The following is a 55,501-nucleotide window of genomic DNA, read 5'->3' on the forward strand; positions in this document are numbered from 1 at the left end:
TCGGAAAGCTGGTCGGCATGAAGCTGCCGCTGCTGCCGCTGGCCCACCAGTACGTTAAGACGACGGCGCTGCCCGGGCATGGCGCGCAGAACGAGCCCGGCGGTGCACGGCTGCCGATCCTGCGCCACCAGGACAAGGACCTCTACTACCGGGAGCACGGCGACCGGATCGGGATCGGCAGCTACGCGCACCGCCCGATGCCCGTGGACCTCGACACCCTCCCCCACGTCGGGGCGGACGAGATGTCCGAGCACCGCATGCCGTCGCGCCTCGACTTCACCGAGGCGGACTTCCTGCCCTCGTGGAAGGACAGCCAGGACCTGCTCCCCGCACTGCAGGGGGCGCAGATCGCCGAGGGCTTCAACGGGATTTTCTCCTTCACCCCGGACGGCGGCCCGCTCCTTGGCGAAGCGGCCGAGGTGGACGGCTTCTATGTGGCCGAGGCGGTCTGGGTGACCCATTCCGCCGGCGTGGCCAAGGCCATGGCCGAACTGCTCGTCGAGGGGCAGTCCCGCACCGACCTCCACGGGTGCGAGGTGACCCGGTTCGAGCAGGTGCAGACCAGCGACGCGTACGTCAGCGAAACCTCCCAGCAGAACTTCGTGGAGATCTACGACGTCCTCCACCCACTGCAGCCCCGGGAATCCCCGCGGGACCTGCGCGTCAGCCCGTTCTTCTACCGCCAGAGGGAACTTGGGGCGTTCTTCCTCGAGTCGGCGGCCTGGGAGCGCCCGCACTGGTTCGAGGCCAACCGGCCGCTGCTCGACGAGCTGCCCGAGGAATGGCAGGTGCCGCCGCGCGGGGAGTGGGCGGGCATGTTCCACTCGGACATCTCGGCGGCCGAGGCGTGGCGGACCCGCACCGCCGTCGGCCTGTATGACATGACGCCGCTGAAGCGCCTCGAGGTCAGCGGGCCGGGGGCGTTGGCGCTGCTGCAGCGGCTCAGCACCGGCAACATCGCGAAGAAGCCGGGCGCCGTCACCTACACCCTGCTGCTGAACGACGACGGCGGCATCCGCAGTGACGTCACCGTGGCCCGGTTGGGCGAGGAGAGGTTCCAGCTCGGCGTCAACAGCAATGTCGACCTCGAATACCTGCGGCGCGAGGCCCGGCAGCAGGCCGCCGACGAGCCCGGTGCGTGGGTTCACATTGCCGACATCACCGGGGCCACCTGCTGCATCGGGCTGTGGGGGCCGCTGGCCCGGGAGGTGATGGCCAAGGTCAGCGACGACGACCTCAGCAACGAGGAGCTGCGCTACTTCCGCGCCAAGGAGATCAGCGTCGGTGGCATCCCCGTCACCGCTATGCGCCTCTCGTACGTCGGTGAACTCGGCTGGGAGCTCTACACGACGGCGGAGCACGGGCTTCGGCTGTGGGACCTCCTGTTCGAAGCAGGCCAGGAGCACGGCATCGTCGCCGCCGGGCGCGGCGCGTTCAACGCGATGCGCCTGGAGAAGGGGTACCGGCTGTGGGGCGCCGATATGACCTCCGAGCACCACCCCTACGAGGCCGGGCTCGGCTTCTCGGTCGGCAAGGACAAGGAAGGCTATCGGGGCTGGGAAGCGCTCGCGGCCCGCCGGGAGGAACCGGCGGGCCGGGCCCTGCGCTGCCTCACCGTGGACGACGGCGTCTCGGTGGTGATGGGCAAGGAACCCGTGTTCGTTGAGGGAGAGGCTGCCGGTTACGTGACGAGCGCCGCCTACGGCTACTCGATCCGCCGGCCCATTGCCTACGCCTGGCTGCCGGCCACGGTCGATGTGGGCGACTCAGTGGAGATCGAATACTTCGGGGAGCGGGTGAGGGCCACCGTCGCTGCGGAGCCCCTGTTCGATCCCGGCATGGAGCGCCTGCGCGGCTGAGCCGCGCTGCGAATACCGCAGAGCGAAGGCCCCGCCTCCGGAAGGGGGCGGGGCCTTTGCCCTGCAGGGTGGGACGGTACCGGTGGGTGCGCCGGCTCAGTCCGACCCGCCGCCGTGCGGCTCGAACCGGACGAACATGGCCTTGAAGCCCGGTGTGTTGGAGACGCGGGCCACGTTCTCCCGGTGCACCAGCGCATTGGCCTCCGGGAAGTACGCCGCCGCGCAGCCCTTCGCCGTGGGGTAGGCCACCAGCCGGAACTTCTCCGCCCGGCGGTCGGCGCCCCGGAAGGTGCTCACAACGTTCACCAGGTCGCGGTCGCTGAACCCGAGGTCGGCGAGGTCCTCGGGGTGGACGAGGATCACCCGGCGGCCGCCGGAGATTCCCCGGTAGCGGTCGTCGAGGCCGTAGAACGTGGTGTTGTACTGGTCGTGGCTGCGGAGTGTCTGCAGCACGAGGTGGCCCGGGGGCGGCGTGAGGTACTCGAGGGGGCTGACGGTGAACCGGCCCCGCCCGATATCCGTCCGGAAGGAACGGGTGTCGCGCGGCGGGTTCGGCAGCACGAATCCGTTCTTCGTGCGGATCCGCCGGTTGAAGTCCTCGAACCCCGGGATGACCCGGGAAATGTGCTCCCGGACGACGTCGTAGTCGGCCGCCATCGCCTGCCAGTCCACGCCGGAGTTCTCCCCGAAGACGGCGTGGGCCATCCGGGCGATGATCACCGGTTCGGCGAGCAGGTGCTCCGAGACGGGCTTGAGCCTGCCCTGGGTGGAGTGGACCACGGACATCGAGTCCTCGACGGAAAGGAACTGGGCGCCGCCCGGATGTTTGTCGTCGCGGTCCGTCCGGCCCAGCGTGGGCAGGATCAGGGAGGTCCGCCCGTGCACAATGTGGGAGCGGTTCGGCTTGGTGGAGATGTGGACGGTCAGCCCGACCCGCTGCATGCCGGCCTCGAGCGCCTCGGTGTCCGAACACGCGAGGGAGAAGTTGCCGCCCATCGAGACGAAGACGTCGACGGCGTCGCGCTCGAACGCCTCGATGGTTTCGACGGCGTCGTGCCCGTGCGCCCGCGGCGAGTCGATGCCGAACTCCGCATCGAGCGCCTTCAGGAGCCACTCCTTCGGTTTCTCCCAGATGCCCATCGTCCGGTCGCCCTGGACGTTCGAGTGTCCGCGCACCGGGCAGGCGCCGGCCCCGGGCTTGCCGAAGTTCCCCTGCAGCAGCAGGAGATTCACGATCTCCTGAATGGTGTCGACCGAATGCGGCTGCTGCGTGATGCCGAGTGCCCAGCAGAAAATCGTGGCCTTGGAGCGGATCAGCAGTGCCGCGGTCTTCTCGATCTCGGCGCGTGGGAGTCCGGTGGCGGTCTCCGTTTCGGCCCAGTCCAGCGTGCGGCGGGCCTCGCGGTACTGGTCGAAGCCGCTGGTCGAGTCCCGGACGAACTCAGCATCGACCACCGAGCCGGGGTTCCGGTCCTCCTCGGCAAGCAGCAAATGGCCCAGCGCCTGGAAGAGCGCGAGGTCCCCGCCGACCTTGATCTGCAGGAACTCATCGGCGAGCGCGGTGCCGTTGCCCACCACTCCGGACACCGTTTGCGGGTCCTTGAAGTTGAAGAGTCCGGCCTCCGGCATCGGGTTCACCGCCACCACCGTGCCGCCCTTGTCCTTGCATTCCTTGAGGGCTGACAGCATCCGCGGGTGGTTGGTGCCCGGGTTCTGGCCGACGACGAAAATCAGCTCGGCGTCGTGGATGTCCTCAAGGGAGACGGTTCCCTTGCCGATGCCGATCGTGGGATTCAGGGCGGAGCCGGAGGATTCGTGGCACATGTTCGAGCAGTCGGGCAGGTTGTTCGTCCCAAGGGACCGCGCGAACAGCTGGTACATGAAGGCCGTCTCGTTCGCGGTGCGGCCCGAGGTGTAGAAGACGCAGCGGTCGGGGGTGGTTGCCCGGATGTGCTCGCCGATGAGGGCGAAGGCGTCGGCCCAGGAGATCGGCGAGTAGTGGGTGTCGCCCTCACGGATCACCACCGGTTCGCTGAGCCGGCCCTGGTTCCCCAGCCAGTACTCCGTCTTACCCGCCAGCTCGTCGATCGAGTGCTCCGCCCAGAACCCCGCCCCCACCGTGCGGACCGTGTTTTCCTCGGCGATGGCCTTCACGCCGTTTTCGCAGAACTCGGCGGTCTTGCGTTTCTTGTCCGACTCCGGCCAGGCACAGCCCGGGCAGTCGAATCCGCCGCGCTGGTTCACGCGCAGCATCGACTTCACGGTGCGCGCCACCCCGGCCGAGGCGATGCCGCGGTCCAGTGCCACTCGAACGGCCTCGACGCCGGCGGCGGAGTCCTTGGGCGGGTGGACCTCGAGCTGCCCCTCGTCGATGTCGTCGACCGGGGCCGGGCGCCTAGTGAAACCCATCAGGCCACCTCACCGGCGGCGCGGATGTCGAGGGAGCAGGCGCCGGAGGTGACGAGGTGTTTGATCCGCACGCTCACGCAACCTCCACCACGGAGCGCAGCACCTTGCCCTCGTGCATTCGCCCGAACGCCTCCTCGACCTGGTCGAGGCCGATCCGCTCCGAGACGAACGCGTCGAGGTCGAGGTTGCCCTGCTTGTAGTGCTGGACGAGCATGGGGAAGTCCCGCGAGGGCAGGCAGTCGCCGTACCACGAGGACTTCAGCGCCCCGCCCCGGCCGAACACGTCGGCCAGGGGCAGCTCGAGCATCATCTCGGGGGTCGGCACGCCCACGAGCACGGCCCGCCCGGCCAGGTCGCGCGCATAGAACGCCTGCCGGAACGTCTCGGGCCTGCCGACGGCGTCGATGACGACGTCGGCGCCATGCCCGCCGGTGAGGGCGCGGATCGCCTCCACCGCGTCCTCGGCGCTCGAATCGACGCCGTGGGTCGCACCGAGGGCCTTCGCCATGTCCACCTTGTTGGAGTCGATGTCGACGGCGATGACCGTGGTCGCCCCCGCCAGCCGGGCACCGGCGATGGCGGCGATGCCCACCCCGCCGCAGCCGATCACCGCAACGGATTCGCCGCGGGCGACGGCGCCGGTGTTGATCGCGGCGCCGATGCCGGCCATGATCCCGCAGCCGAGCAGCCCCACGGCCGCGGGATCGACGTCGTCGTCCACCTTGGTGCACTGCCCTGCGGCGACGAGGGTCTTCTCGGCGAACGCCCCGATGCCAAGCGCGGTGGTCAGCACGGTGCCGTCCGCCAGGGTCATCCGCTGCGTGGCGTTGTGCGTGTTGAAGCAGTACTGCGCCTCGCCGCGCCGGCACGCCCTGCACTCACCGCACACGGCCCGCCAGTTGAGGATGACCCGGTCGCCCGGGGCAATGCCGGTGACATCCGGGCCGACGGCGTTGACCACGCCGCTGGCTTCATGGCCCAGGAGGATCGGGAAGTCGTCGGTGATCGCACCCTGCTTGTAGTGCAGGTCGGTGTGGCACACCCCGCAGGTGAGGATGTCCACCAGGGCCTCCCCCGGCCCGGGGTCCGGCACCAGGATCGTTTCGATCGACGCTGGAGCGTTCTTCTCCCGGACGACGACTGCCTTTACTTCGTGGACCATGGGCTGGGTGTTCCTTTCGGGAGCCGGCGCGGTGCCGGCGGCTGGGTTTCGGCGCGGTGGAAGTGGCCCGGTGGGGGCGGCCTAGCGGACGGCCTCGAGGTCGGTGCCGATGCCGTCGTCTTCCGGCGGAAGAACGGGGGCGGTGCCCTGCGGTGCGAGGTGCTCGGGCAGCACACCGGTCCGGTGGCGGATCCTGAACCGGTACAGGGCCAGGCCGCCCAAGATCGCGGCGCCGACGAACAGCACCCCGCCCCACTGGAGGTACCACTCGAACGGAGGAACGGAGTTGTAGATTTCCTGCCGCGGCCAGACGAGGTTCAGCATCATCGCCACTCCCCAGAGGACGGCAAGGATGTTCACCGGCAGCCCCCATTTGCCGAGGCTGAAGCCGGACCCGGCGCCGTCATCGGCCACCGGCCACTTCTTCTGCAGCCGCCTGCGGAGCATCGGCACGGTGACCAGCAGGTAGGAGAGGTAGATCAGGACGATGCCGATACTCGAGAGGATGGTGAAGATCGCCGGCCGGCCGATGTTGACGAGGAGCGGAACGATCGAGAGCAGGCCGATGACGATTGCAGCGACGGTCGGCGTCTTCCGGACCGGGTGGATCCTGCCGAGCTGCCGGCTGAACGGCAGGTTGTTGTCACGGGCCATGGCGAACATCATCCGGATGGCGGCGGCGTGGACGGCGAGCGTGCACACGGTGATGGCGATGACGATGCAGACCAGGAACGCCTTGCCGAACGGTCCGCCCAGCACCGAAAGCACGATGTGCTGCAGGCCGCCGTCCACGGAGCCGAGCTTGGGGTCGTCAACGTCCGGTGCGGCGAGGATGCCGAACAGGATGATCAGGCCGCCCAGGACGAAGGAGGCGGTGATCGCGCGGAGGATCGCCCGGGGCGCTGTGCGCTTCGGGTCCTTGGTTTCCTCGCCGAGGGAACTCGCGGTGTCGAAGCCGTACATGACGTAGGCCGAGGCCATGGCGGCGATCAGGAAGACGCCGAGGAAGCCCATCGGGTGCTCGGCGCCGAACCCCTTGGTTTCGAAGAGCACGCCGGGGCCGCGGACGACGTGCCAGGCCAGCGCGAGGATCAGCAGAACCGCGGCGAAGAGCTCGATGAAGACCCCGACGCTGTTGATCCGGGTCATCAGCTTCACGCCGAAGGCGTTGATCAGGGTGGAGATGCCGATCAGGATGGTGGCCAGGATGACCCCGTTGACGGCGTAGTCGTAGGGGCCGGTCCCGTCTCCCACCAGCTGGAAGCCGGACCAGATCTGCGGCATCGTGAGCTGCAGGGCGAGGGCGACGGCGCCGAGGGTCACGATCGAGGAGACGAGCAGCAGCCAGCCGGACAGCCAGGACCAGGTCCCGGTGCTGAGCCGCTTCGCCCAGTTGTAGACGGAACCCGCAACGGGGTACCGGCCGGCGAGTTCGGCGAAGCAGAGCGCGATCATCAGCTGGCCGGCGAAGACGATGGGCCAGGACCAGGCATAGGCCGGCCCGGCTGTCCCGAATCCGAAATAGAACAATTGAAAGACGCCGGTGAGGATTGAAATGTAGCTGACCCCGGCCGCGAAACTGGAGAATTTGCCAATGCTCCGGTCAAGCGTCTGGGTATAGCCGAATTCCTCCATGCCACTGGAATCGGCCATTCTGTTCCGATCTAACATCCGAGCTCCTAAGTTAAATAGCGCACGATGATGCCAGCCTGCGCCGTGGATCGGCGCTCGCCTCTTCCGCTTGAGGGTGCGGATGACCCCGCCGACCGGAGCCGGCCCTCCTGCGGGCAGACGTCCTTGTCAGCCCGCTTCCGCTGCACCGAACCAGCCGCTGGGGGCGGGCTCGATGTTCTGCCAGATGTGCTTGGTTTCGCGGTACTCAGCCAGCCCCATGAGTCCCAGTTCGCGGCCGTTTCCGGATTGGCCGAAGCCGCCCCACTCGGCCTGGGGGACGTAGGGGTGGTAGTCGTTGATCCACACCGTTCCGTGGCGCAGCGCCCCGGCCACCCGCTGGGCGCGGGACCCGTCGCCGGTCCAGACGGCGCCGGCGAGCCCGTACACGGTGTCATTGGCGAGGCGGACGGCCTCGTCCTCGGATCGGAATGTCTCGACGGTGAGCACCGGGCCGAATGACTCTTCCTGCACAACCCGCATTGAGGTGTCGCAGCCGTCGAGGATGGTGGGTGGGTAGTAGCTGCCCGCGGCCAACGCCGGATCATCCGGCAGGGTTCCTCCGCACAGGAGCTGCGCCCCTTCGGCGATGCCCGCCTCGACGTAGGCGTGGACCTTGTCGCGGTGAGCAAAGGAAATCAGGGGCCCGGTCTGGGCGTGTTCGTCGAAGGGGCCGCCCAGGCGGATCTTCCGTGCCCGGCGTGCCAGTTCGGTGACGAAGTCGTCGTGGATCGACTCCTCAATGATCAGCCGCGCACCGGCGGAGCAGACCTGGCCGGAATGGAGGAAGATCGCGGTCAGGGCGTTATCGAGTGCGGCTTCGCGGTCGGCGTCGGCGAAGACGATGTTCGGGTTCTTCCCACCGAGCTCCAGGGCCACCCGCTTGACGGTTCCGGCCGCGGATTCCATGACGCGTTTGCCGGTGGTGAGCCCTCCGGTGAACGATACGAGGTCCACCCGGGGGTCGGAGGTGAGGACGTCGCCGACGTCGGCCCCGGTGCCGGTCACAAGGTTCGCGACGCCCGCGGGGACCCCCGCTTCGGTGAGCGTCTCCATCAGGAGCACCGCCGTTGAGGGGGTCAGTTCGCTGGGCTTGAGGACGAAGGTGTTGCCCGCCAGCAGGGCCGGTGCGACCTTCCAGGAGACCTGGAGGAGCGGGTAGTTCCACGGGGTGATCAGGGCGCAGACTCCGACCGGCAGGTGGACGATCCTGCTGAGGGCCGCGGGGTTGCCCGTGTCGATGACGCGTCCGCTGTCCGTTCCGGCGATGCCGGCGTAGTAGCGGAAGCAGGCGATGATGTCGTCCAGGTCGTATTCCGCTTCGACGTACCGCTTGCCGGTGTCCAGGGCTTCGGCACGGGCGTATTCGGCCTTGTCCCTCTCCAGCAGGTCGGCGACGCGCCCGAGGATCCGCCCGCGGTCCCTTTCCGGGGTCCGGGGCCAGCCGCCATCGTCGAACGCCCTGCGCGCGCTGGCGACCGCCGCTTCGGCGTCGGGCGCTGTCGCCGCGGCGACGACGGCCACGGTGCTGCCGTCGGCCGGGTTGCTGATCGAGCGCGTCCGTCGGGTGCTGGGCTGCGCCCATTCACCGCCGACGTAGATTCCGCGCAGGAGCTGGGTCTGGATCTCGGTCATTTTTTCTCCTTCGGCACCGGGCCGGTCAGCTGCGGGCCAGGGGGCTGATGCCGTGGCGGTAGAACTCGGTGTGCTGCGGGGCAAGCGGGGTGTTGCCGAGGATCAGGTCGGCCGCCTTCTCCGCCAGCATCATCACGGGCGCGTAGATGTTGCCGTTGGTGACGTAGGGCATCGCCGACGCATCGACAACCCGGAGCCCCTCGGTGCCATGGACCTTCATGCTGAGCGGATCCACCACCGCCATCGGGTCCGAATCCGGCCCCATCTTCGCCGTGCAGGAGGGGTGAAGGGCGGTCTCCGCGTCACGGGCCACCCACTCGAGGATCTCCGCGTCGGTGCGCACCGCCGGGCCGGGGGACATTTCGCCACCGTTGAACCGGCCCATCGCGGGCCGGCCCAGGATGTCGCGGGCCACCTGCACCGCCTCGACCCACTCCCGGCGGTCCTGGTCGGTGGAGAGGTAGTTGAACAGCAGGGACGGGTGGACGGTCGGGTCCGTCGACCGAATCTTCAGGCTGCCGCGCGCATCGGAGTACATGGGGCCGATGTGCACCTGGTAGCCGTGTTTGGCCTCGGCTTTCTGGCCGTCGTACCGCACCGCGACCGGAAGGAAGTGGAACATGAGGTTCGGGTAGGCGACCTCGTCGTTCGAGCGGACGAAGCCTCCCCCTTCGAAGTGGTTCGTGGCGGCCGGTCCGGTGCGTCCGAGCAGCCACTGGAGCCCGATGAATGGGTAGCGCCACAGGCTGAGGTTGGGCTGCATCGAGACCGGTTCGGTGCACGCGTGCTGGATGTACACCTCAAGGTGGTCCTGGAGGTTCTCCCCAACGCCGGGCAGATCGGCGACGGTCGGAATCCCGAACGATCCAAGGTGCCGGCTGTCGCCCACGCCGGAGAGCTGCAGCAGCTGGGGGGTGTTGATGGCTCCGCCGGCGAGGATGACCTCGCCCGCGTTCACGGTGGAGAGGCGGCCGTTCCTGCGGTAGGTGACGCCCGTTGCCACGTTTCCGCTGAAGTTCACCTTCGTGACGAAGGCCCGCGTCCGCACGGTGAGGTTTCTGCGGCGGAGCTCCGGGCGGAGGTAGGCCCGGGAAGCGGAGAGCCGCTGGCCCTTGTGGACGTTCCGGTCGAAGGCGGCGAAACCTTCCTGCCGGTAACCGTTGACGTCGTCGGTGAGCGGGTAGCCCGCTTCCTGGGCCGCCTCGAAGAACGCCTGGAACAGTGGGTTGGTCGCCGGTCCGCGCTCGAGCTTGAGCGGCCCGGAATGGCCGCGCAGGTCATCGTCGGCGTCGGCGGCCAGCGCGGTTTCCATCCGGTTGAAATAGGGCAGGCAGTGGGCGAAGTCCCAGGTGTCCATCCCCGGGTCGGCTCCCCAGCGTTCGTAGTCCAGCGGGTTGCCGCGCTGGAAGATCATGCCGTTGATCGAACTCGATCCCCCAAGCACCTTGCCGCGGGCATGCGCAATGCGGCGGCCCCCCATGTGCGGCTCGGGGTCGGACTGGTAGCGCCAGTCATAGAACGGATTGCCGCTGGGGAAGGTGAGGGCGGCCGGCATCTGGATGAACAGGTCCCACGGGTAGTCACTGCGTCCTGCCTCAAGCACCAGCACGGTCCGGTCGCCACCGGCGCTCAATCGGTTCGCGAGCGCCGACCCGGCGCTCCCACCGCCGACGATGACATAGTCGTAACCGGTTTCTGTCATGATGCAAAGACTCCTCGTACGTCGTCGGACCCGCGCATGGCATCGAATTGCGTAATACACAACTCGATGCATAATGCGCTCTTCGCAAAATATGACAGGGATCACATTTTGTGTCAACAGGTCCCCGTGCGCGCGGGTCGGAAGTTACTGGGCCTTTCGGGGCAATGGACGCTTTGAGAACCTTCCATTCGCTTTCAAAGTTTGCTTAGAATCTCGGTTGTCCCGTCACAGGGAAAACTCTGGTCACACCAAAAGTTAGGGGGATAAGCGTGAAAAAGAGCACAGCAATCCTTGCGGTCGCCGCCGCGGCGGGCTTCACCGCACTTTCGGCGTCACCCGCCTCGGCCGCCGTGACACTGCCCTTCGCAAACTGTGAGGCCGCGGCCGCCGTCGGCGTCTACAACATTCCTGCCGGCACACCCGGCTACCAGCCGAAACTGGATGCCGACAGCGACGGATTCGGCTGCGACGCTGCCGGCACCCCTGCGTATGACGCGGGCATCGTTGAGCGCATCATTCGGGAGAACAACCAGCCGGCACCGGTTACCCAGCCCCAGGTTCCCACCATGCCTGTTGGTGGGGTCGGAACCGGTGTCGCCCAGGAGCCGGCAGGCGACAACACCGGCGCGCTGGTCCTCGGTGGCGGCCTCGTCCTGGCCGTAGCAGCCGGCGGCACCTACGTCGTCCGCCGCTGCACCGCCACTTCGTCCTGACCACCCTTCGTTCGAACTGATCGGATATCGTCCTACGCATGGTTAGTTCATCCGGCAACCGCCGCAGGAGCCGCATGGCTGCTGCGGCGGTTGCCTTCTTCCTGCTCTCCGGCTGCGCCTCCGAGGCCCCGGCCCAGCTGCTCGAAAACGCCCCGACGACGTCGGCCTCACCCACCCCCGCACCGGCTCCGACAGCACCGCAGGTCCAGACGCCGACGACGGCCGCGGACCTCCCGGTCCTCCCCGAGTCGCAGCCCGCCTCCTTCCGCATCCCCTCAATCGGTGCCACCTCGGAGCTGCTCAGCCTCGGCCTGCGCGGCAACGGCGCCCTCGAGGTTCCACCGGACGGCCCCGGCGCCCCCGCCGGCTGGTACAACGGCTCCCCCACCCCCGGCGAGCGCGGACCTGCCGTCCTCCTCGGCCACGTCAACGCCACCGACGGCGGACCGGGCATCTTCGCCGAGCTGCGCAAGCTCAAGGCCGGGGACACCATCGAGGTGACCCGAGAGGACGGCACGACGGCGGTCTTCACCTTCGACCGCGGCGAGCAGTACGCCAAGGACGCCTTCCCCACCGATAAGGTCTATGGGAACACCGAGGGAGCCGAGCTGCGCCTGATCACCTGCGACGGATTCAACCCCGAGACCGGCGAATTCGACGACAACTATGTCGTCTACGCGAAGCTCGTCGGCTGAGAGCCGGTGACGGTATGCCGTACCCGGACGATCGACCGCCCGCCGGTGGATCGGCCGGGAGCGGACCGCGCGAGGGCGGCACACCTCAACGGAAGTCCCCCAGCGGGCGCACCCCCGCCTGGGCCCTCGAAGAATCCCTGAACCAGCAGCTGCGGGGGTTCAATGCCACCGGGGGCCGGTCCCACGGCTGGCCGCCTCCACCACCGCGGGCAGGCACCCTGCCTCCCCCGCGGCGAAAGCGGCCCTCCACCCGCACCGGCCGCCGGCTGCGCACCGGCCTCGGCCTCGCCCTGGTGGCCGGGCTCTTCTTCGGCCCCGGCGTCTTCGAACGGTACGTCCTCCCGGCGGCCCTGCCCTACTTCCCGGGCGCCAGCGTGCCGCCATGGGGAGTCGAAGCGTCGGACGCACCGCTCGGGAAGCCCCCCGAGGTGGCTGCCTCCGACGCCTACCGCTTTCACGCCTCTCCCACCGACGAGCAGGATTTCGTCGCCTACGACCCCTGCCGCCCGATCCATTACGTCGTACGCCCCGACAACGCCCCACGCGGCTCCGAGGGGCTGATCGAGGAGGCCTTCGCGAGCGTGTCCGCCGCGACCGGCCTGCAGTTCATTAACGACGGCGCCACGACCGAGGCCCCCTCGGAGGAACGCGAGTCCTTCCAGCCCGAGACCTACGGCGAGAGGTGGGCGCCGATCCTCGTCGCCTGGTCGACGCCGGAGGAGAGCCCCGAGCTTGCCGGAGATACCGCCGGGCTCGGTGGCAGCAGCGCAGTGAATACTCCGGGCAACCCGTATGTCTACGTCACGGGCCAAGTGCAGCTCGACGCCCCCGCCCTCTCCCACGTCCTCACCTACCCGGGAGGCCCCGACGTCGTGCGCGGCGTGATTATGCACGAACTCGGCCACGTCGTCGGGCTCGACCACATCGAGGACCCCAACCAGCTGATGAACGCACGCAACAGCAACGTGACGGACTTCGCCGACGGCGACCGCGCCGGGTTGGCCCGGCTCGGAACCGGGGAGTGCGTCCGGCAGCTTTGAACCTCTCCGGGCCAGGATTCCACCGGACATGGAGGAGGCCGCCGCCCCTTTCAGGACGACGGCCTCCGGCGGAGAACCCCTAGCCGAGCACGAGGTTCGCGAGGAACAGCAGCGGGATGGACCCTGCCCAGACGGCGGTCGTGATGCCGGACCAGCCACGCAGGGCGGCCGTGCCGTCGAGCCCGGCGAACCGGGTGACCACCCAGAAGTAGGAGTCGTTGAAGTAGCTGAACACCATTGACCCGGCCGTGCAGGCGAGGGCGGCAACGATGGGGTCGATCCCGAGGGACGTGACAAGCGGTGCCGTCACCGACGCCGCGGTGATCATGGCGACGGTGCCTGAGCCCTGGGCGATCCGTACGAGGGTGGCGATCAGGAACGGCACGAGGAACGCCGGCAGCGGCGTCGCGGCGATCGCCTCGGCGAGGGCGTCGCCCACCCCGGAGCTGCGCAGCACCTGGCCCAGGGCGCCACCGGCGCCGGTGATCAGCAGGATCAGGCCGGCCGAGGCGGCGGCGTCGGCGAACCAGCCCTGCACCTTGGAGCGCGGGGTCCAGCGCGGCAGCAGGACGTAGACGGCCAGCAGGACGCCGATCACCAGTGCCACCACGGGGTTGCCGATGAAGGCCAGCGGCGCGGCCCAGGCCGACGGCTCGTACTCCCCGGTGCCCACGACGCCCTGGTTGCTCTGGTCGATGGCGCCGCTGACCGTATTGAGGATGATCAGCAGCAGCGGCACGAGCAGGGGCAGCGACGCGACGAACGCGCCCACCCGATGCGGCTTCGCCCCTTCGGGCGGCGTGCCGAGGTCCGTGCCGGCGTCCTGCCCCATGGAGCCGCCGCCGAAATCGTCGTCGTCGTCGAAGTTCCCGGCGGCGTGTGCGCCGGTCGGCGAGGCGTCCGCGGCTGGAGTGCGGTCGGCGAGGGATGTCCCGGTGGAAGGCGTCCCGCCCGCACCGGCCCCGGTGGACCGTGAACCACCGGCGGAGACCGCGGCGGCCGTGCCGTAGACGGCCTCGCGGACAGCGGAACTCATCTCCGGCTCGAGCTTCGGTCCCATCCACTTGGCGTAAAAGACAACAATGGGCAACAGGATGATCGTGAAGACGAGCCCGGCCAGGATCAGGGCGCCGAGGTCGGCCCCGAGGATGCCGGCCACGGCCAACGGACCGGGGGTCGGCGGCACGAGGTGGTGGGTGAGCGTCATGCCGCACCCGAGCGCCAGGGCCAGGACGATGTAGCCGCTCCGCTTCACCCGCGCGATGGAGCGTGCCAGTGGGTTCATGATGACGTAGCCGGAGTCGCAGAACACCGGGATGGACACGAGTGCTCCCACGCTGCCCATCGCCCACGGTTCGCGGCCCTTGCCGAAGAGTTTCAGGAAGGCCAGGGCCAGGGCGTTGGCGGCCCCCGAGACCTCCAGGATCTTGCCGATCCCTACGCCGAGCCCGATCACGATGCCGATCGAGGCAAGGGTGTTGCCGAACCCGGTAGTGATGGCAGTGACGATTTCCAGCGGAGCCTGGCCGGCGACGAGGCCGGTCACCAGGGCCGCGATGAGCAGTGCAACGAACGCGTCGAGGCGCGTGCGGAGCACCAGGATAACGATGGTGGCGATCCCCAGCACCAACGCCAAAAGAAGTTGTATATCCACGGTGATGTACCCCTCGTCAGGCTGGGAAGGCCCCGTTGCCCGCCCAGTTGGTGTTTCTTTCGCAAGGGCCGTGAAGTCGTTGACGGGCCCGGTGCTGGCTGAAACACTAACACCACACATATGACATCTGACAAGGTCTCCGTTCGAGGGAGTGCATCCACTTGACACGCGAAGCAGCGTTGCTCGCTGCCTTTCCCGCATCCGTCTCCGTCGACCCGCAGGAGATCGCGGCGGCCGTGGCGGCCTCGGGCCGGGTCCTGGTGGTGCTCGACGACGACCCCACTGGAACCCAGTCGGTCGCCGACCTCCCGGTGCTCACCGCGTGGGAGCCCGGGGACTTCCAATGGGCGTTCTCCCACCGCATCCACGGCGCGCCCGCCCCGGCCGTCTACGTCCTGACGAACACGCGCAGCCTGGACCCCGCGCAGGCCGAGCACCGCAACCGGGAGATCGTCACGAACGCCCTGGCGGCGGCCGCCTCCTCCGGTGTCAGCGTCGGGTTCGTCAGCCGCAGCGACTCCACCCTGCGCGGCCACTTCCCGCTTGAACCCGACACCATCGCAGCCACCCTCCGCACCGTGCAGGGGATCGAGACGGACGGCGTCGTCATCGTCCCCGCCTTTCCCGACGCCGGCCGCGTCACCATCGGCGGCGTCCACTACCTGCGCGACGGCGACGGCGGCCTCACCCCGCTGGCGGAGACCGAATTCGCCCGCGACGCCACCTTCGGATTCACCCGCTCCGACCTCGCCGGGTACGTCGAGGAGAAATCCTCCGGACGGCTTCCCGCCGCCGCGGTGATCCGCCTCGACCTCGCCACGGTCCGCGGCGGCCCGGCCGGCATCGCCGACGCGCTCGACGCCGCCCGCGGCGCCGTACCGATCGTCGCCGACGCGGTCACCGAGGACGACCTCCGCGCCCTCTCCCTCGGACTCCACGAGGCCGAACGCCGCGGCCGCAGGTTGCTGTACCGGGTGGGCCCGCCGTTTGTCCGCGCCCGGATCGGCCAGCGCGGGCACGCCCCGCTGACCGCCGCCGAGATCTTCGGCCGCGCCGGGACCCAGGGCAGCCCGAAGCCCGACGGCGAAAACCCAACTGCAGGCAAACACGGCACCGGAACCTCCCCGGGTGAGGCATCCGGGACGGGCGGGCTCATCGTGGTCGGCTCCCACGTGGGCCTCACCACCCGGCAACTCGAGGCCCTGGTGCGCCGGCACCCCTCGGCGGTCCGGGTGGAGCTCGCCGTCGAGACCCTCCTCGACCCGGCCCGGCGCGACGCCGAGGTCGCCGCCACCACCTCCGCCGTCGCCGCGGGGCTCGCCCGCGGCGAGGTCATCCTCTCCACCAGCCGGCAGCTGGTCCGCTCCGAGGATCCGGAGCGGAGCCTGGAGATCGCACGCCTTGTCTCCCGGGCCGTCGTCGACGTCGTCCGCGCCACCCTCGCCGCTACGCCCGTGCGCTTCGTCATCGCCAAGGGTGGCATCACCTCCTCCGACGTCGCCGCCCACGGGCTGGGCATCCGCCATGCTGTGGTGCGTGGCCCGATGCTCCCGGGGATCGTCTCGCTGTGGGAGCCCGTCGACGGCCCCGCCCGCGGCATCCCCTTCGTCGTCTTTGCGGGCAACGTCGGCAACGACGAGTCGCTGGCCGACGTCGTCTCAACCCTCAGCGCACACCCGGAAGCCCTTCACGCCGCGGCCCCCCGGGCCGGGCGGGAAAGGACGCAGCCATGAGCGACCAGCCGCACCCTCCCGTCGCCGTGCTCGGGCTCGGGGCGATGGGCCTGCCGATGGCCCGCCGGCTCGCGGGCGCCTTTCCCGTGCGCGGCTTCGACCCGGCGGAGGCGCTGCGTGCCGCGGCCGAGGCGGCCGGCGTGCCGTGCGCGGACTCCGCCCGGAAGGCGGTCGGCGGCGCAGGGATCATCCTGCTCGCCGTCCGCAACGCCGTGCAGGTCGAGGAGGTGCTTTTCGGTGCAACCGGCGTCGCCGGAGCCCTCGAGCCGGGTACCGCCGTCGTGATCACCAGCACCGTGGGCGTGGACGCGGTGCCCGCATGGACCGAACGCCTGGCCGCCCTGCAGGTTGACCTCATCGACGCTCCCCTCTCCGGCGGCCCTGTCCGCGCCGAGGAGGGCGATCTGCTCATCGTCGTCGGCGCGGAACCCGGCGCCCTCGAGAAGGCCGGCCCGGTCCTTGAGCGGTTGGCCTCCACCCTCACCGTCGTCGGCCCCCGGCCCGGCGACGGGCAGGCCATGAAGACCGTGAACCAACTGCTGTGCGGGGTGCACATCGCCGCGGCCGCCGAGGCCCTCGCCCTGGCCGATGCCCTCGGGCTCGACCAAGGCCTAGCGCTTGCCGCCCTGGAGGCGGGGGCGGGCGCCTCGTTCATGCTCTCCAACCGCGGGCCGCGCATGATCGAGGGGTACGACGGCGGCGTCGACGTGCTGAGCCGGCTCGACATCTTCGTCAAGGACCTCGGAATCGTCGGCACCGCCGCCCGGTCCGCCGGCCTCGCCGCGCCCGTCGCGGCGGCCGCCGAGCAGCTGTTCCTCCTCGGCCAGGCGCAGGGCCTCGCCGCGGCCGACGACTCGGCGGTGATTCGGGTGCTCGCGCCCACCCGCTGCCAGCCCCCCGTGCCCGACCTCCGTCCGACCGGGAAGGGGGACACCGCCGATGGGCAGGAGACCACTGGCTGAAACCGTCTTCGAGGACCTGCTGCAGCGGGTGATCGAAGGCGTGTATCCCCCGCACACGGCCCTCCCCGCCGAGGCTGAGCTCGCCCGGGCGGCGGACGTCAGCCGGCTCACCGTCCGCGAGGCGCTGAAGACGCTGCAGGCCCAGAACATCGTCAAGGTCCGACGCGGGCTCGGCACCTTCGTCAATCCACCGGCACTATGGACGAACCTCGAGGCCATTGTCCGTGCCGCCTCGCATGAGGCCGGCTCAAGCGACGTGGCACTGCGCCTGCTCGAAGTCCGCCGCATGGTCGAAACCGGTGCCGCCGAACTCGCCGCCCGGCACGCCACCGACGATGACCTCCAGCGCATGGCCGCCGCGGTGGACGCGCTCGTGGCCGCCCACGCCGCGGAGGACCTCGACGCCGTCACCACCGCGGACCTCGACTTCCATGACGCCGTCCTGCGCGCCTCCGCGAACCCGTTCGTGCCGGTCATCGTCGGACCGCTGGGACAGCTGCTCTACGCGATGCGCCGCGAGACCTCCGCCTTCCGGGAGGTCCAGAAACACGCGATCCGGCACCACACCCTCGTACTCGATACCATCCGCTCCGGGGACCCCGAAGCGGCCCGCAGGGCCATGGAAGCGCACATCAACCAGACCTACGACGACTACGAGCACTTCATCCACCACCCGGACAGTTTCAGGAGCTGATGAACATGGCACAAAGCCCGGCCTTCCCCACCGAGAAGACGGCGGTCCTCACGGGCGCCGCCTCGCCGCGCGGCATCGGACGCGCCCTGGCGGACACCCTGGCGGGCCAGGGCTGGTCCATCGCCATCCTCGACATCGACGCCGGGGCCGCCGAGGAGGCGGCCGCCGATCTTGCCGGGCGGCACGGGGTCCAGGCCCTCGGGGTGGGAGTCGACGTCTCGGACAGCGCGTCGGTGGACGCCGCGGTCGGCCGGGTCGAAGTGGAGCTGCCGCCGGTTGTGGCGCTGGGCAACCTGGCCGGCATTAGTTCGCCCACGGAATTCATGAAGGAGACCAAGGAGGCGTGGGACCGGGTCTTCGCGGTGAACATGACCGGGACCTTCCTCGTGACCCAGCGGGTGCTGGGCGGAATGATCGACCGGAAGCTCGGACGCGTGGTGAGTGTCTCCTCGATCTCGGCCCAGCGCGGTGGCGGCACCTACTCCAAGGTCGCCTACAGCGCGTCCAAGGGCGCCATCATCGGGTTCACCCGGGCGCTGGCGCGTGAGATGGGCGAACACAACATCACGGTCAACTGCGTGGCGCCGGGCCCCGTGGACACCGACATCATGGGCGGCACCCTCAGCGAGGAACGCAAGCAGGAGATGTCCCGCGACATCCTCGTGGGCAGGGTCGGCACGGTGAAGGAGGTCGCCGCCCTGATGGCCTTCCTGATGGGCGAGGACGCCGGGTACATCACCGCCGCGACGTACGACATCAACGGTGGCCTCCAGGTCTCCTAGCCCCGCGTTGACCGGCCGGGGGCAGAGTGAAAAACTTGCGGTATCTCAAGGAGGGGATCCATGACCAGCGAGGCAGACAACCCATCGGACACCCCGGCGGGCGAACCGACCAGTTACGAGGACACCAAGGCGCGCCTCACGGTCACCGACACCCCGGAGAAGAGCCGCTACATCGCCTACCTCGACGGCGACCCCGTGGGCCTGGCGGCCTACCGCCTCGCCGACGGCGTCATGGAGTTCACCCACACCATCGTTGACGAGGAGTTCGAGGGCCGCGGCATTGCCACGGAGATGATCCACCGGGCACTGGGCGATGCCCGCGGACGGAACTTGAAGATCGCCGCCGGGTGCGCCTTCGTTGAAGACTTCCTGATGGAAAACCCCGAGTACTCCGACCTCGTCAGCACACCACCCGCAGCACCGTAAGGTCCTCATCGAGCAGGACGACGCCGCCGCGCGCCCCGACCTCGGTCGTTCCGTAGGCCTCCAGCCCCAGCGCGCGTGCCGGAACGGCGGTCGCCGCCGCAACGGCCTCGACGACCCCGACGCCGGCCGCCACCGCCCGGCGCACTGCGGCATCGAGGGTGAGGGTGCTGCCGGCGATCGAACCGCCCCCCTCAAGGCGGGCCTCCCCATTCGTCACTGTGACGTCGAGCGAGCCGATTTGGTACCGACCGTCCCCGGCGCCCGCCGCGGCCATCGCATCGGTGATCAGCGCCACCCGGCTGGGCGCCGACGCGAATGCGAGCCGCACCAGCGGGTCGTGGACGTGGAGCCCGTCGGCGATGAGTTCGAGCGTGACGTGCGGTGAATCCAGCGCGGCCGCGATCGGCCCGGGCCTCCGGTGGTGCAGCGGCTCCATGGCGTTGAAGGTGTGGGTCAGCAGGCTCGCGCCGGCGTCGAAGGCACGCATCGCCGTTTCGTAGTCCGCCGCGGTGTGACCGACGGCCACCCGCACGCCGTGGTCGACGAAGCGCCGCAGGGCGGCGAGGTCCGGGTCGAGTTCGGGGGCCATCGTGACCTGCACCAGCGAACCGCCTCCGGCCTCAACCAGCCGGTCCACGGCCTCCACGGTGGGCGTCGTGAGGTAGTCGGTCCGGTGCGCCCCGCAGTGGCTGGTGGCAAGGAAGGGCCCCTCGAGGTGGAACCCGCGCAGTATCGGATCCCGCACGGCGCCCAGCGACCGCAGGGAGGCCTCGAGGACCGGCAGCGGGTTGGTCACCAGCGACGCCACGAGGCTCGTCGTCCCGCCGGCCCGGTGGATCCGCAGCGCCGGGCTAATGTCTGCATCCTCGAAGGACGCCCCTCCCCCGCCGTGGCAGTGGAGGTCGACGAACCCCGGCCCCAGGTACGCCCCGGCCGCGTCGAGCACCTCCACGTCGGCACCCGCGAGCCCGCGCCACGAGTCCCCTGTCCCGGTGTCGGTGACGACGCCGCCGTCGAGCCGGAGCCAGGCATCGGGCACGACGGCGGTCTCCGTGAGGCGCCGGGCGGAGTGGAGGACGAGGGGCTGCGTTACCGGAAGGGAGGTCACCGGACTCAGGGTAGCTGCCAGCCGGGCCGGTTCGCCTCAGTGTGCCGGTAGTAGGCGGCGGTCCGCAGCTCCGAGGCGGCCTCCTCGTCGAGAATCACCGTCGCGTGGGCGTGGAGTTGGAGGGCGGTCGCCGGGCAGAAGGCACCCAGCGGTCCCTCAATCATCTGGGCCACCGCGGCGGCCTTCGCCGTCCCGGTCGCCACCAGCACCAGGGCCCGGGCCTCGAGGATGGTGCCGATGCCCTGCGTGAGACAGTGCATCGGCACCTGCGCGATGTCCCCGCCGAAGAAACGGGAGTTGTCCTCCCGGGTGCGCGGGGAGAGCGTCTTGACGCGGGTCCGGCTGGCGAAGGACGACGTCGGCTCATTGAAGCCGATGTGCCCGTTGGCGCCGATACCCAGCAGCTGCACGTCGACCCCGCCGGCGGCCCGGATCGCCTCCTCGTACGACCGGCAGGCCTCCCCGAGGTCTCCGGCCGCGCCGTCGGGCACGTGGACGTTGCCCGGGGTGAGCCCGAGCCGCCGCACCACCTCCCGGTCAATCACCGAACGGTAGCTTTCGGGGTGCCCGGCGGGCAGTCCGACGTATTCGTCGAGCGCGAAGCCGCGCACCTTCTCCATGGCCAGCCCGTCCCGGCGGTGCCGGGCGAGCGCCTCATAGGTTGCCCCGGGGCTCGACCCGGTGGCGAAGCCCAGGACGGCGTCGGGCCTGCGCTGAACGGTGTGCGCGAGGATCCGGGCGGCGTGCTCCCCGACCGCGGCGGCGTCGGGATGGATGGCGATCCTCACCGGGCCCCGACCTCCTCGCGGACCGGAGCGGTGCCGGTGCTGCGGTGGCGCAGCGAGAGCAGGAAGCCAAGGCCCACCGTGACGACGACGCCGATGGCCGTGTACCAGGTGAAGCCGATGAGGGTGCGTTCGAACAGGAACAGGTAAACCATCAGTGCGACGGCGACGGCGAAGCCAAGGATCGCGTCGTTCTGGCGGGCCCGCGGCACCCAGAGTCCGAGGAAGAAGGCCCCGAGCAGCCCGCCGTAGGTGAGCCCGGCGACCGAGAGGCCGAGTTCGACGACGGGGTTGTCGGTGCCGGTGAACAGCGCGCCGGCACCGATGAAGACGATGCCCCAGCCCAGGGTGAAGAGCCGGCTCAGGCTCAGGGCGCGGGCCTCGGAGAGCGGGCGCGTGCTGAACTTCCCGTAGAGGTCCGACATGGTGGAGGACGCGAGGGCCGACAGCGACGACGAGAGGGTGCTCATCGCGGCGGCGAGGATGCCCGCGAGCAGCAGCCCGGACACGCCGCTGGGCAGTGCCTCGACAATGAACGTGGGGAAGATCTGGTCGCCGCGCTCCAGCCCGAGTTCCTCGACGGATTTGCGCTCGTAGTAGCTCCACAGGCCCAGCCCAACGGTGAGGAACAGGGCGAACTGGAAGAACACGATAATGGCGCTGCCGATCACTGCCTTCTGCGCATCCCGCAGGGTGCGGGTGGTGAGCAGCCGCTGCACGATGATTTGGTCTGCGCCGTGGGACGCCGTGGACAGCAGGGCGCCACCGACGACGGCGGTGATAAAGGCGTAGGGGGCGGAGATCGGGCTCGAGGCGAAGTCGAGGACCTGGGTCTTGCCGGCGTCGGAGGCTTCGGTCCAGAAGTTGGTCTCGAGGCTCGTGGTGATGAAGATCAGCGCCACGACGCCGCCCACGACGTACAGCGCCATCTGCAGGACGTCGACCCACACCACCGCCTTGATGCCGCCGAAGAAGGTGTAGGCGATGGTGACGACGCTGAGGATCGCGATGATGGCGAAGAAGTTGAGGTTCAGGCCGTAGGAATCGAGGATCACCTTCACCGGGATGGCAGCGGCGAAGAGCCGGACACCGTCCGCGAGGAGCCGGGTGAGGATGAAGGCCACCGACGCGGTGCCCTGCATGCCGCGGCCGAACCGCTGGCCGAGGTACTCGTACGCCGTCGTCATTTCGCCGCGGTAGTAGCGCGGGAGGAGGACGAAGGCGACGACAATGCGCCCGATCAGGTAGCCGAGGGCCACCTGGAGGAAGGTGATGTTTCCGAGGTACGCCACCGCGGGCACGCTGATCACGGTGAGGGCGCTGGTCTCGGTGGCGACGACCGAGAGGCAGACCGCCCACCAGGGGAGCTCCCGGCTGCCGAGGAAGTAGTCCTTGACGTTGGTCTGCTTGCCCGAGAGTTTCAGGCCGAGCCAGGCGGAGCCCGCGAGGTAGGCAAGGATCACGATGAGGTCGAGGGGTTGCACGGGATCTCCTGAACTAGGGGCGACGGTCGGGCACTGGGACTGAGACGGTGATGCGCCGGGGCGGAACGGCTACCGGTTCGGGCAGGCGCAGCGGGTGCGCGCCCGGAGTGATCCGGCCGGCGACGGGCGGCATCGTGCTTCCGGTGCAGCTCGCCAGGGTGCCGGGGATCCCATGCCAGCTGAAGAAGCCGAGCAGGGCGAAAAGGTAGGCCTCCTTGGCGTCGGCATGGATGCCGAGCTCGGCGGCATCGCGCACCACCGCCGGCGCGAGCCACTCCCGGAGCCGCTCCATCAGGAACAGGTTGCGGGTTCCTCCGCCGGAGACGAACACCTCGCCCACTCCGAACGGGGCCAGGGCATCGGCCACGGTCCGCGCCGTCAGTTCGGTGAGGGTGGCCAGCAGGTCGGGTTTGCCGATCGACCTGCCCGCGGTGACGGCGTCGAGGTAGCCGGAGTGGAAGATCTCCCGGCCAGTAGACTTCGGCGCGGACTGCGCGTAGTAGGGGTGGGCGAGCAGGGCCGCGAGGAGACCGGCGTCGACGGTCCCGGCGCGGGCGCCTTCCCCGCCGTGGTCCACCGACTCGGCACCGCCGGTGGCGGCGCGCACTGCGGCGTCGAGGAGCGCGTTGGCCGGGCCGGTGTCAAAGGCGACCGGGTCCTGGCCGGAGCAGATCACCGTGGCGTTGGCGATCCCGCCAAGATTCAAGGCGGCAGGGTTGAGCGCGGCAGAGTTCAGGGCAGCTGCCGCGTCGCCGCGGCCGGCGAGCAGCAGGGCGTCGAACAGGCTCACGAGCGGAGCGCCCTGTCCCCCGGCGGCGATGTCGTTGCTGCGCACGTCGGAGAGCACCGGAAGCCCGGTGGCGCGGGCGATCCAGGCCGGCTGGCCCAGCTGGAGCGTCCCCCGGGCGCCGCCGCCCTCGATCCAGTGGAAGAGGGTCTGCCCGTGCGAGACGACGAGGTCGGCGCTGCTCCCGGTCTCGGTGAGGAAGGCCTGCGCCGCGGCGGCGAACTCCTGCCCGATTCGGGTGTCGAGGCGGGTGACCGCCTCCATCGAGGTGGCCGCCGGCGGCATGGCGCGCTGGATCTCCTCCCGCAGGCCCTCGCTGTAGGGGACCTCGCGGTGGCCCAGCGGCGTCATGCGCAGGTCGGTGCCGTCGAGCTCGAAATCGGCCGCGGCGACGTCGATGGCGTCAACCGAGGTGCCCGAGGACAGCCCAAGGACCCTCACGGCTGGGCGGTTGCGGCGCCGAGGACGGCCCGCACATTGCCGGTGTGCTCGTCGAGGAGGCGCCGGGCCTCGGCGGCGTCCACCCCCTTCAGCAGCATCACGATGGCGCTCTTCGCGTGCCAGCCGGAGGCCTCGAGGGCTCCGGCCGCCTCGGCCGCCGGCGCCCCGGTGGCCTCCACCACGATCCGCTGCGCCCGTTGGCGCAGCTTCCCGTTGGTGGCCTTGACGTCGACCATGAGGTTTCCGTAGGTCTTGCCGAGGCGGATCATTGCCGCAGTCGAGACCGTGTTGAGGACAAGTTTCTGGGCGGTGCCCGCCTTCAGGCGGGTTGACCCGGCGACCACCTCGGGGCCGGTGAGCACCTCGATGGGAAAGTCGACGGCGGCGCTGAGGAGCGTCCCCGGGTTGTTGGAGAGGCCGATGGTGACGGCGCCGGCGGCCCGCGCCGCCGCCACGGCCCCGAGCACGTAGGGGGTCCGGCCGGAGGCGGCAATCCCGACGACGGCGTCGAGTTCCCCCACGTCGAGTCCGCGCAGGTCGGTGGCGCCGGCGTCGGGATCGTCCTCGATCCCTTCGACGGCGGAGACCAGGGCGGCGGGGCCGCCGGCCATCAGGGCGACGACGAGTCCGGGGTCCACGCCGAAGGTGGGCACGCACTCGGCGGCGTCGACCCCGGCGAGCCGGCCGGGGGTCCCGGCGCCCACGTAGATGAGCCGACCTCCCCTGCCCAACCGGTCGACGACGGCGTCGACGGCGGCGGTGATGGCCTCACCGGCGGCGGCGGTGGCTGTGGGGACAAGGGCGTCCTCGGCGGCGATCTGGGCGACGAGCTCGCGGGTCGACCGCAGGTCGAGGTCGGCCAGATCGGGGCGGGACTGCTCGGTCTCCAGGCGGTCGAGGTCCGCCGGTGCCTCGCGGCGGTCCGCCGCCCCGGAGGCGCTGTAGGTGTTGTTCACGATCCAAGAAGACCACAGGCCCGGCAGGATGGTCAATGGTTTTCATTCGACGGTAGGGTAATGAAAATAAGTTTCACGTGGCCGGACTGCCCGACCGCGTTACCGTTGGTGCTGCCCGCCCCCACCGCTCCGGAAGGACTTTCATGGAACGCCCGCACCGCCCCAGGTGGACGACCCAGCCCCGAACACCGGCCACCACCCGGGAGCCCGTCCATGCCGTCCGCTGAGCGCCCCGCGGGGATTTGCGGCATCGATATCGGCGGCACCGGTTGCCGGGTCGCCGTAACTCCCGCCGCCGGACCCCTCGATCCCTCCTCAATCTTCACCGGCACCGGTGTGCGCATCGGCGGGTCGGGCCTCGACGTCGAGGAGTTGATGCTCACCCTTGAGCCGCTCGTCGCCGCGGCCCGGGACGCCGCCGGAGTCCGGAGCATCGACACCCTTGTCCTGGGTGCGGCCAGCCTCGTCACCCTGCTGCGCAGCGCCGGCGGGGTCCACGCCGAACTCGGCGCACGGTTCGGGGCGCGCACCACGGTCCTCGCCTCCGACGTGGTCACCTCGCACCTCGGCGCCCTCTCGGCACAGCCGGGGGTCGTCGTCGCGGCGGGGACCGGGGCCGTGGCCCTCGGCACCGACCACGCCGGGCTGTGGCAGCGGGTCGACGGCTGGGGCCACCTCCTCGGCGACGCCGGCAGCGGCGCCTGGATCGGCGCCCGCGGCCTCGATGCCGCCTACCGCAGCTATGACGGTCGGGTTGGCGGTTCGGCCGGCCTGTTGGAGCGCCTGCACGAGCGGTTCGGCGCCCCCGAGGACCTCGTCCGCAGCGTCTACACCCGACAGGACCGCGCGGCGGTCCTCGCCTCCTTCGTGCCCGATGTCGCCGACGCCGCCACGCAGGGATGCGCCGTCGCCCTCGGCATCTTCCGCTCGGCCGGCCGGGAGCTTGCCCGCACCGCCACCGCCGCGCTTCTCGACGGCCTGCCGCCGCGGATCCGCTGGGTCGGTGGGCTCTTCGAGGCCTCAACGGAACTCCTCGAGGAGTTCAGCCAGGAACTCCACCGCGGGCACATGGACCTCGACCTCGCCGCGGGCAAGGGGACCTCGCTCGAGGGCGCCCTGCGCCTCGGTGCCGCAGTCTCGTCCGGCGCCGGGCCGCAGCCGCGGGAGGGATTCCTGTCGATCCAGCACCACCCGGGCCGCGCGGCGTGATTTCCGCCCTGCGCGCCGTCGTCGCCGATGCCGCTAGGGTCAGTGAGCGGGCCCTGGACCGGCACGCGAACGCCCACGATGCCTCCCACTTCCTCCTGGTTCCGCAGGCGGTGGCAACCCCGGTCGACGCCGCCGAGGTCGGGGCCCTGCTGCGTGCCTCGGCCGCCCAGGGGCTCCCCCTCACCCTGCGCTCGGGCGGCACGAGCCTCAGCGGCCAGGCCGTCACCGACGGCGTGCTCGTCGATGTACGGAAGCACTTCCGGGGCATGGAGGTGCTCGACGGCGGTGCCCGCGTGCGCGTGGAACCCGGCGTCACCGTCCGGGCGCTCAACACCCGGCTGGCCCGGTACGGGCGCAAGTTCGGGCCCGACCCCGCCAGCGAGTCAGCGTGCACCATCGGCGGCGTGGTGGCGAACAACTCCTCGGGCATGCACTGCGGCACCGCCGACAACGCCTACCAAACCCTCGAGTCGGTGACGGTGGTGCTGCCGAGCGGCACAGTGATCGACACCGGCGCGCCCGACGCCGACGAGCGCCTGCGCGCCCTCGAGCCGGCCCTGCACGAGGGCCTGCTGCGGCTCGCCCGCCGGGTGCGCTCCAACCCCGCCTCGGTGCGCATCATCAGCGAGCAGTTCTCCCGCAAGAACACCATGGGCTACGGGCTCAACTCCCTGCTCGACTTCGATACCCCTGCGCAGCTGCTGGCGCACCTGATCGTGGGCAGCGAAGGCACCCTCGGCTTCGTCGCCGAGGCCGTGTTCCGCACCGTCCCGGTCCGGCCGCACACTACCACCGGGCTGCTGGTCTTCGAGGACCTGGAGGCCGCCAACTCCGCGCTGCCGGCGCTCGTCGACTCCGGCGCCGCCACCGCCGAACTGATGGACGCCCTGTCGCTCAAGGTGGGCCAGGGCCTCCGCGGCACCCCCGCCGTCGTGCGGGACCTCACCGTCCGCGACCACGCGGCGCTGCTCGTCGAATACTCCGCAGACACCCCCGACGAACTGGCGGAGGCAGAGGCGGCCGGCACGGCGGCGCTGACGCCGTTGGGCCTGAGCGCCCCCGCCGCCTTCAGCACCGACGCCGCCGCCCGCGCCGAACTGTGGCGCCTGCGCAAGGGCCTCTACGCCTCGGTGGCCGGGGCCCGCCCGCAGGGAACGACGGCGCTGCTCGAGGACGTCGTCGTCCCCGTCCCAGCCCTGGCGCGCACCTGCACCGAACTCACGAAGCTGTTCGGCACCTACGGGTACCCCGACAGCGTCATCTTCGGTCACGCCAAGGACGGCAATCTCCACTTCATGCTCACCGACGGGTTCGCCTCCGCGGCGGAGCTGAAGCGGTACGCGGCGTTCACCGAGGACCTCGTCGACCTGGTGCTCGGCGAGGGCGGTTCGCTGAAGGCCGAGCACGGCACCGGCCGCGTCATGGCACCCTTCGTGCGCCGCCAGTACGGCGACGAACTGTACGACGTGATGCGGGAGATCAAGGCGCTGTTCGATCCGGCCGGGATGCTGAACCCCGGTGTGATCCTCAACGAGGACCCGAAGGCGCACCTGCGCCACCTCAAGGCCGTCCCCGCGGTGGCCGAGGAGGTGGACCGCTGCGTCTCCTGCGGCTACTGCGAGCCCGCGTGCCCCAGCAAGGACCTCACGCTGACGCCCCGGCAGCGCATCGTCACCCTGCGCGCCATCGAACAGGCACGGCTCGACGGCGATACCGCCCTGGTCGCCGCGCTGGAGAAGGACTACGACTACGAATCGGTGCAGACCTGCGCCGTGGACGGCATGTGCCAGACGGCGTGTCCCGTCGACATTAACACCGGGTCGCTCGTGAAGCGGCTCCGGCGCGAGAACGCCTCCCACCTCGCCGGGCGCATCGGGACCGCCGCAGCGGGTTCCTGGGCGGGCGTCACCCGCGGGGCCGGCGCCGCCCTGAGCCTCACCGCGAAGCTCCCCTCCCCCGTCGTGCGGGGCCCGAACACCCTGGCGCGGGCCCTGCTGGGCGCGGACACCGTGCCGCTGCACTCCCCCGAGCTGCCCGGGGGCGGTACCCGGCGGCACCGCCCGGCGCCGGTGGGTCCGGCGGACGCGGTGTACTTCCCGGCGTGCGTCGGGACCATCTTTGGACCAGCAGGGTTCGGGCCGGCCTCACCGGGCGGGAACCCCTCGCCCGGGGTCCAAATGAGCTTTGAGGAGCTCTGTGCGCGGGCGGGGCTGACCCTGCTGGTGCCGCCGGGCATCGACGGGCTGTGCTGCGGCACGCCCTGGTCCTCGAAGGGACTCGCCGACGGCCAGGAGGCCATGGCGGCACGCACCCTCGCGGCGCTGCGCGAGGCGACCGGCGACGGCGAGCTTCCGGTGGTGTGCGACGCGTCGTCGTGCACCGAGGGGCTGCTGGCCGTGATTGCCGCAGAGCTCCCGGCACCCGGGCGGCGTCCGCTGCGGGTCGTCGACGCCGTCGAGTTCGCCGCCGAGCGGATCCTGCCGGTGCTCGGGCCGTACGAAAAGCGGGACTCCCTGGCCCTGCACCCCACCTGCTCCTCGACCCGGCTGGGGCTGAACCCGGCGCTCGAGGCCGTGGCGCGGGCCGTGGCCGCCGAGGTCTCGGTCCCGGAGAACTGGGGGTGCTGTGCCTTTGCCGGCGACCGCGGCATGCTGCACCCGGAGCTGACGGCGTCGGCCACAGCCCGGCAGGCCGCCGAGATCGTGGAGCTGGACGCCGGCGCCCACGCCTCGTGCAACCGGACGTGTGAGCTCGGCATGACCCGGGCGACGGGCGAGCAGTACCAGCACGTGCTGGAGCTCCTGGCGGAGGTATCCCGGCCCGTGGAAACGGGCCGCGGGCCGGGACGCTGACGCCGTCGTCGACTCCGGCTTCGGCGTCGACCACTGTGCGGCTACGGCAGGCGCGGGTCCACGCCGTAGTGCTTGGCGAGGTCGGTGATCACGGCGTGGGCGCCCTGGATGCTGACCGAGGACAGGAAGGTGGCGTCGTCGACGAGCAGGACGTCGCCCTCCAGCCGCTCCCACAGCGGGTTCGCCTCGAACTTCTCCTGCTGGGCACGGGCGGCGTCGCCCTCGGGACCCGCGGGCCGGAAGGCACTGACCATGATGAGGCCGGCGTCGGCTTCAAGGATCTGCTCGGCGGACAGCGGGACGAACACTGACTCGGTGGTGTCGGGGCTGCCGACCGGGCGCGGAATGCCCATGTCGGCCATGATTTCGCCGATGAACGAGTCGGAGGAGTAAAGGCGCGCCGTGTCTTCACCGGCGAAGCGGAGGAGGGAGTACGTGGCGTCGGGGTCCTTGGCTCGAATGTCGGCGCCCACGGCCTTGGCCCGGTCCTCGTAGGAAGCGATGAGTTCCTCGGCCTTGGCCTTCTTGTCCAGCGCCTCACCGAGGAGGACGATGTTCTCCTTCCAGGTCGGCCCGGTGCTCTCCGAGAAGATCGTGGGGGCGATCTTGGACAGCTGCGGGTAGAGCGCCTCATGGCGGACCTTCGCCGAGATGATCAGGTCCGGTTCAAGCTCAAGGATTTTCTCCAGGTTGGGTTCGGCGAGGGTGCCCACATTCACCGAATCCTTCGTGGCCTCCTCGACGTCCCCGAGGTACGGAGCGAAGGGGTCCTTCGGGTCCTCGCGGTACTGGACGTACCCGGCGACGTCGGCTCCGAGCAGCAGGGCGGCGTCAAGGTAGCTCGGGTCGAGGGTGACGACCTTCTCGGGGCGCTCCTCAAGCGTCGTGGAACCCAGCGCGTGCTCAAGGGTCAGCGGATAGGCGCCGGCGCCCTCGGAGGCCGAAGGCTTGGAGCCCATATCGCCGGCGGCCGGGCCGCCGCAGCCGGCGGTGCCGAGCAGGGCGAGGCCTGCCGCAACTGTCCAGAACCTTCGGGAAATGCTGATCTTCACAGGAACTACTTTCGCTTCGGAACGGCGCACCTCCGAGGATGCGTCATGGTTAGGTAAGGCTTGCCTTTGACCCGACGTAGACTGTAGCAGGAGTGAAACAGGACACCTATGTGATTGAGGGCTGGAGTGAAGACGAGTAACGCCGATCCCGGCGCCGGGATGGTGCCAGGGGGTGCCCGGACCGACGGTGCGGTGGCTCATTCCTTCCCCGGGGTGCCGCTGGCAGTTGGGGTCCTCGTCCTGGTGGCAGCCGGAGTGCTCAGCTTGTGCATCGGCAGCCAGCCCTCCTCTCCGGCGCAGGCCTGGCATGCCGTCTTCACTCCGACCGGGTCGGCAATCGACGTGACCATCCGGGAACTGCGCTGGCCACGCACCGTAATGGCGGCCGCCGCCGGCGCGTGCCTTGGGCTGGCGGGAACGCTGGTGCAGGGACACACCCGCAACCCCATTGCGGACCCCGGGCTGCTGGGCATCAACCAGGGTGCCGCACTGGCGATCGTTACCGCCATTGCTGTGTCCGGAACCGTTGCGCCGCTGGACCAGGCGCTGCTCGCCTTCACCGGAGCACTGCTGGCCAGCGCCGTGGTGTTCCTCATCGGATCGGCGAGCCGGCATGGCGCCACTCCGGTCACCCTCGTGCTCGCCGGCGCCGCCGTGACGGCGCTGTGCTCGGGCCTTGTCTCCGCCATCGTGCTGCTCGATGAGGCCGCGCTGGACACGCTCCGCTTCTGGCAGGTCGGCTCCCTCGCCGGCGACACCGACGCCCTCCCCGTGCTGGTGCCGTTCCTGCTCGCCGGGTTCGTCCTGGCCGCCGCGAACATCCGGGCCCTGAACACGCTCGCCCTCGGGGAGGACAGCGCCACCTCCCTGGGCGTTTCCCTCCGCACCGCACGCCTCACCGGCATCGCCGCCGTGACCCTGCTGGCCGGATCGGCCGTCACCCTGGCCGGGCCCATCGCCTTCGCCGGGCTGCTCGTGCCGCACTGCGCCCGGGCCCTCGTCGGCGCGGACCACCGCTGGCTGATGCTCGCGTCACCGGTCCTCGGAGCCGCCCTGCTTCTGCTGGCCGACACCGCCGGGCGGGTCATCGCCCGGCCGGGGGAACTCTCGGTGGGGGTTGTGCTCGCCGTCGTTGGCGCACCGTTCTTCGTCTACCTTGCGCGGCGCCGCCGGCTGGTGACCCTGTGAGCGCCGCCGGACCGGCGCCCGGTTCGCGCATCGGGTCCCTCCGGGCACTGCGCGCCGGCCCCGTCTCCGTGCTCGTGGCACCCCGACCCCTGGCTGTTGCGGGAATCCTCGTTGTCGCCGTCGCAGGCTTCTTCGCCCTGCATGTGGCTTTCGGCGGCACGGCGCTCGCCTACCCGGAGGTGCTGGGTGCCCTGCTGGGGAACACCGCCGACCCCCGCACCCACCTCGCCGTCACCGAGTTCCGGGCACCCCGGGCGGTGGCCGCCGTGCTCGTCGGGGCGTGCCTGGGGGCGGCCGGAGCCCTCACACAGACGGTGGCGCGCAACCCGCTGGCCAGCCCGGATGTCCTCGGAGTCACCTCCGGGGCCTCGCTGGGCGCCGTCACCGTCCTTGTTCTTGGCGGGGGCGGCTATGCCGGACTGAGCGGCCCCGCGGCGGGCGTCGGCCTGCCCACCGCGGCGTTCGCCGCCGGGCTGGCCAGCGGTGCCGCGGTCTACCTGCTCGCCTACCGCAAGGGCATCGACAGTTTCCGCCTGGTGCTGGTGGGCCTCGGGATCTCCGGCTTCACCGCAAGCCTCACCACCTGGATCCTGACCCTGGGGGACGTGACGAGCGCGGCCCAGGCGCTGACCTGGCTCACCGGGTCGCTCAACGGCAAGGACTGGACGCTGGTGCGTCCGATGGCCGGAGCGGCCGGCGTCCTGCTGCTGGCCGCCGTGTTCTGCCGGCGGTGGCTCCTGCTGACAAGCCTCGGGGAGGACACCGCGGCCGGGCTGGGAGCCCGGATCGGACCGATCCGGCTCACAGTGCTGACCATCGCCGTACTGCTGGCCGCGACGGCGACGGTCGTCGCCGGCCCCTTGGCCTTCGTGGCGCTGGCCAGTCCGCAGGTCGGCAGGATCCTGGCGGGATCCGCGCTCCCACCGGTCGTCGTCTCGGCTCTGACCGGCGCCGCGTTCGTCCTGGTGGCGGACACCGTCTCCGCCAACGCCCTGGCCGCCCCGCTGCCCGTCGGCGTTGCCACGGCGGTCCTCGGCGCCCCGTTCCTGATCTACCTGGTCCTCACGTCCCAGCGGAGGCTGACATGACATCCCGCCCCGGTACGCATCCCGCCGTTCGCCCGAGTGCCCGCCTGCGCGCGGAGAATCTAAGCCTCGGCTACGGCGGGGCCGACATCCTCTCCGGGCTCTCCCTTGCGGTTCCCGACGGCAGGGTCACCTCGATCATCGGCGCCAACGGGTGCGGAAAGTCGACGCTGCTGCGCGGGCTCGGGCGGCTGCTTCCGCCGCGCGGGGGCCAGGTGACGCTCGACGGCGTGCCGCTCAGTTCCCAGTCCACCCGGCATGTGGCGACCCAGCTCAGCATCCTGCCGCAGACGCCCGTTGCGCCGTCCGGGCTCACCGTCGCCGAACTGGTGTCGAGGGGAAGGCACCCGCGGCAGAAGTGGTACCAGCAGTTCTCGGTGCCCGACCAGGCCGTTGTCACTGACGCCCTGCACGCCACCGGCATCCTCGACCTCGCCGATACCCGGCTCGAGGAGCTCTCCGGCGGCCAGCGGCAGCGGGCATGGATCTCGATGACCCTGGCCCAGGAGACGGGCATCCTCCTGCTCGACGAGCCGACGACCTACCTCGACCTTGCGCACCAGGTCGAGGTCCTGGAACTGATCCGCCGCCTGAACCGGGAGCACGGCCGCACGATCGTCATGGTCCTTCACGACATTTCGCTGGCGGCCCGGTACTCGGATTCCATGGTCGCCATGAAGGACGGCGCCATCGTTGCTGAAGGAACCCCGGAGGAGGTGGTCACGGCGCAGCGGCTGCAGGAGGTGTTCGGACTGGCCGCCCACGTCACCACGGAACCCACTGAGGGACGTCCCCATGTCATTCCGCTCGGCGCGGCTCCAGCCGCTGTGGGATAGGGATTCCGCCATCCATGGCGACCGCGAACTGGCCTACCAGGGCGATCCCGAGACTGGGAGACCGGTGGAGGGCTCTGCGCACGAGCACCACATCTGGCGTGTGGACGAAGTGGAGAGGCTGGTCGCCGACCGGGAGGAGACCGTGACGTTCTTCTGCGGTGGCCCACGCAACTTCCCGAAGTTTCTCGATCTCTTCGATGGCGTTTTCGTCCTCGAAGTCGATTCGGACACCTTGAATCGGCGACTGGACGAGCGACCCGACGAGGAGTGGGGCGGCGGGAAGCCGGTGAAGCGGGAGCGGATCCTGCAATGGCACGCGACAAAGGAAGGCGTGCCGGAGACCGGCGTCATCATCGCCGCGACCGCACCGGTTGAGCGCGTCGTGGACGGGATTCTTCGCGCCATAGCGGCAGATAGGTAGCGCGCCTCACCGTATCCGGATACCGCAGTGGGACGAACCCGGCAGCAACCACCGCCTGGACGCATTCCGGTTCAAGGACAAGCCCCACGCCCTGTCGCCGGAGTCAAGCCGCTAGCTGCTTCTCGCCGAGTCCGCCGTGGCCCCGCCCGAACGCGTGATTTCGGTGCTCCTGGTGAGGTTGATCGTGCTCGAAAGCGTGCCGCTCATTTCAGCGCTCCCCGCCACGATGCCTGCTGCAACGATTTGCGACGTGTCCCGCTTGATCAACCTGTAGCTCAGTGCGACAGAGCCGGCGATGTAGATGGGGTCTTTCATTGCCAGCGGGCGATCGTTGATGAGCTGGGCGGCAGAACCGCCGGCCGGCCGAATGACGAGGATGAATTGCATGTCGCTGTCGCGAATAAGTTCGGTCGCCATCGCAGCCGCGAGCGGGCTGATCTTCGCGCCGGCGGGTACTGTGTCGAGAGCCGCGAGAGCGTCCTGGCCGGCCTTCATCACTATCGCCGCTGCTGCCAGCCACCCCGCATCCTGCTCAATCTCGGGTTTGTTCCTTTCGCGCGCGACGTCAACCTGAAGCGTAATGGTCGCTGCCTCAAGCGCATCGCGCTCCTTCTGGATATCTGTGTCCCCGGTAAGGAAGCGCGTATCGTCGAATTTCAGGAAGTCGCCTCCCTCGGCCGCGGCGAGCGCTCCTGCTACCGCCGTGACGGCCTGTTCTTCTTCAATGGTGATCGCCTTGCCTGTCAGCGTGCGGTTCACCGCGAAGAGTTCCACGAGTCCTGGAATCAACTTGGCCACCGCGGTCGCTGCACCGACCAGTGCTGGCCCAGCAAAATTCATTCGCGTCTCCTCCCGAGGTCGGGGGAACTCCGACACCGCGGACGTCAGCGACCTCAAGCGCGATGACAGGCTGCGCAGGTGTGCGTCCCGGCTGAGCAGATCAGGGTCGGAGGTGATGAAGATGCGATAAGCGTTGGTGTCAGTGCGCTTCACCACTTTCATCACCTTGCTGGCCGCGCTTGCCAGAGCGTTCGTTGTCAGCAAGGTTGAGTACAAGACATCATCCGGTGCGGTGGTCTTGCCGCGCTCGATGCCTTTTAGGTCCGGCGTGGCGCTTCCGACGGCGGCCTGCAGCTTCGAAAGGTTGTCGAGTCGAGTCGCCTCGGCTGCCAACTCCGCGGCGCGTTTCCTGCCGTCCGCGCCGAGTTTCCACTCCTCGAACTCCGCATATGCCTTCGCATCAGCGACCTTCGCCGCGGACTCGTCATGCGCGGCCTTCCGGGCTGCCGACTCCGCGGCTTCTCTCTCGGCCTTCGCTTTGGCCGCAGCATCTCCATCCAATGTTGACATGGCAATCCCTCTCTCTGAGGCCCCCATCCAGCGGTGAAACGGCACTGCCAACGGTTCAAACGCGGAATAATCGCGACGCCGCTCGGTGGAAATCCCCCCGTTTTTGACGAGCCGATTGTCCGCCCGCACAGAGGTGCAACACAACGGGGTGTCAACTTCCATTTTTGGCTTGCATGGGAAGTGATAAACGCTTCCAACGCCACCGGACTTCGCCGGCACCCCTCAAACTGATACCTCGCGAGAATCGGGAACCTCGGTGAAGATTGGGAACTAGAGTGGGCCAAGCACGCGGGTCCTCACCCCGCGGCCGATCAACCGCCCCAGGAGAAACGCATGGCTGCCAGCCGCAACCCGCTCGACGACCTGCGCGAGACCCTCGGCCATCTGGCCGAGCAGCTCAAGCTGCCCGGCGGGGAGCGGGTCGATGACCGGGTAGGAGACCTCTTCAGTCCGCGCCCCGGCCCGGCCCGGCCGCTCTCCGAGGTGCAGGCCGAGCTCGACGCGCTGGTCGGGCTTGAGACGGTGAAGGAACAGGTGCGGGCGCTCGTCGCCCTGCTCCAGGTCCAGGCCCGCCGCAAGGCCCACGGCCTGCCCGAAGTCGCAACCTCACAGCACCTTGTGTTCCTGGGAAACCCGGGCACCGGCAAGACCACCGTGGCGCGCCTCCTGGCCGAGATGTACCGCGCGGTCGGCCTGCTGCAGAAGGGGCACCTCGTCGAGGTCGACCGGTCGGGCCTTGTGGGACAGTACGTGGGTGAGACCGCCCTCAAGACGGACCGGGTGATCCGGCGGGCGCTCGACGGCGTGCTGTTCATCGACGAGGCCTACGCCCTGGCTCCAGAGGATCACCGGATGGACTTCGGGCCCGAGGCGATCGAGGTCCTGCTCAAGCGGATGGAGGATCACCGCCACCGCCTTGTGGTGATCGTGGCCGGCTATCCCCGGCTGATGGAGTCGTTCCTGCTGTCCAACCCCGGCCTGCGCTCCCGGTTTGCCCGGGAAATCACCTTTCCCGACTACTCGGTCGACGCGCTCGAGGCGATCTTCCGCCAGATGCTCCTCCAGCACGAGTACATGCTTGAGGGAGGTGCGGACTCGATACTGCGGCGCATCCTCGCCAATCTCCACGCCGGCGAGGACTCAGGCAACGCCCGTTTTGCCCGCACGCTGTTCGAACAGGCGCTCAACCGCCAGGCGCTGAGGCTCTCCCTCGACGAAGACCGCAGCCTCGACGCGCTCAACCGCGACGACGTTATGACCCTCACTACCGACGATCTCGTCGAGGCGGCGCGCGCCCTGGGCGAGGAACCGGCACCGGAACATGTGCCTGCGCCTGCGTCCGGACCGTCGCGGTGGTGGCGCTGGCTGGTCGGGTCGGATCAGTGACCTCCCCCGGCCGCCGCTGAACGGGTGCGTCCGGCCCGCCAAAAGCTACGCGACTCCATCGGACCGCGATAGTCGGGTGCGCGCTCGCTCTGCTTGGCAGGCTTGACGCTGAAGGGGGAAGCCGTGATCGCAGCTCTCAACCAACTCGTCGGATTCGTCGAGGACCATCTCGCCGGGGACATCGACATCGCCTCCCTGGCGGGCAGTCTCGGCACGACGGAATACCACCTCCGCCGGATGTTCTCGTCGCTTGCGGGAATGCCGTTGTCCGAGTACGTCCGACGACGCCGCATGGCCGTCGCCGCTGCGGAGGTCATCGGAGACGGCGACCTGTTGGGGATTGCGGTGCGCTACGGGTACGGCTCCACCGAGGCATTCAACCGTGCCTTTCGGGCGGTGCATGGCGTCGGCCCTGGCGAGGTGCGCCGTAACGGTGGCCCCCTTCGGACACAACCGAAGCTCAGGTTCCGCCTGACCGTAGAAGGGAACGCACCCATGGACACCCGCATCACACATCGTCCGGCTTTCCGGCTCGCCGGCCATTCGGCCCGTGTGCCGCTCATCCACACCGGCGCCAATCCCGCCATCGAGGCCCATATCGCTTCACTGCCCGCCGCCGAGCACCTCCGCCTCAAGGCTCTGAGCAGCACCGAGCCGGCGGGACTGCTCCAAGTGAGTGCCGACGTGGACCCTGATTACACCGAGGGCAGCGAGCTGACCTATCTCCACGGCGTCGCCGTCGATGAAACCACTCCAGTGCCCGCAGACCTCAACGTTATCGACGTGCCGGCCGGCGCCTGGGCCGTCTTCCGCTCCGCTGGACCGTACCCGGCGGCCCTGCAGGAAACGTGGGCGGCGACCGCCACCGACTGGTTCCCCTCTAACCCCTGGCGGTTACGGCCCGGCCCCTCGATCGTGGCCCTGATCGAGCGCGCCGCCGACTTCAGCACCGCAACGTCCGAGTTATGGCTGCCCGTTGAGCGCGCCTAGCCACCGCGGCGCCGATTGTCGCGGGTTTCGACCAACGGGTGTAACGTCGCGGCCACCCGCTCCGCCACCCACAAGGACGGTGCGGCAGGCGCCCATTCCCAATCGAAAGGAAGCAGCATGACCGCCACCTATACCTGGGACGTGTTTTCAAGCCTCGACGGCTACGCTGCCGCGGGCGGCGATTGGACGGGCTACTGGGGCAAGCAGGGTCCCGAACTGCTCGACCGCCGCCTCGCGTTATTCGATCAGCAGCAACGGATGGTCTTCGGAGCCACCACGTTCCGGGACTTCGTGCAGATGCTTGCGTCGAGCACCGGCGAATCCGAGGTGCGGGACCCGTGGGTGACCCGGATGGTGAACATGCCGGCAACAGTGGTCTCGACGACGCTGCAGGAACCCCTCGACTGGCCGGACGCCAGGGTGGTGAGCGGGGACGCCGTCGACGTCGTCGCCCGCCTTCGGGAGGAATCGGAGGTGCCGTTGCGCTCGCACGGCAGCCTCTCGATGAACCGCGCGCTGATGGCGGCCGGCCTGGTGGACTTCCTCCAGGTGACGCTCTTTCCGGTCATCACGGGCCGGACCGGCTTGAACCCGGTCTTCCAGGGGGCGGCTGACTTCGACCTGGACCTCGTGGAGCATCGGACCCTCGACGGGCGGACCCAGGAACTCCTTTACCGGCCCACCCTGCACGCCTGAGCATCCGCGACCCGCCGGTCGATTCAGGCGCGCCGGCGGTTTCCCCCGAACGAGGCGAGGGGTGGAGCCGGTTTGAGCCGCTCCACCCCTCGGGTGTTCTGCCTGCGCCGGAGTGCCGGCCTTACTTGCCGGCAGGCTCCAGGACGGGATAGTCGGTGTAGCCTTCGGCGCCGCCGCCGTAGAAGGTCGACGGGTCACCCTCGTTGAACTCGGCGCCGGTCTTCAGGCGCTCGACGACGTCGGGATTGGCCAGCGCCCACGTCCCGATCGGGGCGAGATCGGCAAGTCCTGCCTCGACGTCGGTGGCCACATCCTCACGGGCCCGACCGGGACGGTGCACCATCAGGGTGTTCGGCCAGGCCGCCCGGATGTCGCGCAGCAGCTCCTCGTCGCCGGTCTGCACCAGGTGGACATAGGCCAGGTCGAGCTTGGCCAGTTCCCCGATGAGATAGCGGTAGAGCTGCCCCGATTCGGGGCCCTCCTCGAGGCCCCCGAGGGTCAGGCCCGGGGAGAGGCGGATGCCGGTGCGCTGCGCGCCGATCTCCTCGGCGATGGCGCGGGCAACCTCGAGGGCGAAGCGGGCCCGGTTCTCGATGGAGCCGCCGTACTCATCGGTGCGCTCGTTGGCGTTGGGGGCGAAGAACTGCTGCAGCAGGTACCCGTTGGCGCCGTGGATCTCGACCCCGTCGGCACCGGCCCGGATTGCGGCGGCGGCCGCGGTGCGGAAGTCCTGGACTGCAGCCTTGATCTCATCGGTGGTCAGGGCCCGCGGGGTGGGAATGTCCTGGGGGCCGGTGGCCGTGTACATCGTCTCGCCCGGGGCGATGGCCGAGGGGGCCACCGGGGTGCGGTGGTGCGGGGTGTTGTCCGGATGCGACATCCGCCCGACGTGCATCAGCTGAATGAACAGGGCACCGCCGGCGTCGTGGACAGCCGAGGTCACCGCCTTCCAGCCCTCGACGTGCGCATCGGTGTAGATGCCCGGGCTGAGCATATAGCCCTGGCCGTCATCGGAGGGCTGCGTGGCTTCGGTGATGAGCAGCCCCAGCGAAGCGCGCTGGGCGTAGTACTCGGCGGCGAGTTCCCCGGGAGTGCCGTCGGCGTTGGCCCGGCTGCGGGTCATGGGCGCCAAGGCCAGGCGGTGGTTGAGCTCGATGTTGCCGACGGTGGTGGAGTCCCAAAGGGTCGTCAAAGTTCTGTTCCGATCTGTGGTGGTCGAGGCGCTTTCCGGGCGGCGGTGCGACTGCTGCGGCGGTGAAGCCCGTGAACGTTGCGGCCGGTGCGTCGGCAGCGGCGCGTATAGCGACGGGAGCACAGGTGTTTATTCCGCGGACAGGAGAACCTTCCGGGACAGGTGGCCCCCTGCGCAGCCACCGGTCCCGGAAAGCGGAGCCGCCGGCGCGGAGCGCGGTGTTGAATTTCACAGCCGAACCATGCGCCTCCCGCGGCCGGTCACCTGGTCGCGCAGCAGGAATATCTGATGTAAAAATCGGCAAAATGCCCGAAGATGAGGCCATGGCTGAAAGTGCAGATTCCCGCGGACAGAGCCCAGCGGACGGCGTCCGGTTCAGCGAGCGGCTCTCCGGATGGCTTGAACTGCCCCACCGCCAGGCCGCGGTCCGCCTGGAGCTGCGGGCCACGATGGACGGCTGGGAGGCGTTCCGCACCGACCCGCACCACCGGCTGAACGTCGAGGGGACGGTGGACATCGACGGCTTCGCCAGCGGCCGGCCGGTCACCGGCACGGTGGCCCTGTTTCCCGACGACGCCGGTGCCGCCGTCGGATACTCGCTCACCTTCTCCACCGACGACGGTGTCGAACTGCACCTGAACGGCGCGAAAGCCCAGCGCCCGGGCAATCCGCGCGCGCTCTGGTACGACTTCACCACGACACGCTTCGAGCTGACCTCCGCCGACGGCGATGTCCTGCGGGGCCTTCTCCGCACCCCGACCCCGCAGGCCCTGCGGTCCCTCGCCTCGCTCCGGGCCACCGCGGGTTCGGTCCCGCTGCGCCTCGGAACCCTCGCCCGGTTCGCCCTCCACTTCAGCGCCGGAGCCGTTCGGGGGCTGCTCGCCGACCGTCCGGCGGCCCGGCGCTGAAAACAGCACACCCCCGCCGATTTTTCAAAGGGCCGCACCCCCTGTCACGGGGTGGAATACGGGTTTAGCGTTGAGCGCATGACTGATGCATCCACCGGCGTCACTCAGACCCCGACGCCTACAATCAACTCCGACATGGGTGAATCGCTCGGCCTTCACTCCTTCGGCAACGACCTGCCCCTGATGGAGCTTGTCGACTCCATCAACGTCGCCTGCGGTTTCCATTCGGGCGACCCGGATGCGATGGCGGACACCGTCTCCGCCGCCGCCTGCCGGGACCTGGGGATCGGCGCGCACCCAGGTCTCCCCGACCTCGTCGGCTTCGGCCGGCGGGAGATGAAGCTGACACCCAACGAGGTGGAGCACCTGATGCTCTACCAGGTGGGGGCGCTTTCGTCCTTCCTGCTCCGGGAGGGGGTCGAACTCCACCACATCAAACCGCACGGATCGCTCTACGGCATGCTCGCCCGGGACCACCATCTGATGCAGGCCGCTGGGAAGGTCGCCGCCCTCTACGGGGTGCCCTTCTACGGCCTGGCGGGAACCCAGCACCAGGTGGTGTGCGAAAGCCTCGGCATCGAATTCGTCGGCGAGCTCTACGTCGACCTCAACTACGGCCCCGAGGGCCAGCTGCTCATTCAGCGCCGGCCCGAACTCACCGACCCGGCGAAGGCCGCCGCGCGCGTCCGCCGGGTGCTCGACGACGGCCTGGTCGAAGCCTCGGACGGCACGCTCCTGCGCATCGACTTCTCGAGTATCTGCGTCCACTCCGATGCCCCCAACTCGCCGGAGGTCGCCGCCGCCGTGCGCGAAGTGCTCTCCACCGCCGGCCGCCCCACGGACTCCGCGGAGCCGGCCACCGCCTGAACCAACCCAACCCCGCCTGGAAGGACTCCCCATGGCCGACATTCTTTCCCCGCTCCCCGGCATCTTCTACCGGAAGCCCGCCCCGGACAAGGAGCCCTTCGCCACCGAGGGGGACCGCATCGAGGCCGGCCAGGCCATCGGCATGGTCGAAATCATGAAGCAGTTCTCCGAAATCCGCAGCGAGGTCAGCGGCACCCTTGAACGCTTCGCCGTCGAGGACGCCGGCGCGGTGAACCCCGGAGACGTGATTGCGGTGGTGGCGGAGCAATGACCCTCAAGAAGCTGCTCGTCGCCAACCGCGGCGAAATCGCCGTGCGGATCCTCCGCACCGCCCACGAACTTGGCCTGCGAACAGTGCTTGCCGCCAGCGAGCCCGATGCGAACTCCTACGCCGCCGAACTCGCCGACGAGGTCGAGGTGATCGGCCCCGCGGCGGCGGCCCGGAGCTACCTCAACACCGAGGCCGTCCTCGGCGCCGCGACGGCGACCGGGTGCGACGGCGTCCACCCGGGCTACGGTTTCCTCTCCGAGAATGCCGGTTTCGCCCGCGCGGTCGCCGACGCCGGACTCACCTGGGTGGGCCCGGCCGCCGACGCCATCGAGCTGATGGGCGACAAGTCCCGGGCCCGGCAGGCCGCCCGCGACGCGGGCGTCCCCACCCTCCGCGGCAGCGACGCCCTGACCCCGGTCGACGACGCCGCCGCGATCGCCGCGGAGGTGGGGTTCCCGCTCGTCGTGAAGGCCTCGGCCGGAGGAGGCGGCCGGGGCATCCGCCTCGTGACCGACCCTGCGGAGCTGAAATCGACGGTGGAGATGGCCCAGGCGGAGGCCCAGGGCGCCTTCGGCGACCCGGCCGTGTACCTCGAGCAGTTCGTCTCCAACGCCCGTCACGTCGAGGTGCAGATCCTGGGCGACGGCGAGAACGTCATCCACCTAGGCGACCGCGACTGCTCGCTGCAGCGGCGCCAGCAGAAGGTCGTCGAGGAGGCCCCGGCACCGATGCTGCCCGAGGCGGTGCGCACGAAGATCCTCGAATCCTCAACCGAGCTTGGACGGAAGTGTCACTACCGCGGCCTTGGCACCATCGAGTTCCTCTACGACCCGGTGTCGCACGAGGCGGCCTTCATCGAAATGAACACCCGGCTGCAGGTCGAACACCCGGTGACCGAGATGATCACCGGCTTCGACCTGGTGCGCGAGCAGATCCTCGTGGCCCGCGACGGCGTGCTCCGCCTCTCCCAGAAGGACGTCACCTTCACCGGGCATGCCTTCGAGTTCCGGATCAATGCCGAGGATCCCGCGAGCAACTTCCTCCCAAGCCCCGGCACCCTTTCCCGCCTCGATTGGCCCGGCGGCCCCGGCATCCGGATCGACTCCGGGGTGGTCACCGGCTCAGTCGTCGCCCCGTTCTACGACTCGCTCCTGGCGAAGCTCATCGTGTGGGACGCGCGCCGCGAAGACACGATCGCCCGGTCCCTGCGGGCCCTGGGCGAGGTGCGCATCGAGGGTGTGAAGACCACCCTTCCCCTGCTGCAGGCGGTGCTCTCCCGCAGCGAGGTGCGCGACGTCGTGCACTCCACCAAGTTCATCGAATCGACGCCCGACCTCCTGGGAGTGCCCTCATGACCGACACAGCGGTCCAGCGGACCGACGCCCGCTACACCTGGGGCGGCGACGAGTTCCTGTTCGTTGAGATCGCCGAGGCGATGAGCCTTGCGGCGAATTACAAGGCGAACGCGATGGCGGCCCTCCTCACGGCGCGCGGGCTCTCCGGCGTCACCGACATCTGCCCCGCGAACGCCTCGCTGCTGCTCCGGTTCAACCCCGACGTCTTCCCTCCGGACCGGCTCGAGGCGGAAGTCCGCAGGGTCGAGGACGAGGTGGCGCACTCAAGCCACCAGACGCTCGACACCCGCATTATCGAGGTGCCGGTCTGGTACGACGACCCGTACACCCGCGAGACCGGCGCCCGGTTCCGCAAGGGGCACCAGCGCCCTGAGGGGACGGACCTCGACTTCGCCGCCGAGGAGAACGGGCTCGCCTCCCCCGCCGAGTTCATCCGGCGCCACCACGAGTCGCCGTGGCTTGTCTCGATGGTCGGATTCGTCGCGGGGCTGCCGTTCATGTTCCAGATCGTGCCGCAGAAGGACCAGCTCGAGGTGCCCAAATACCTGAGCCCGCGCACCGACACCCCGGCACTGACGGTGGGCCACGGCGGCTGCTTCGCCTGCATCTACTCGGTGCGGGGCGCCGGCGGCTACCAGATGTTCGGCATCGCCGCGGCGCCGATCTTCGACCCCGCCCAGCGCCTCGCCGACTTCCGGGACTTTATGATCTTCTTCCGCCCGGGCGACATCGTGAAGTTCCGCCCGGTCGAAGAGGCCGAGTACCGGGAGATCCAGGCGCAGGTCGACGCCGGCACCTACACCTACCGCCAGGTGCCGGTGGTCTTCGACCTCCAGCGGGCCCTCGACGACCCGGCCGCCTACAATCAAGACCTCCTGGAGCAGCTCCATGGCCATTAAGATCCTCGAACCAGGGCTCGCGACGACGGTGCAGGACCAGGGCCGGCCCGGCTACTACAACGTCGGCATCCCGCAGGGCGGTGCCATGGACTCGCTGTCGGCCGAGATGGCCAACGCCCTGGCCCGCAACACCGCCGTCGAGGCGGTCCTCGAATGCACCTACCTCGGTCCGAAGTTCACCACCGACGCCGACGCCGTAATCGCCGTCGCCGGCGCCCCGGTCGAGGTGAAGGTCAACGGCGAGCCGCGCCCCCAGTGGTCCCGCCTCGAACTGTCAGCGGGCGATGAGGTGTCCTTCGGAATGCTGCGCGGGGGAACCCGCTACTACGTCGCGGTCCGCGGCGGGATCGACGTCCCGGTGGTCCTCGGCAGCCGCTCCACCTATACGCTCGGGGCCGTGGGCGGCTTCGAGGGGAGGGCACTTCGGGCGGAGGACGTACTGCCCGTCGGGGCGGCACCTGGTGCCGGGGCCGACGGCGGCGGGAGGACGGAGCTCGAGGAGGCGCTGCGGCCGTCCTTCGATAAGGAGGTGACCGTGCGGGTGCTGCCCGGCCTCTACGACCACCGGCTCACCGAGGAGGGGCTCGAAACCCTCCTGAGCGCGACCTGGACCCTGACCCCGGTCGCCGACCGCACAGGGCTGAGGTACTCCGGGCCCGACATCGCCTGGAAGCCGCGTACCCAACCGTTCGGGGCGGGCTCCGACCCCTCGAACATCGTTGACGCCGGCTATGCGGTGGGCTCCATCCAGATCCCGGGCGGCAAGGAGCCCATCGTGCTGCACCGCGACGCCGTCTCCGGCGGTGGCTATGCGATGGTCGCCACGGTGATCAGTGCCGACATGGACCTGCTGGCGCGGAGCTCACCGGGCACGAAGACCTCCTTCCGGGCTGTCACCCTCGAGGAGGCGCTGGCGGCGCGGGCGGAGGGCAGGGAAGCCCGCTCCCGGCTCTGGGGCTGACCTGCGTCCGATCCCCCCAGCCGGCCGGGCCTAGCCGACGAGGGCGTCCCGGGCGGCCGCGGTGGCGGAACTGCTCTCCCGGATGAAGAGCTCGGGCGTCAGGCGCAGCGACTCGACCTGCTCGCCTGCGATGACCCGGCGCAGCAGCTCGACGGCCCGGCGTCCGATCTCGAGCATCGGCGAGCGTACCGAGGACAGCGGGATGGGGAGCTGGGCTGCGAGTGAGGTGTCGTTGAAGCCGACGACGGCGATGTCCTGCCCCACGGTGAACCCGTGGGAGCGGAGGGCGCCCATGGCGCCGATCGCGGCGAAGTCGTTCACCGCGAAGACGGCGGTCGGGGTCCTTCCCCCGCGGGTCAGGAGCGTCTCGGCGGCCTGCCGGCCGCCTTCGGTGTCGAAGCGGGACCAGACGATGTCGGCGTCCGGCAGGGTCCCGCCCAGCTCGAGCCACCGCTCGCGGAAGCCGGAGGTGCGGTCGAGGGCCGTGCTCGCGTAGGGTTCACCGGCGATCACCGCAACCGACCGGTGGCCGGTGGTCCAGAGATGGTCCGCGACAAGCTCACCGCCGCGAACGTCGTCGCACGTGGAGGATGGGAACCCCGGGTACCTGCGGTTCATCAGCACGAAGGGGATGTGCCGGCCCTGGAGTTCGTGGACGAGTTCGCTGCCGGCGTGGATATCGCCGAGGATCAGGCCGTCCACCCGGCGTGCGAGCATGATCTCGGCCTTGCGTCGCTGCTCGACCTGGTTGTCGTGGGAGTTCATCACGAAGGTCGAGTAGTGTGCCTCGGCGGCGGCCTCCTCGACCCCCTCGTACATGGTGGCGAGCACGAGGTCGGAGAGGCGGGGCACGATCACCCCGAGGGCCTTTGTCCGGCGGGTGCGCAGGCTCGTGGCGCCGGGGTCCGGCGAGTAGCCGCGTTCCCGGGCCAGCTTGCGGACCCGCTCGGCCGTCGCCGAGGACGCCGCCCCCCGGGCGATCTCCGAGGTCGAGTGAAGCACGCGCGACACCGTCGAGGGGTGGATCCCCAGCTCGGCCGCCAGGTCCTTGAGCGTTATCGGTTGCCGGCCTGTTCCCTCTGCGCGCATGCTGCTTCTCCCCCCGGTAGGTCCGATGTTTCAAGCTGAATTGCCGAAGACATTTTTGATTGACGAGACCCACGTCACATTTTAGTGTAATTGCCACGCAACCCAAACGATTGGGTAGCCGTGGAACGCGGCCGGCGCCCCTACCCGGGGACCGCTCAGTTCCCGGCCCCCACCGCCGTTCCGCGCGAGGTCAGCGCCCTCAAGCCCCCACCCCCGGCCGCCGGTCTCCGGACCGCCGCACCACCGGCGATTGCGCAACAGCAGGTCGCCGCCCCCAGACTTTGCCGCCAGGACACTGCCACCAGGCCACCGCGAACGATTCCGCCACCCGGATCACCGCACTCAGCGCACCCGATTCCTGAATCCCCTCTCCCGGAACCCCGGAGGTGAAAATGGGTACCTCGAACTCCCCCTATGTGGCGTTGCTCGCCACCGGGGGCACCATCGCTTCGCGTAGTTCGGCACCCGGCAGCGGCGCCCTGGCCGCCGACACCGGGGACGCCCTGCTTGCCAGCGCCGGTGACAGCGCGGTCCCCGTCCGGGTGGTTGACGTCATGACGAAGGGCTCCTACCTGCTGACCTTCGCCGACCTGCTCACGATCTGCACGGCCATCCGCGACGCCCTTGCGGACCCGGCGGTCCTTGGCGTCGTGGTCACCCACGGAACCGACACCACCGAGGAAACGGCTTATCTCGCCCAACTTGTCCACGACGACCAGCGCGCCGTCGTCTTCACCGGGGCCCAGCACACCGCCGACCACGACCACCCGGACGGCCCGGGCAACCTGCGTGCAGCCCTCTCGATCGCCGCGGCCCCCACCGCCGTCGGACAGGGCGTGCTCGTGGCCTTCGCCGGGACCATCCACCGGGCGGCCGGCGTACGGAAGGTCCAGACCGTCGACGCCCGGGCCTTCGGCACCCCGGACACCGATCCGGCGGGCACCGTCACCGACGCCTGGCTGGTCGACCTGCGGCCCGCCCCGCCCGTCTACGAACCGCTGCCCCTCCCGGCGTTGGGGGCGCCCCCGGTGCGGGTCGACGTCGTCGCCTCCCACCCCGACGCCGACGGAACGCTCCTGCGGGCGGCCCTCGCGGCAGGCGCCCGGGGCATCGTGCTCCAGGGAACGGGCAACGGCAATGCGAATCCAGCGCTCTGCGCCGCAGTGGCGGAAGCGGCGGCGGCCGGCGTCGTCGTCGTGGTCAGCACCCGCGTGCACGCCGGGCCGGTCATGCAGGTCTACGGCGCCGGCGGCGGCAGGGACCTCCACGAGGCCGGCGCCATCCCGTCGGGGCTGCTGCGCCCGTCGCAGGCCCGGATCCTCCTCCAACTGCTCCTCACCCTCGGAATGCCGCCACCGCGGATCGCCGAGCAGTTCGCCCGGCGCGGAACCCTTCTGCCCCATGCAGCTGTCCGTCCACCGTTATCCACCCCGTCGAAAGGCTGATCCATGACCAAGAACATCCAACTCGCGTTCGGCGTGGACGTCGACGCCGTCGCCGGCATGCTCGGATCCTACGGAGGGGAGGACTCGCCCTGCGACATCTCCCGCGGCCTCTTCAGCGGTGAAGTGGGCGGACCGCGGCTTGTGCGCCTCTTTGAGAAGCACGGCCTTCCATCGACCTGGTTCATCCCGGGCCACTCGCTTGAGACGTTCCCCGAGCTCACCCAGATGGTGGTCGACGCAGGCTCCGAGATCGGCGTCCACGGCTATTCGCACGAGAACCCGATTGCCATGACCCGCGAGCAGGAGACGGCGATCCTCGACCGCTCGATCGAGCTCATCGAAAAGGTCTCGGGGCGCCGGCCCACCGGCTACGTCGCCCCCTGGTGGGAATTCTCGCCGGTTACCAATGAGATCCTGCTGGACCGGGGCATCAAGTACGACCACTCACTGATGCACAACGACTTCGAGCCCTACTACATCCGCGTCGGCGACAGCTGGAAGAAGATCGACTACTCCCAGCCCGCCGAGACCTGGATGGAACCCCTGAAGCGCGGGGAGGAGACGGACCTCGTCGAAATCCCCGCCAACTGGTACCTGGACGACCTGCCTCCAATGATGTTCATCAAGGCCGCCCCCAACTCCCACGGGTTCGTCAACCCCCGCCACCTCGAGGAGATGTGGCGCGACCAGTTCGACTGGGTCTACGCCGAGATGGACCAGGCGGTCTTCACCATGACGATCCACCCCGACGTCTCGGGCCGCCCGCAGGTCCTGCTCATGCTCGAGCGCCTCATCCAACACATCAACTCCCACGAAGGTGTCAGCTGGCACACCTTCGACGAAATCGCCGACTCATTCCTCGCCCGGAGCCCCCGAAAGGAAAGCTAGAAATGTCCACCCAAGAGGCAGGTGTCGACCTCTCGACGCCCCAGGGAGACGAGAAGCGCCGTTTCCCTTCATTCACCAAGAAGCAGACGACGACGGCGACCGTCCTCGCCCTCCTCGCCTGGACCGTCGCGGTCTTCGACTACGGCCTGTTCGGCACCCTCCTGCCCGCCATGCAGGATGAGTTCGGCTGGACGGCGCCCGAGGCCTACGCAATCAACACCTGGATCGCCGTCGGTACGGCGGTCGTCTGCTTCGGGATCGGCCCGGTCATCGACCGGCTCGGGCGGCGCAAAGGCATGATGGTCACCGTCGGCGGCACCGCCGTCGTCTCCGGCCTCACCGCCCTGATCCCCACCGGGCTCGGCTTCCTCAGCAACGGCCTGCTCATCTTCGTCCGCTCATTCGGCGGCCTCGGTTTCTCGGAGCAGGCGGTGAACGCCACCTACATGAACGAGGTGTACCAGGTCACCGAGGATGAGAAGAAGCACAAGCGCCCCGGCTTCCACTACTCGTTCATCCAGGGCGGGTGGCCGCTCGGCTTCCTCCTCGCGAGCGCCCTGGCCCTGGTGTTCCTCCCGATCTTCGGCTGGCGCGCCCTGTACCTGATGGCCACCATCCCGGCCTTCATCATCGTGTTCCTCATCTCCAAGAAGCTCAAGGAGACCCCGCAGTTCGAGCTCCACCACCGCCTGACCGAGCTCGAGAAGTCGGGCAAGACCGATGAGGCGCACGCCCTGGCCCGGTCCTTCGGCGTCGAGCACTCCTCGACCGCTCCCCTGAAGCGCATCTGGGAGCCGGAGCTGCGCCGGAACACCATCGTGTTCTCACTCGCGTGGATCCTGAACTTCTTCGGCATCGCGATCTTCAGCGTCCTGGGCACCTCGGTCCTGGCGAATGCCAAGGGCGTGGAGCTGTCGACTGCGTTCTGGCTGCTGATCGTCATCAACCTGCTCGCCTACTTCGGCTATGTGTTCCACGGCTGGATCGGTGACAAGATCGGGCGAAAGCGCACCATCATCGGCGGCTGGATCATCTCCGGGCTGTCGTTCGCCGTCATGCTGAGCCCGCTGGTGGAGAGTTCGTTCCTGATCATCCTGACCTACGGCACGGGGCTGTTCTTCCTGGTCGGCCCGTACGCGGCCATCCAGTACTACATGGCCGAGTGCTACCCCGTCAGCTGCCGGGCCACGGGCCTGTCCTTCATCGGGGCGATGAGCCAGCCGGGCACCATTATCGGCGGCGCCCTGTTCACCATCGTTGCCACCGCCGCCGGAACCGGCGCCGCCGCCCTCTGGGTCGGTGCCCTCGGCACCCTCCTCTCGGGCTTCATGATGATGGGCGCCAAGCACGTGGACGCGGTCATGCGGGAGGAGTCACCCCATGACGTCCCAGCCTGAGGTAGCGATCATCACGGGTGCGGCGAGCGGCATCGGCCGCGCCCTGGCGGTGAACTACGCCCAGCGCGGGGTGGTGTCGATCATCGGCACCTTCCCCGGGGATCCCCACGACCCCGAGCAGACCCTCGATTCGGTGAAGCACGCCGGCGGCATGGGGATCATCCACGAGGTTGACGTCCGCTCAACCGAGTCGGTCGACGCGTTCGCCGAGCGGGCTCTCACCGAGTACGGCAGGCTCGATTACGCCATCGCCAACGCCGGGATCCTGCGCAACGCCCCGCTGCACGAACTGTCCGACGACAAGTGGGACGACATGCTCAATGTCGACCTCACCGGGGTGCTGCGCACCCTGCGTGCGGGCTCACAGCGGATGAACGACGGCGGCGCCCTCGTGGCGGTCTCCTCGATCGCCGGCGGCGTGTACGGGTGGGAGGAACACGCCCACTACGCCGCGGCGAAGGCCGGCGTGCTGGGGCTGGTGCGCAGCGTCGCCGTCGAACTCGGCCCCCGCAGGATCCGGGCCAACGCGGTGATTCCGGGGCTGATCGAGACCCCGCAGTCCCTCGATCCGGTCAACTCACTCGGCCCCGAGGGGCTGGAGCGGGCGGGCAAGGACATCCCGTGGGGGCGGGTGGGCCGTCCGGAGGAGGTGGCCAGCGTCATCGGCTTCCTCACCTCGGAGGCCTCCGTCTACGTCACCGGGCAGGCGCTCATCGTCGATGGTGGACTGACCGTCAAGATGAGGGCCTGATGTCCCCCTTTGACGGGCGGGGGGTCGTCGTCACCGGCGGGGGCAGCGGAATCGGTGCCGCCATCGCCGACGCGTTCCGGGCCGGGGGCGCCCGGGTGGCGGTGCTCGACCGGAACGCGTCGGCGGAAGGCACCTTCGCCGTCGACGTCGCCGACGAGCACAGCGTCGCCCGGGCGTTCGCCACGGCCCGGGAGGACCTCGGGCAGGTGGATGTCCTGGTGAACAGTGCAGGGCTGCTCACCGAGTCGCCGCTGCAGGACATGGGCCTTGAGCAGTGGAACGAGACCCTCGCCGTCGACCTGACGGGCGTCTTCCTGTGCTGCAGGGAGGTGGTGGCGGAGATGCGGGAGCGGAAATGGGGGCGCATCATCAATATCGCCTCCCAGCTGGGGATCAAGGGCGGAACCGGGCTGAGCCACTACAGTGCCGCCAAGGCCGGGGTGATCGGGATGACCAAGTCGCTGGCCCTCGAGGTGTCGGGCGACAACGTGCTGGTGAACTGCATTGCGCCCGGTCCAATCGAGACGCCGCTGGTCGACGGCATTTCGGAGGAGTGGAAGGCCGCCAAGCGGAAAGAGCTGCCGCTGGGCCGGTTCGGGACGCCGGAGGAGGTGGCGCCCACGGCGCTGCTGCTGGCGAGCGACCCCGGCGGCAACCTCTTCGTGGGGCAGACCCTCGGGCCGAACTCGGGTGACGTGATGCCGTGAGCCTCCCGGAAGAGCGGTGAACCATGTGTGGAGCGTGCGGCCGGACCATCGTCGCCGATGACGTCGTCGGGCAGGTGCGGACGCTGAGGCAGCACCTCCTGGTCGCCTCGGCCGTCAACGCACTCTGCGACGGGCTGCCGGGGGTTCCCGGCGTCTCCGTTGCCGGGGACTCCTGGCAGCTCCGCGGCGTGACCGGAGCGGTAACCGGGTGTGACACCGTCGCGGAGCTGTGGGCCGATATCGCCGCCGGGTGCCCGCCGGCGGCCCTTTCGCGGCTGGCCGACCGGCTGGCGGCGGAGCGACCTGCCGCCGAGGGGCTGCGGCGGGCCGTCATCGACGCGGGACTGGAGCGCTTGTCCCTGTCATCGGCGGCGGGTGCGGGCGCCTAGCTACGCCTCGAGGTCCTCGGATCCGCGCGTTTCCGGCACGAGATCGACGGTGCGCCGCAGCGGCCGTTCCTTAATGAAGAGCACGCAGACGAGGGCGAGGACCGCGAAGCCGGCCGTGATCAGGAAGATCAGCGCGGTGCTGTCACCGTAGGCGGCCCGGATGATCTCGGCCACCGGTGCCGGCAGGTTCACGAGGTCGAGGCTGCCCCCGGCCGCCCCGGCGGGATCGGTGGGCACGCCCGCCGCCGCGAGCCCCTCGGTGGTGCGGTTGGTGACCTGGGTGCCGAGGATGGCGCCGAGCACCGCGACCCCTGTGGCACCGCCGATGGAGCGGAAGAAGGCGACGGAGGCGCTGGCGGAGCCCACGTTCTTCAGCTCCACGGTGTTCTGCACTGCCAGGACGAGGTTCTGCAGCATCAGGCCAAGGCCCATGCCGAAGAGGAAGGTGTAGACGCCGACGAGCCGGAGATCGGTGAGGTGATCGATGGTTCCGGAGAGGCCCAGCCCGGCGATGAGGAACACGGCTCCGAGGATCAGGAACCGCTTCCACCTGCCGTACCGGGACACGAGCTGCCCCGCGCCGACCGAGCCGATGAGGTTGCCGGCGATCAGAGGCAGGGTGAGCAGGCCGGCCTCGGTCGGCGTCGCACCGCGTGCCACCTGGTAGTACTGCCCGAGGTAGGTCGAGGAGGCGAAGAGGGCGATCCCGACGGCGATCGAGGCGAGGATGGCGAGCGCCGTCGTGCGTTCGGAAATGATCTTCAGCGGGATGATCGGCTCGGCCACCCGCGTCTCGACGAGCAACAGGAGACCCAGCAGCACTGCGCTGCCGCCAACCATGGCGGCGCTCTCCCAGGAGAACCAGCCGTAATAGCCCGCCTTGCCGGCGAAGGAGACCCAGATCAGCGCCAGGCTCACGCCTGCGGTGAGGAGGATCGAACCGACCCAGTCAATGCTGACCTTCCGGCGGAGGTGGGGAAGCTTGAGGGTGAACTGCAGCAGGATGAGCGCGACGACGGCGAGGGGTACGCAGACGAAGAAGGTCCAGCGCCAGCCGAGCGGCGAGTCGACGATGAAGCCGCCAAGCAGCGGACCGCCGGCCGTGGCGACGGCCATGACGCCGCCGAGGTAGCCCGAGTACCGGCCGCGTTCCCGCGGCGGGATGATGGTGCCGATGATGGCCATGGCCAGGGCCGTGAGGCCGCCCATGGCGATGCCCTGGATCACGCGGGCCGTCAGGAGCACCGGAATGGTGGAGGCAAAGCCTGCCAGGACCGAGCCCGCGACGAAGATGACGATGCTGAGCTGGACCATGAGCTTCTTGTCGAACAGGTCGGCGAACTTGCCCCAGATCGGGGTGGTGGCGGCGTTGGCCAGGAGTGCTGCCGTGATGACCCAGGCGAAGTCGGTCTGGGAGCCGTTGAGGTCGGCCATGATCGTGGGCAGGGCGTTGGCGACGATCGTGCTGCTGAGGATCGCCGTGAACAGTGCCGCGAGCAGTCCGGTGAGGGCCTGCAGGATCTGCGCATGTGACATCGAGGGTGGCTGGGCGCCGTTCGATTTCACGGGAGTTTCGGGAGTTGCGTGTGCGGTGATATCTGCCGATGAGTATGCCATTGTGCTTCCGGTGTTGCCGACGGGGAGTCGGTGATGGCTGGCGGTCGTCATTGCCCGTCGGTGGTGGTCGTGCGCTGGTGAGGGATTCGGAGCCGGTTAGCAGCCGGATGAGGTGGATGACGAGGTAGTCACAGGAGACGACGCGGGGACACTACCGTCCCGATACCGACGGGCGCCTTCCGGTGAGCTACCCGGACCGGTCCCTCACCCGCAGGCGTCCCGTCGGAGATAACAGTCCTCAACAAGTGCTTCGTTGCTTAAAGTAACTATAATCCGGGAAGAATTGACAGTCAATGGATCCCCGGCTGGACGGCACAGGGCCGGACCGGTACCGGCCGGAATGCTCATGGAGACGCTGGCGGCTGTGCGGGCTGGATCAGGCCCGTTCCTGCGGGGACGGGGACCACCGAGGGTTCGCTCAATTGTGCGGTGACCTCACGGACCAGTGAGAGCACTACGAGAAGGAGGACCAACTGCAGCAGGTTCCGGACGAGGCCCTGCCGTTTCTTTCGGCGCCTGGACGAACCGCGCGGCGCGGTCCGGGACGGCCGAGGGGACCAGGGGCCTGCGTCCGGCCGGCTTCCTCGGGCGCCTCCCACCCTGCCCGCCCGTTGCCGTGCGGCCCGGCGCCGTGCATCGAGTCCTTGGCTTGCCGCGGACGATGGGTCAAGGGTTGCCGTGGTCAGGAGTGAGTGGGCTCCGGGGCCCGTCAGCTGTGCGGCGAGGTAGGTATGGATCGCCGCCACAAACGGACCCTCGAGCACCTCCGGAAGTGCGGCGGCCGCAGCCGTGAGGGTGTCAATCCCCTCAATCCTCACTCCGGCCGCCGTGGCGCCGCGCATGGCGGGTTGACCGACCATGCAGAGCCAGGCCTGCACCAGCGTCCTGTGTTGGGGTTCGAGCAGGGCCGCCACGGCGGCGGCCTGCTCCAGGGCGGCGGCCGTTGACCGGCTGCGGGAGTGGCCGTTCTGGATCAGCTCCCCGTGCCGAAGGCTGACGTCTCCGGACCAGTTTTTTGCATCGATAACGAGGATTCCTCCCGGCCCGATTGCCAGGTGGTCGATGTTCGCCTTCGGTCGACCCGGCCAGTGGACATCGTGGAGGACAAGCCATCCAGAACGCTCAAGCTCCGCCATTCGGCCGGCCACCAGCACTTCACCGGCGGCACCCGCAGCCCACGCACGCTCATCGTCCTCGGCTTTTTCCAGCTGGCGCCGAAGCCGCTGAACCCGTTCCGCAGCCAGCCTTGCCTGCTCTGCCGCTCCGTCGCCCGCTGTCATTGTCGTCCCCCAGTCCCCAGCCCTCGAACAGCGTAAGGGATGCCGGCCGCGCGCTCAGCGCAGGATTTCCGCAGGAATTCCCGTCGCATGCTATATGCGCGGCCTGTGGGCAAGCGGCAACGCTGGGGGCGCAGGGCCTCCTACCGTCCGAAAGCTGACGGAAGGAGGCCCCGATCCGCGTGCGCCCTACTTGCTGTCGGCGTGCTGCTGCAGGCGGGCAAGGATCTTGTCGAGGCGGTTGTTACCTTCGACGACGCCGCCCTCCATACCGTTTTCAATCATTGCGTCGCGGGCCTCCATCGTCGGGTAGACGGCATGGGCTACGGCGCGGGTCCGCCCTCCCTCGAGCTCTTCGAAGGTCACGCTCTCGATGCTGACGTAGCCGGGGGCGCCGAGGAACTCGAAGGTCTGGATAATCCGCTCAGGCGGGGTTGCCGAATGGAAGACGCCGCGGAACCCATACCCCGTGCCGTCGGTGTCGCGGTGCACGAAGGACCACGATCCGCCGTCCCGCACGTCGTACTCCCGCAGTTCCACGGTGAGCCGGTCCGGACCGAGCCACTGCACCACCAGTTCGGGGTCGCTGTAGGCGCGGTACACGAGCTCGCGCGGGGCGTCATACTCGCGGACGATGTCGATGAACGGCAGGTCCGGAACTGCGGTGATCACTGTTGCATTGCTCATGATTCCTTCTCCTTGAGTGTTTCAAGCACTGTGTCGAGCCGGCGGTACTGCCGCTCGACGGTGAGACGGTGGGTATCGATCCAACCGGTCAATGCCTCCAGTGCCGCCGGATCGAGATGGCAGGGACGGCGTTGTCCCTCCCTGGTGCGGGTGATCAGCCCTGACTGCTCAAGCACCTGGATGTGCTTTGAGACGGCCTGCTTCGTGATGGGGAACGGTTCAGCCAATTCATTGACCGTCGCGGGGCCGCGGGAGAGTCGGGCGATGAGGGCCCGACGGACCGGGTCGGCGAGGGCGGCGAATGCCGAGTTGAGCTGCTCCTCGGGTCCTTGCTTCATGATCTACCTGTCAGTTGATCAACCAATCGGTTGATAGTCCAAAGCTAGACCTGCCCGCCCAACAGGTCAAGGGTTTTCTGTGCCTTTTTGCCCGATTTTCGGTAGATTCCAGCACCCACTTCAACTCGCACCCCGGCATCCGGTCCGGCTTGGACCACGGCACCCGCCACCTGTGGATATCTTCATCCCACCGCTTGTCCACATAGGCCATTCTCCAGGAAAATTCGAATTCCTGTTCGATAAAATGAACTATGGCAACGGCACCGGTCGAGGAGCATGCGGGCACTGTGGGAATCCTCTCCGCAGTACACGCCGAGCTCACGGAATTTGCCGCCACTTTCTCCGACCGCTTCCTGCTGCTGGGACGCCACGAGGTCACCGAGACGATCGCCGGCATCGAGGAGCTTTCCAAGGTCGTGGACCACCTGCAGGTCCTGGGCGCCCATGCCGCCGAGCAGCACCGCCTCGCCGGCCCCGGGGAGGGCCCGTGGCCCGCCGCCAAGCCGGCCGGCGGCGGCACGCGCACCGAGTTTCGAGATACCGCAGACTACCTTCGGGCACGGCTTGGGATCAGCCGCAGCGAGGCGGCCCGGCGGCTGCGCCTGGCCTCGAGTACCCAGCCGGCGGTGCCCGCCGGCGGCCAGGGAACCCCGGCCCCGCTGGAGATCCTCGCCGGGGCCTTCGGCCGGGGGAGGGTCAG

49 protein-coding genes and 1 pseudogene (1 of these 50 running past the window's edge) are annotated in these 55,501 nt (G+C 69.4%); 31 read left to right on the forward strand and 19 right to left on the reverse strand.

All coding sequences use genetic code 11. The features are described from left to right. Positions 1 to 1,859, forward strand: the 3' portion of a protein-coding gene (locus ACX80W_RS09960; RefSeq protein ID WP_459282804.1) for a GcvT family protein. The gene continues 628 nt to the left of window position 1, outside the view; 1,859 of the gene's 2,487 nt are visible here — the last part of the coding sequence; its start codon lies off the left edge, out of view; its stop codon occupies positions 1,857 to 1,859. Between the two features lie 96 nt (positions 1,860 to 1,955). Here ACX80W_RS09960 and ACX80W_RS09965 read toward each other — a convergent pair whose 3' ends face one another. The 5 genes from ACX80W_RS09965 to betA all read right to left on the reverse strand — a co-directional run bounded on the left by ACX80W_RS09965 (position 1,956) and on the right by betA (position 10,438). After that, positions 1,956 to 4,268, reverse strand: a complete 2,313-nt coding sequence (locus tag ACX80W_RS09965; protein WP_459282805.1) for an FdhF/YdeP family oxidoreductase — start codon at positions 4,266 to 4,268, stop codon at positions 1,956 to 1,958. A gap of 73 nt (positions 4,269 to 4,341) precedes the next feature. Further along, the gene (locus tag ACX80W_RS09970) at positions 4,342 to 5,430 is read right to left on the reverse strand and encodes an S-(hydroxymethyl)mycothiol dehydrogenase (RefSeq protein ID WP_459282806.1); all 1,089 of its coding nucleotides are present in this window, start codon (positions 5,428 to 5,430) and stop codon (positions 4,342 to 4,344) included. An 81-nt stretch (positions 5,431 to 5,511) separates the two neighbouring features. Then, the gene (locus ACX80W_RS09975; protein ID WP_459282807.1) at positions 5,512 to 7,083 is read right to left on the reverse strand and encodes an APC family permease; all 1,572 of its coding nucleotides are present in this window, start codon (positions 7,081 to 7,083) and stop codon (positions 5,512 to 5,514) included. A gap of 147 nt (positions 7,084 to 7,230) precedes the next feature. Further along, positions 7,231 to 8,736 (reverse strand): aldehyde dehydrogenase family protein, encoded by a 1,506-nt coding sequence (locus ACX80W_RS09980; RefSeq protein WP_459282808.1) that lies wholly within the window; start codon positions 8,734 to 8,736, stop codon positions 7,231 to 7,233. Positions 8,737 to 8,761: 25 nt separating this feature from the next. After that, entirely contained in the window at positions 8,762 to 10,438 is a 1,677-nt protein-coding gene (betA, locus tag ACX80W_RS09985; RefSeq protein ID WP_459282809.1) for a choline dehydrogenase, read from the reverse strand. A 269-nt stretch (positions 10,439 to 10,707) separates the two neighbouring features. Between betA and ACX80W_RS09990 the strand changes: the two genes are divergently transcribed. From ACX80W_RS09990 to ACX80W_RS10000, 3 genes are read left to right on the forward strand one after another with little or no spacing between them, the layout of a single operon-like run. Continuing rightward, positions 10,708 to 11,151 (forward strand): excalibur calcium-binding domain-containing protein, encoded by a 444-nt coding sequence (locus ACX80W_RS09990; RefSeq protein WP_459282811.1) that lies wholly within the window; start codon positions 10,708 to 10,710, stop codon positions 11,149 to 11,151. Between the two features lie 38 nt (positions 11,152 to 11,189). Then, positions 11,190 to 11,846, forward strand: a complete 657-nt coding sequence (locus ACX80W_RS09995) for a class F sortase (protein WP_459282813.1) — start codon at positions 11,190 to 11,192, stop codon at positions 11,844 to 11,846. A gap of 14 nt (positions 11,847 to 11,860) precedes the next feature. Beyond that, positions 11,861 to 12,886, forward strand: coding sequence for a zinc metalloprotease (locus tag ACX80W_RS10000; RefSeq protein WP_459282814.1), 1,026 nt, complete (start codon positions 11,861 to 11,863; stop codon positions 12,884 to 12,886). A 79-nt stretch (positions 12,887 to 12,965) separates the two neighbouring features. Here the strand turns inward: ACX80W_RS10000 and ACX80W_RS10005 are convergent, their stop codons facing one another. After that, a complete protein-coding gene (locus tag ACX80W_RS10005) occupies positions 12,966 to 14,540 on the reverse strand; it encodes a GntP family permease (protein WP_459282816.1) in 1,575 nt (524 codons plus the stop codon). 161 nt (positions 14,541 to 14,701) lie between these two features. Here ACX80W_RS10005 and ACX80W_RS10010 point away from each other — a divergent pair, with 161 nt between their 5' ends. From ACX80W_RS10010 to ACX80W_RS10030, 5 genes are read left to right on the forward strand one after another with little or no spacing between them, the layout of a single operon-like run. Beyond that, on the forward strand, positions 14,702 to 16,273 hold the full coding sequence (locus ACX80W_RS10010; protein ID WP_459282817.1) for a four-carbon acid sugar kinase family protein: 1,572 nt from the start codon (positions 14,702 to 14,704) through the stop codon (positions 16,271 to 16,273). Next, the gene (locus tag ACX80W_RS10015; protein ID WP_459282819.1) at positions 16,270 to 17,235 is read left to right on the forward strand and encodes an NAD(P)-dependent oxidoreductase; all 966 of its coding nucleotides are present in this window, start codon (positions 16,270 to 16,272) and stop codon (positions 17,233 to 17,235) included. The genes ACX80W_RS10010 and ACX80W_RS10015 overlap by 4 nt, the downstream gene beginning before the upstream one ends. After that, complete coding sequence (locus ACX80W_RS10020) at positions 17,213 to 17,929, forward strand: FadR/GntR family transcriptional regulator (RefSeq protein ID WP_459282821.1); 717 nt, start codon at positions 17,213 to 17,215, stop codon at positions 17,927 to 17,929. The genes ACX80W_RS10015 and ACX80W_RS10020 overlap by 23 nt, the downstream gene beginning before the upstream one ends. Positions 17,930 to 17,934: 5 nt before the next feature. Then, complete coding sequence (locus ACX80W_RS10025; RefSeq protein ID WP_459282888.1) at positions 17,935 to 18,711, forward strand: SDR family NAD(P)-dependent oxidoreductase; 777 nt, start codon at positions 17,935 to 17,937, stop codon at positions 18,709 to 18,711. 60 nt (positions 18,712 to 18,771) lie between these two features. After that, positions 18,772 to 19,137 (forward strand): GNAT family N-acetyltransferase, encoded by a 366-nt coding sequence (locus ACX80W_RS10030; RefSeq protein ID WP_459282823.1) that lies wholly within the window; start codon positions 18,772 to 18,774, stop codon positions 19,135 to 19,137. Here ACX80W_RS10030 and nagA read toward each other — a convergent pair. The 5 genes from nagA to murQ are packed head-to-tail and all read right to left on the reverse strand — an operon-like array spanning position 19,112 to position 24,734. Then, the gene (gene nagA / locus ACX80W_RS10035; protein WP_459282825.1) at positions 19,112 to 20,245 is read right to left on the reverse strand and encodes an N-acetylglucosamine-6-phosphate deacetylase; all 1,134 of its coding nucleotides are present in this window, start codon (positions 20,243 to 20,245) and stop codon (positions 19,112 to 19,114) included. The genes ACX80W_RS10030 and nagA overlap by 26 nt on opposite strands. A 5-nt stretch (positions 20,246 to 20,250) precedes the next feature. Next, positions 20,251 to 21,033, reverse strand: coding sequence for a glucosamine-6-phosphate deaminase (gene nagB / locus ACX80W_RS10040; protein WP_459282827.1), 783 nt, complete (start codon positions 21,031 to 21,033; stop codon positions 20,251 to 20,253). Beyond that, on the reverse strand, positions 21,030 to 22,514 hold the full coding sequence (locus ACX80W_RS10045; protein WP_459282829.1) for a sodium:solute symporter: 1,485 nt from the start codon (positions 22,512 to 22,514) through the stop codon (positions 21,030 to 21,032). Before ACX80W_RS10045 ends, nagB begins: the two co-directional genes overlap by 4 nt. Positions 22,515 to 22,527: 13 nt before the next feature. Continuing rightward, on the reverse strand, positions 22,528 to 23,742 hold the full coding sequence (locus ACX80W_RS10050; protein ID WP_459282830.1) for an anhydro-N-acetylmuramic acid kinase: 1,215 nt from the start codon (positions 23,740 to 23,742) through the stop codon (positions 22,528 to 22,530). Next, complete coding sequence (gene murQ, locus ACX80W_RS10055) at positions 23,739 to 24,734, reverse strand: N-acetylmuramic acid 6-phosphate etherase (RefSeq protein ID WP_459282832.1); 996 nt, start codon at positions 24,732 to 24,734, stop codon at positions 23,739 to 23,741. Before murQ ends, ACX80W_RS10050 begins: the two co-directional genes overlap by 4 nt. A 177-nt stretch (positions 24,735 to 24,911) precedes the next feature. Between murQ and ACX80W_RS10060 the strand changes: the two genes are divergently transcribed. Beyond that, on the forward strand, positions 24,912 to 25,907 hold the full coding sequence (locus tag ACX80W_RS10060; protein WP_459282833.1) for an N-acetylglucosamine kinase: 996 nt from the start codon (positions 24,912 to 24,914) through the stop codon (positions 25,905 to 25,907). Continuing rightward, complete coding sequence (locus ACX80W_RS10065; protein WP_459282835.1) at positions 25,904 to 28,759, forward strand: FAD-binding and (Fe-S)-binding domain-containing protein; 2,856 nt, start codon at positions 25,904 to 25,906, stop codon at positions 28,757 to 28,759. Before ACX80W_RS10060 ends, ACX80W_RS10065 begins: the two co-directional genes overlap by 4 nt. 41 nt (positions 28,760 to 28,800) lie before the next feature. On the opposite strand, the gene ACX80W_RS10070 is transcribed toward ACX80W_RS10065, so the two are convergent. Further along, on the reverse strand, positions 28,801 to 29,811 hold the full coding sequence (locus ACX80W_RS10070) for an ABC transporter substrate-binding protein (RefSeq protein ID WP_459282837.1): 1,011 nt from the start codon (positions 29,809 to 29,811) through the stop codon (positions 28,801 to 28,803). A 126-nt stretch (positions 29,812 to 29,937) separates the two neighbouring features. On the opposite strand from ACX80W_RS10070, the gene ACX80W_RS10075 reads away from it, so the two are divergent. From ACX80W_RS10075 to ACX80W_RS10090, 4 genes are read left to right on the forward strand one after another with little or no spacing between them, the layout of a single operon-like run. Then, positions 29,938 to 30,999 carry a FecCD family ABC transporter permease gene (locus ACX80W_RS10075; RefSeq protein ID WP_459282839.1) on the forward strand — a complete coding sequence of 354 codons (1,062 nt, stop codon included), beginning with the start codon at positions 29,938 to 29,940 and terminating at the stop codon, positions 30,997 to 30,999. After that, complete coding sequence (locus ACX80W_RS10080) at positions 30,996 to 32,087, forward strand: FecCD family ABC transporter permease (protein WP_459282840.1); 1,092 nt, start codon at positions 30,996 to 30,998, stop codon at positions 32,085 to 32,087. The genes ACX80W_RS10075 and ACX80W_RS10080 overlap by 4 nt, the downstream gene beginning before the upstream one ends. After that, the gene (locus ACX80W_RS10085) at positions 32,084 to 32,920 is read left to right on the forward strand and encodes an ABC transporter ATP-binding protein (protein WP_459282842.1); all 837 of its coding nucleotides are present in this window, start codon (positions 32,084 to 32,086) and stop codon (positions 32,918 to 32,920) included. The genes ACX80W_RS10080 and ACX80W_RS10085 overlap by 4 nt, the downstream gene beginning before the upstream one ends. Beyond that, positions 32,880 to 33,341, forward strand: coding sequence for a nucleoside kinase (locus tag ACX80W_RS10090; RefSeq protein WP_459282844.1), 462 nt, complete (start codon positions 32,880 to 32,882; stop codon positions 33,339 to 33,341). The genes ACX80W_RS10085 and ACX80W_RS10090 overlap by 41 nt, the downstream gene beginning before the upstream one ends. Before the next feature lie 111 nt (positions 33,342 to 33,452). Here the strand turns inward: ACX80W_RS10090 and ACX80W_RS10095 are convergent, their stop codons facing one another. After that, positions 33,453 to 34,853: a hypothetical protein gene (locus ACX80W_RS10095; protein ID WP_459282846.1), complete on the reverse strand. Its 1,401-nt coding sequence runs from the start codon at positions 34,851 to 34,853 to the stop codon at positions 33,453 to 33,455. 171 nt (positions 34,854 to 35,024) lie between these two features. Between ACX80W_RS10095 and ACX80W_RS10100 the strand changes: the two genes are divergently transcribed. From ACX80W_RS10100 to ACX80W_RS10110, 3 genes are all read left to right on the forward strand, one after another. Continuing rightward, complete coding sequence (locus ACX80W_RS10100) at positions 35,025 to 36,077, forward strand: AAA family ATPase (protein WP_459282847.1); 1,053 nt, start codon at positions 35,025 to 35,027, stop codon at positions 36,075 to 36,077. Positions 36,078 to 36,200: 123 nt separating this feature from the next. Beyond that, positions 36,201 to 37,067 carry a GyrI-like domain-containing protein gene (locus ACX80W_RS10105; protein ID WP_459282848.1) on the forward strand — a complete coding sequence of 289 codons (867 nt, stop codon included), beginning with the start codon at positions 36,201 to 36,203 and terminating at the stop codon, positions 37,065 to 37,067. Between the two features lie 117 nt (positions 37,068 to 37,184). Beyond that, positions 37,185 to 37,763 carry a dihydrofolate reductase family protein gene (locus ACX80W_RS10110; RefSeq protein WP_459282849.1) on the forward strand — a complete coding sequence of 193 codons (579 nt, stop codon included), beginning with the start codon at positions 37,185 to 37,187 and terminating at the stop codon, positions 37,761 to 37,763. Positions 37,764 to 37,884: 121 nt separating this feature from the next. On the opposite strand, the gene ACX80W_RS10115 is transcribed toward ACX80W_RS10110, so the two are convergent. Beyond that, positions 37,885 to 38,955 carry an alkene reductase gene (locus ACX80W_RS10115; RefSeq protein WP_459282851.1) on the reverse strand — a complete coding sequence of 357 codons (1,071 nt, stop codon included), beginning with the start codon at positions 38,953 to 38,955 and terminating at the stop codon, positions 37,885 to 37,887. A gap of 323 nt (positions 38,956 to 39,278) precedes the next feature. Between ACX80W_RS10115 and ACX80W_RS10120 the strand changes: the two genes are divergently transcribed. The 6 genes from ACX80W_RS10120 (at position 39,279) to ACX80W_RS10145 (ending at position 44,216) form a co-directional block, all read left to right on the forward strand. Continuing rightward, positions 39,279 to 39,863 (forward strand): hypothetical protein, encoded by a 585-nt coding sequence (locus ACX80W_RS10120; protein ID WP_459282853.1) that lies wholly within the window; start codon positions 39,279 to 39,281, stop codon positions 39,861 to 39,863. 78 nt (positions 39,864 to 39,941) lie between these two features. Further along, positions 39,942 to 40,730 (forward strand): 5-oxoprolinase subunit PxpA, encoded by a 789-nt coding sequence (gene pxpA / locus ACX80W_RS10125; protein WP_459282855.1) that lies wholly within the window; start codon positions 39,942 to 39,944, stop codon positions 40,728 to 40,730. Between the two features lie 31 nt (positions 40,731 to 40,761). Beyond that, positions 40,762 to 41,001 (forward strand): acetyl-CoA carboxylase, encoded by a 240-nt coding sequence (locus ACX80W_RS10130; protein WP_459282857.1) that lies wholly within the window; start codon positions 40,762 to 40,764, stop codon positions 40,999 to 41,001. Then, positions 40,998 to 42,356, forward strand: coding sequence for an acetyl-CoA carboxylase biotin carboxylase subunit (locus ACX80W_RS10135; protein ID WP_459282859.1), 1,359 nt, complete (start codon positions 40,998 to 41,000; stop codon positions 42,354 to 42,356). Before ACX80W_RS10130 ends, ACX80W_RS10135 begins: the two co-directional genes overlap by 4 nt. Further along, positions 42,353 to 43,255, forward strand: a complete 903-nt coding sequence (locus ACX80W_RS10140; protein WP_459282861.1) for a 5-oxoprolinase subunit B family protein — start codon at positions 42,353 to 42,355, stop codon at positions 43,253 to 43,255. The genes ACX80W_RS10135 and ACX80W_RS10140 overlap by 4 nt, the downstream gene beginning before the upstream one ends. Beyond that, a complete protein-coding gene (locus tag ACX80W_RS10145; protein WP_459282863.1) occupies positions 43,245 to 44,216 on the forward strand; it encodes a 5-oxoprolinase subunit C family protein in 972 nt (323 codons plus the stop codon). Before ACX80W_RS10140 ends, ACX80W_RS10145 begins: the two co-directional genes overlap by 11 nt. A gap of 30 nt (positions 44,217 to 44,246) precedes the next feature. On the opposite strand, the gene ACX80W_RS10150 is transcribed toward ACX80W_RS10145, so the two are convergent. Continuing rightward, positions 44,247 to 45,305 (reverse strand): LacI family DNA-binding transcriptional regulator, encoded by a 1,059-nt coding sequence (locus ACX80W_RS10150; RefSeq protein ID WP_459282865.1) that lies wholly within the window; start codon positions 45,303 to 45,305, stop codon positions 44,247 to 44,249. Positions 45,306 to 45,697: 392 nt separating this feature from the next. Here ACX80W_RS10150 and ACX80W_RS10155 point away from each other — a divergent pair, with 392 nt between their 5' ends. From ACX80W_RS10155 to ACX80W_RS10180, 6 genes are read left to right on the forward strand one after another with little or no spacing between them, the layout of a single operon-like run. Further along, a complete protein-coding gene (locus ACX80W_RS10155) occupies positions 45,698 to 46,750 on the forward strand; it encodes an asparaginase (RefSeq protein ID WP_459282867.1) in 1,053 nt (350 codons plus the stop codon). A gap of 3 nt (positions 46,751 to 46,753) precedes the next feature. Then, on the forward strand, positions 46,754 to 47,638 hold the full coding sequence (locus ACX80W_RS10160; protein ID WP_459282868.1) for a polysaccharide deacetylase family protein: 885 nt from the start codon (positions 46,754 to 46,756) through the stop codon (positions 47,636 to 47,638). A gap of 2 nt (positions 47,639 to 47,640) precedes the next feature. Continuing rightward, positions 47,641 to 49,035: an MFS transporter gene (locus ACX80W_RS10165; RefSeq protein WP_459282869.1), complete on the forward strand. Its 1,395-nt coding sequence runs from the start codon at positions 47,641 to 47,643 to the stop codon at positions 49,033 to 49,035. Next, complete coding sequence (locus ACX80W_RS10170; protein WP_459282870.1) at positions 49,019 to 49,786, forward strand: SDR family NAD(P)-dependent oxidoreductase; 768 nt, start codon at positions 49,019 to 49,021, stop codon at positions 49,784 to 49,786. Before ACX80W_RS10165 ends, ACX80W_RS10170 begins: the two co-directional genes overlap by 17 nt. Then, on the forward strand, positions 49,786 to 50,493 hold the full coding sequence (locus tag ACX80W_RS10175) for an SDR family NAD(P)-dependent oxidoreductase (RefSeq protein ID WP_459282872.1): 708 nt from the start codon (positions 49,786 to 49,788) through the stop codon (positions 50,491 to 50,493). The genes ACX80W_RS10170 and ACX80W_RS10175 overlap by 1 nt, the downstream gene beginning before the upstream one ends. 23 nt (positions 50,494 to 50,516) lie before the next feature. Then, positions 50,517 to 50,882 (forward strand): hypothetical protein, encoded by a 366-nt coding sequence (locus ACX80W_RS10180; RefSeq protein ID WP_459282874.1) that lies wholly within the window; start codon positions 50,517 to 50,519, stop codon positions 50,880 to 50,882. Positions 50,883 to 50,912: 30 nt separating this feature from the next. Here ACX80W_RS10180 and ACX80W_RS10185 read toward each other — a convergent pair. The 4 genes and pseudogenes from ACX80W_RS10185 to ACX80W_RS10200 form a co-directional block, all read right to left on the reverse strand. Further along, positions 50,913 to 52,418: pseudogene (locus tag ACX80W_RS10185) on the reverse strand (MFS transporter); the annotation flags it as partial. A 425-nt stretch (positions 52,419 to 52,843) separates the two neighbouring features. After that, positions 52,844 to 53,779, reverse strand: a complete 936-nt coding sequence (locus ACX80W_RS10190) for a nuclease-related domain-containing protein (protein WP_459282876.1) — start codon at positions 53,777 to 53,779, stop codon at positions 52,844 to 52,846. Between the two features lie 186 nt (positions 53,780 to 53,965). Next, complete coding sequence (locus ACX80W_RS10195) at positions 53,966 to 54,463, reverse strand: SRPBCC family protein (protein ID WP_459282878.1); 498 nt, start codon at positions 54,461 to 54,463, stop codon at positions 53,966 to 53,968. Then, positions 54,460 to 54,801, reverse strand: a complete 342-nt coding sequence (locus tag ACX80W_RS10200) for an ArsR/SmtB family transcription factor (protein WP_459282880.1) — start codon at positions 54,799 to 54,801, stop codon at positions 54,460 to 54,462. Before ACX80W_RS10200 ends, ACX80W_RS10195 begins: the two co-directional genes overlap by 4 nt. Positions 54,802 to 55,052: 251 nt before the next feature. On the opposite strand from ACX80W_RS10200, the gene ACX80W_RS10205 reads away from it, so the two are divergent. Further along, the coding region (locus ACX80W_RS10205; RefSeq protein WP_459282882.1) for a hypothetical protein at positions 55,053 to 55,501 on the forward strand (449 nt) is incomplete at its 3' end.

This window comes from Arthrobacter melezitosi (assembly GCF_054511055.1).

What these genes read in the sequence shown, in the direction of transcription:
- ACX80W_RS10200 (WP_459282880.1), bottom strand. Translation starts at nt 54,801, where the DNA reads ATGAAGCAAGGACCCGAGGAGCAGCTCAACTCGGCATTCGCCGCCCTC.
- ACX80W_RS09995 (WP_459282813.1), top strand. Translation starts at nt 11,190, where the DNA reads ATGGTTAGTTCATCCGGCAACCGCCGCAGGAGCCGCATGGCTGCTGCG.
- ACX80W_RS10015 (WP_459282819.1), top strand. Translation starts at nt 16,270, where the DNA reads ATGAGCGACCAGCCGCACCCTCCCGTCGCCGTGCTCGGGCTCGGGGCG.
- ACX80W_RS10120 (WP_459282853.1), top strand. Translation starts at nt 39,279, where the DNA reads ATGGCTGAAAGTGCAGATTCCCGCGGACAGAGCCCAGCGGACGGCGTC.
- ACX80W_RS10130 (WP_459282857.1), top strand. Translation starts at nt 40,762, where the DNA reads ATGGCCGACATTCTTTCCCCGCTCCCCGGCATCTTCTACCGGAAGCCC.
- ACX80W_RS10145 (WP_459282863.1), top strand. Translation starts at nt 43,245, where the DNA reads ATGGCCATTAAGATCCTCGAACCAGGGCTCGCGACGACGGTGCAGGAC.
- ACX80W_RS10100 (WP_459282847.1), top strand. Translation starts at nt 35,025, where the DNA reads ATGGCTGCCAGCCGCAACCCGCTCGACGACCTGCGCGAGACCCTCGGC.
- ACX80W_RS09970 (WP_459282806.1), bottom strand. Translation starts at nt 5,430, where the DNA reads ATGGTCCACGAAGTAAAGGCAGTCGTCGTCCGGGAGAAGAACGCTCCA.
- ACX80W_RS10110 (WP_459282849.1), top strand. Translation starts at nt 37,185, where the DNA reads ATGACCGCCACCTATACCTGGGACGTGTTTTCAAGCCTCGACGGCTAC.
- ACX80W_RS10175 (WP_459282872.1), top strand. Translation starts at nt 49,786, where the DNA reads ATGTCCCCCTTTGACGGGCGGGGGGTCGTCGTCACCGGCGGGGGCAGC.
- ACX80W_RS10155 (WP_459282867.1), top strand. Translation starts at nt 45,698, where the DNA reads ATGGGTACCTCGAACTCCCCCTATGTGGCGTTGCTCGCCACCGGGGGC.
- ACX80W_RS10020 (WP_459282821.1), top strand. Translation starts at nt 17,213, where the DNA reads ATGGGCAGGAGACCACTGGCTGAAACCGTCTTCGAGGACCTGCTGCAG.
- ACX80W_RS10150 (WP_459282865.1), bottom strand. Translation starts at nt 45,305, where the DNA reads ATGCGCGCAGAGGGAACAGGCCGGCAACCGATAACGCTCAAGGACCTG.
- pxpA (WP_459282855.1), top strand. Translation starts at nt 39,942, where the DNA reads ATGACTGATGCATCCACCGGCGTCACTCAGACCCCGACGCCTACAATC.
- ACX80W_RS09965 (WP_459282805.1), bottom strand. Translation starts at nt 4,268, where the DNA reads ATGGGTTTCACTAGGCGCCCGGCCCCGGTCGACGACATCGACGAGGGG.
- ACX80W_RS10165 (WP_459282869.1), top strand. Translation starts at nt 47,641, where the DNA reads ATGTCCACCCAAGAGGCAGGTGTCGACCTCTCGACGCCCCAGGGAGAC.
- ACX80W_RS09980 (WP_459282808.1), bottom strand. Translation starts at nt 8,736, where the DNA reads ATGACCGAGATCCAGACCCAGCTCCTGCGCGGAATCTACGTCGGCGGT.
- ACX80W_RS10190 (WP_459282876.1), bottom strand. Translation starts at nt 53,779, where the DNA reads ATGACAGCGGGCGACGGAGCGGCAGAGCAGGCAAGGCTGGCTGCGGAA.
- ACX80W_RS10160 (WP_459282868.1), top strand. Translation starts at nt 46,754, where the DNA reads ATGACCAAGAACATCCAACTCGCGTTCGGCGTGGACGTCGACGCCGTC.
- ACX80W_RS10135 (WP_459282859.1), top strand. Translation starts at nt 40,998, where the DNA reads ATGACCCTCAAGAAGCTGCTCGTCGCCAACCGCGGCGAAATCGCCGTG.
- ACX80W_RS10090 (WP_459282844.1), top strand. Translation starts at nt 32,880, where the DNA reads ATGTCATTCCGCTCGGCGCGGCTCCAGCCGCTGTGGGATAGGGATTCC.
- ACX80W_RS10140 (WP_459282861.1), top strand. Translation starts at nt 42,353, where the DNA reads ATGACCGACACAGCGGTCCAGCGGACCGACGCCCGCTACACCTGGGGC.
- ACX80W_RS10085 (WP_459282842.1), top strand. Translation starts at nt 32,084, where the DNA reads ATGACATCCCGCCCCGGTACGCATCCCGCCGTTCGCCCGAGTGCCCGC.
- ACX80W_RS10000 (WP_459282814.1), top strand. Translation starts at nt 11,861, where the DNA reads ATGCCGTACCCGGACGATCGACCGCCCGCCGGTGGATCGGCCGGGAGC.
- ACX80W_RS10095 (WP_459282846.1), bottom strand. Translation starts at nt 34,853, where the DNA reads ATGGAAGTTGACACCCCGTTGTGTTGCACCTCTGTGCGGGCGGACAAT.
- ACX80W_RS10060 (WP_459282833.1), top strand. Translation starts at nt 24,912, where the DNA reads ATGCCGTCCGCTGAGCGCCCCGCGGGGATTTGCGGCATCGATATCGGC.
- betA (WP_459282809.1), bottom strand. Translation starts at nt 10,438, where the DNA reads ATGACAGAAACCGGTTACGACTATGTCATCGTCGGCGGTGGGAGCGCC.
- ACX80W_RS10025 (WP_459282888.1), top strand. Translation starts at nt 17,935, where the DNA reads ATGGCACAAAGCCCGGCCTTCCCCACCGAGAAGACGGCGGTCCTCACG.
- ACX80W_RS10030 (WP_459282823.1), top strand. Translation starts at nt 18,772, where the DNA reads ATGACCAGCGAGGCAGACAACCCATCGGACACCCCGGCGGGCGAACCG.
- ACX80W_RS10195 (WP_459282878.1), bottom strand. Translation starts at nt 54,463, where the DNA reads ATGAGCAATGCAACAGTGATCACCGCAGTTCCGGACCTGCCGTTCATC.
- ACX80W_RS10170 (WP_459282870.1), top strand. Translation starts at nt 49,019, where the DNA reads ATGACGTCCCAGCCTGAGGTAGCGATCATCACGGGTGCGGCGAGCGGC.
- ACX80W_RS09975 (WP_459282807.1), bottom strand. Translation starts at nt 7,083, where the DNA reads ATGGCCGATTCCAGTGGCATGGAGGAATTCGGCTATACCCAGACGCTT.
- ACX80W_RS10180 (WP_459282874.1), top strand. Translation starts at nt 50,517, where the DNA reads ATGTGTGGAGCGTGCGGCCGGACCATCGTCGCCGATGACGTCGTCGGG.